This window comes from Paenibacillus phytorum, from assembly GCF_013141715.1.
GTDB lineage: Bacteria > Bacillota > Bacilli > Paenibacillales > NBRC-103111 > Paenibacillus_E > Paenibacillus_E phytorum.
On sequence record NZ_WHOA01000141.1, the window covers coordinates 1 to 57,671 of the forward strand.

The 57,671-nt window shown below is 43.9% G+C and carries 51 protein-coding genes (1 of these 51 running past the window's edge); 14 read left to right on the plus strand and 37 right to left on the minus strand.

Annotated elements, in window-relative coordinates; translation table 11 throughout:
- Positions 1-112 precede the first annotated feature (112 nt).
- The 11 genes from GC098_RS20935 to GC098_RS20985 form a co-directional block, all read right to left on the minus strand.
- Positions 113-895, minus strand: a complete 783-nt coding sequence (locus GC098_RS20935; RefSeq protein ID WP_171645262.1) for an SDR family NAD(P)-dependent oxidoreductase — start codon at positions 893-895, stop codon at positions 113-115.
- Positions 896-1,133: 238 nt separating this feature from the next.
- Positions 1,134-2,219 carry a Gfo/Idh/MocA family protein gene (locus GC098_RS20940; RefSeq protein ID WP_171645178.1) on the minus strand — a complete coding sequence of 362 codons (1,086 nt, stop codon included), beginning with the start codon at positions 2,217-2,219 and terminating at the stop codon, positions 1,134-1,136.
- 34 nt (positions 2,220-2,253) lie between these two features.
- Positions 2,254-3,336, minus strand: coding sequence for a Gfo/Idh/MocA family protein (locus tag GC098_RS20945; RefSeq protein WP_171645179.1), 1,083 nt, complete (start codon positions 3,334-3,336; stop codon positions 2,254-2,256).
- A 151-nt stretch (positions 3,337-3,487) separates the two neighbouring features.
- The gene (locus GC098_RS20950; RefSeq protein ID WP_171645180.1) at positions 3,488-4,162 is read right to left on the minus strand and encodes a hypothetical protein; all 675 of its coding nucleotides are present in this window, start codon (positions 4,160-4,162) and stop codon (positions 3,488-3,490) included.
- Positions 4,163-4,278: 116 nt separating this feature from the next.
- The gene (rpoN, locus tag GC098_RS20955; protein WP_171645181.1) at positions 4,279-5,589 is read right to left on the minus strand and encodes an RNA polymerase factor sigma-54; all 1,311 of its coding nucleotides are present in this window, start codon (positions 5,587-5,589) and stop codon (positions 4,279-4,281) included.
- 235 nt (positions 5,590-5,824) lie between these two features.
- A complete protein-coding gene (gene glpX, locus GC098_RS20960) occupies positions 5,825-6,790 on the minus strand; it encodes a class II fructose-bisphosphatase (RefSeq protein ID WP_171645182.1) in 966 nt (321 codons plus the stop codon).
- Positions 6,791-6,830: 40 nt separating this feature from the next.
- A complete protein-coding gene (locus GC098_RS20965) occupies positions 6,831-7,631 on the minus strand; it encodes a pyruvate, water dikinase regulatory protein (protein WP_171645183.1) in 801 nt (266 codons plus the stop codon).
- Positions 7,632-7,646: 15 nt separating this feature from the next.
- Positions 7,647-8,258 carry a helix-turn-helix transcriptional regulator gene (locus GC098_RS20970; protein ID WP_171645184.1) on the minus strand — a complete coding sequence of 204 codons (612 nt, stop codon included), beginning with the start codon at positions 8,256-8,258 and terminating at the stop codon, positions 7,647-7,649.
- Between the two features lie 80 nt (positions 8,259-8,338).
- Positions 8,339-9,907, minus strand: a complete 1,569-nt coding sequence (pckA, locus tag GC098_RS20975; protein WP_171645185.1) for a phosphoenolpyruvate carboxykinase (ATP) — start codon at positions 9,905-9,907, stop codon at positions 8,339-8,341.
- Between the two features lie 221 nt (positions 9,908-10,128).
- Positions 10,129-10,671, minus strand: a complete 543-nt coding sequence (locus GC098_RS20980) for a chromate transporter (RefSeq protein WP_171645186.1) — start codon at positions 10,669-10,671, stop codon at positions 10,129-10,131.
- Between the two features lie 16 nt (positions 10,672-10,687).
- A complete protein-coding gene (locus tag GC098_RS20985) occupies positions 10,688-11,332 on the minus strand; it encodes a chromate transporter (RefSeq protein ID WP_171645187.1) in 645 nt (214 codons plus the stop codon).
- A gap of 247 nt (positions 11,333-11,579) precedes the next feature.
- Between GC098_RS20985 and GC098_RS20990 the strand changes: the two genes are divergently transcribed.
- On the plus strand, positions 11,580-11,945 hold the full coding sequence (locus GC098_RS20990; protein ID WP_171645188.1) for a hypothetical protein: 366 nt from the start codon (positions 11,580-11,582) through the stop codon (positions 11,943-11,945).
- Between the two features lie 78 nt (positions 11,946-12,023).
- Here the strand turns inward: GC098_RS20990 and GC098_RS20995 are convergent, their stop codons facing one another.
- The 3 genes from GC098_RS20995 to GC098_RS21005 all read right to left on the minus strand — a co-directional run bounded on the left by GC098_RS20995 (position 12,024) and on the right by GC098_RS21005 (position 14,300).
- Complete coding sequence (locus GC098_RS20995) at positions 12,024-12,602, minus strand: YitT family protein (protein ID WP_281367103.1); 579 nt, start codon at positions 12,600-12,602, stop codon at positions 12,024-12,026.
- Between the two features lie 155 nt (positions 12,603-12,757).
- The gene (locus GC098_RS21000; RefSeq protein ID WP_171645190.1) at positions 12,758-13,252 is read right to left on the minus strand and encodes a YhcN/YlaJ family sporulation lipoprotein; all 495 of its coding nucleotides are present in this window, start codon (positions 13,250-13,252) and stop codon (positions 12,758-12,760) included.
- 118 nt (positions 13,253-13,370) lie between these two features.
- A complete protein-coding gene (locus GC098_RS21005; protein WP_171645191.1) occupies positions 13,371-14,300 on the minus strand; it encodes a DMT family transporter in 930 nt (309 codons plus the stop codon).
- A 222-nt stretch (positions 14,301-14,522) separates the two neighbouring features.
- On the opposite strand from GC098_RS21005, the gene GC098_RS21010 reads away from it, so the two are divergent.
- From GC098_RS21010 to GC098_RS21025, 4 genes are all read left to right on the plus strand, one after another.
- Positions 14,523-15,926 (plus strand): spore germination protein, encoded by a 1,404-nt coding sequence (locus GC098_RS21010; protein WP_171645192.1) that lies wholly within the window; start codon positions 14,523-14,525, stop codon positions 15,924-15,926.
- 11 nt (positions 15,927-15,937) lie between these two features.
- On the plus strand, positions 15,938-17,026 hold the full coding sequence (locus GC098_RS21015) for a GerAB/ArcD/ProY family transporter (protein ID WP_171645193.1): 1,089 nt from the start codon (positions 15,938-15,940) through the stop codon (positions 17,024-17,026).
- On the plus strand, positions 17,019-18,140 hold the full coding sequence (locus GC098_RS21020; RefSeq protein ID WP_171645194.1) for a Ger(x)C family spore germination protein: 1,122 nt from the start codon (positions 17,019-17,021) through the stop codon (positions 18,138-18,140). The genes GC098_RS21015 and GC098_RS21020 overlap by 8 nt, the downstream gene beginning before the upstream one ends.
- A gap of 117 nt (positions 18,141-18,257) precedes the next feature.
- Positions 18,258-18,476 carry a hypothetical protein gene (locus GC098_RS21025; RefSeq protein WP_171645195.1) on the plus strand — a complete coding sequence of 73 codons (219 nt, stop codon included), beginning with the start codon at positions 18,258-18,260 and terminating at the stop codon, positions 18,474-18,476.
- Here GC098_RS21025 and GC098_RS21030 read toward each other — a convergent pair.
- The 3 genes from GC098_RS21030 to GC098_RS21040 form a co-directional block, all read right to left on the minus strand.
- Entirely contained in the window at positions 18,473-18,949 is a 477-nt protein-coding gene (locus tag GC098_RS21030; RefSeq protein ID WP_216625361.1) for a hypothetical protein, read from the minus strand. The two genes, GC098_RS21025 and GC098_RS21030, sit on opposite strands and share 4 nt — an antisense overlap.
- 122 nt (positions 18,950-19,071) lie before the next feature.
- Positions 19,072-20,523, minus strand: coding sequence for a catalase KatA (katA, locus tag GC098_RS21035; protein ID WP_171645197.1), 1,452 nt, complete (start codon positions 20,521-20,523; stop codon positions 19,072-19,074).
- Between the two features lie 224 nt (positions 20,524-20,747).
- Positions 20,748-21,623 (minus strand): NAD(P)-dependent oxidoreductase, encoded by an 876-nt coding sequence (locus GC098_RS21040; RefSeq protein WP_376773917.1) that lies wholly within the window; start codon positions 21,621-21,623, stop codon positions 20,748-20,750.
- Between the two features lie 181 nt (positions 21,624-21,804).
- Here GC098_RS21040 and GC098_RS21045 point away from each other — a divergent pair, with 181 nt between their 5' ends.
- From GC098_RS21045 to GC098_RS21055, 3 genes are all read left to right on the plus strand, one after another.
- Complete coding sequence (locus GC098_RS21045) at positions 21,805-22,134, plus strand: PadR family transcriptional regulator (RefSeq protein ID WP_171645263.1); 330 nt, start codon at positions 21,805-21,807, stop codon at positions 22,132-22,134.
- A 16-nt stretch (positions 22,135-22,150) separates the two neighbouring features.
- Positions 22,151-22,873 (plus strand): pentapeptide repeat-containing protein, encoded by a 723-nt coding sequence (locus GC098_RS21050; protein WP_171645199.1) that lies wholly within the window; start codon positions 22,151-22,153, stop codon positions 22,871-22,873.
- A gap of 62 nt (positions 22,874-22,935) precedes the next feature.
- Positions 22,936-24,465, plus strand: coding sequence for an MDR family MFS transporter (locus tag GC098_RS21055; protein WP_171645200.1), 1,530 nt, complete (start codon positions 22,936-22,938; stop codon positions 24,463-24,465).
- 72 nt (positions 24,466-24,537) lie between these two features.
- On the opposite strand, the gene lacZ is transcribed toward GC098_RS21055, so the two are convergent.
- A complete protein-coding gene (lacZ, locus tag GC098_RS21060) occupies positions 24,538-27,681 on the minus strand; it encodes a beta-galactosidase, LacZ type (protein WP_171645201.1) in 3,144 nt (1,047 codons plus the stop codon).
- Between the two features lie 136 nt (positions 27,682-27,817).
- On the opposite strand from lacZ, the gene GC098_RS21065 reads away from it, so the two are divergent.
- Both GC098_RS21065 and GC098_RS21070 read left to right on the plus strand, forming a co-directional pair.
- On the plus strand, positions 27,818-28,678 hold the full coding sequence (locus GC098_RS21065) for an AraC family transcriptional regulator (RefSeq protein ID WP_171645202.1): 861 nt from the start codon (positions 27,818-27,820) through the stop codon (positions 28,676-28,678).
- A gap of 83 nt (positions 28,679-28,761) precedes the next feature.
- The gene (locus tag GC098_RS21070) at positions 28,762-30,678 is read left to right on the plus strand and encodes a PAS domain S-box protein (RefSeq protein WP_171645203.1); all 1,917 of its coding nucleotides are present in this window, start codon (positions 28,762-28,764) and stop codon (positions 30,676-30,678) included.
- 66 nt (positions 30,679-30,744) lie between these two features.
- Here the strand turns inward: GC098_RS21070 and GC098_RS21075 are convergent, their stop codons facing one another.
- From GC098_RS21075 to GC098_RS21095, 5 genes are all read right to left on the minus strand, one after another.
- The gene (locus GC098_RS21075) at positions 30,745-31,878 is read right to left on the minus strand and encodes a response regulator (protein ID WP_171645204.1); all 1,134 of its coding nucleotides are present in this window, start codon (positions 31,876-31,878) and stop codon (positions 30,745-30,747) included.
- A gap of 10 nt (positions 31,879-31,888) precedes the next feature.
- Positions 31,889-32,482 (minus strand): chemotaxis protein CheB, encoded by a 594-nt coding sequence (locus tag GC098_RS21080; RefSeq protein WP_171645205.1) that lies wholly within the window; start codon positions 32,480-32,482, stop codon positions 31,889-31,891.
- 27 nt (positions 32,483-32,509) lie between these two features.
- Entirely contained in the window at positions 32,510-33,340 is an 831-nt protein-coding gene (locus tag GC098_RS21085) for a CheR family methyltransferase (protein WP_171645206.1), read from the minus strand.
- Positions 33,341-33,343: 3 nt separating this feature from the next.
- Positions 33,344-37,492, minus strand: coding sequence for a response regulator (locus GC098_RS21090; RefSeq protein ID WP_171645207.1), 4,149 nt, complete (start codon positions 37,490-37,492; stop codon positions 33,344-33,346).
- 184 nt (positions 37,493-37,676) lie between these two features.
- Positions 37,677-37,970 carry a hypothetical protein gene (locus tag GC098_RS21095; protein WP_057306536.1) on the minus strand — a complete coding sequence of 98 codons (294 nt, stop codon included), beginning with the start codon at positions 37,968-37,970 and terminating at the stop codon, positions 37,677-37,679.
- A gap of 163 nt (positions 37,971-38,133) precedes the next feature.
- Between GC098_RS21095 and GC098_RS21100 the strand changes: the two genes are divergently transcribed.
- Positions 38,134-38,733, plus strand: coding sequence for a 50S ribosomal protein L25 (locus GC098_RS21100; protein ID WP_171645208.1), 600 nt, complete (start codon positions 38,134-38,136; stop codon positions 38,731-38,733).
- Positions 38,734-38,813: 80 nt separating this feature from the next.
- On the opposite strand, the gene GC098_RS21105 is transcribed toward GC098_RS21100, so the two are convergent.
- The 3 genes from GC098_RS21105 to GC098_RS21115 form a co-directional block, all read right to left on the minus strand.
- A complete protein-coding gene (locus GC098_RS21105) occupies positions 38,814-40,223 on the minus strand; it encodes a PAS domain-containing sensor histidine kinase (protein ID WP_171645209.1) in 1,410 nt (469 codons plus the stop codon).
- A gap of 141 nt (positions 40,224-40,364) precedes the next feature.
- Positions 40,365-40,922 carry a class I SAM-dependent methyltransferase gene (locus tag GC098_RS21110; protein ID WP_171645210.1) on the minus strand — a complete coding sequence of 186 codons (558 nt, stop codon included), beginning with the start codon at positions 40,920-40,922 and terminating at the stop codon, positions 40,365-40,367.
- Between the two features lie 28 nt (positions 40,923-40,950).
- Positions 40,951-41,277 (minus strand): hypothetical protein, encoded by a 327-nt coding sequence (locus GC098_RS21115; RefSeq protein ID WP_171645211.1) that lies wholly within the window; start codon positions 41,275-41,277, stop codon positions 40,951-40,953.
- Positions 41,278-41,621: 344 nt separating this feature from the next.
- On the opposite strand from GC098_RS21115, the gene GC098_RS21120 reads away from it, so the two are divergent.
- From GC098_RS21120 to GC098_RS21130, 3 genes are all read left to right on the plus strand, one after another.
- Complete coding sequence (locus GC098_RS21120; RefSeq protein ID WP_246358786.1) at positions 41,622-42,500, plus strand: pentapeptide repeat-containing protein; 879 nt, start codon at positions 41,622-41,624, stop codon at positions 42,498-42,500.
- A 260-nt stretch (positions 42,501-42,760) separates the two neighbouring features.
- Positions 42,761-43,162 (plus strand): NUDIX hydrolase, encoded by a 402-nt coding sequence (locus GC098_RS21125; protein WP_171645213.1) that lies wholly within the window; start codon positions 42,761-42,763, stop codon positions 43,160-43,162.
- Between the two features lie 48 nt (positions 43,163-43,210).
- Positions 43,211-43,933 carry an alpha/beta hydrolase gene (locus tag GC098_RS21130; RefSeq protein ID WP_312880252.1) on the plus strand — a complete coding sequence of 241 codons (723 nt, stop codon included), beginning with the start codon at positions 43,211-43,213 and terminating at the stop codon, positions 43,931-43,933.
- Between the two features lie 136 nt (positions 43,934-44,069).
- On the opposite strand, the gene GC098_RS21135 is transcribed toward GC098_RS21130, so the two are convergent.
- From GC098_RS21135 to GC098_RS21185, 11 genes are all read right to left on the minus strand, one after another.
- On the minus strand, positions 44,070-44,570 hold the full coding sequence (locus tag GC098_RS21135) for a hypothetical protein (protein ID WP_171645214.1): 501 nt from the start codon (positions 44,568-44,570) through the stop codon (positions 44,070-44,072).
- 56 nt (positions 44,571-44,626) lie between these two features.
- Positions 44,627-44,833 carry a hypothetical protein gene (locus GC098_RS21140; RefSeq protein WP_171645215.1) on the minus strand — a complete coding sequence of 69 codons (207 nt, stop codon included), beginning with the start codon at positions 44,831-44,833 and terminating at the stop codon, positions 44,627-44,629.
- 595 nt (positions 44,834-45,428) lie between these two features.
- Positions 45,429-48,050: a discoidin domain-containing protein gene (locus GC098_RS21145; RefSeq protein ID WP_171645216.1), complete on the minus strand. Its 2,622-nt coding sequence runs from the start codon at positions 48,048-48,050 to the stop codon at positions 45,429-45,431.
- A gap of 19 nt (positions 48,051-48,069) precedes the next feature.
- The gene (locus GC098_RS21150; protein WP_171645217.1) at positions 48,070-49,566 is read right to left on the minus strand and encodes a glycosyl hydrolase; all 1,497 of its coding nucleotides are present in this window, start codon (positions 49,564-49,566) and stop codon (positions 48,070-48,072) included.
- 225 nt (positions 49,567-49,791) lie between these two features.
- Positions 49,792-51,162: a sugar phosphate nucleotidyltransferase gene (locus GC098_RS21155; RefSeq protein WP_171645218.1), complete on the minus strand. Its 1,371-nt coding sequence runs from the start codon at positions 51,160-51,162 to the stop codon at positions 49,792-49,794.
- Between the two features lie 32 nt (positions 51,163-51,194).
- Positions 51,195-52,526, minus strand: coding sequence for a UDP-glucose dehydrogenase family protein (locus tag GC098_RS21160; protein WP_171645219.1), 1,332 nt, complete (start codon positions 52,524-52,526; stop codon positions 51,195-51,197).
- Between the two features lie 4 nt (positions 52,527-52,530).
- Positions 52,531-53,631, minus strand: coding sequence for a glycosyltransferase (locus GC098_RS21165; protein WP_171645220.1), 1,101 nt, complete (start codon positions 53,629-53,631; stop codon positions 52,531-52,533).
- A gap of 30 nt (positions 53,632-53,661) precedes the next feature.
- Complete coding sequence (locus GC098_RS21170) at positions 53,662-54,804, minus strand: glycosyltransferase family 4 protein (RefSeq protein WP_171645221.1); 1,143 nt, start codon at positions 54,802-54,804, stop codon at positions 53,662-53,664.
- A complete protein-coding gene (locus GC098_RS21175) occupies positions 54,773-56,035 on the minus strand; it encodes a glycosyltransferase family 4 protein (protein ID WP_171645222.1) in 1,263 nt (420 codons plus the stop codon). Before GC098_RS21175 ends, GC098_RS21170 begins: the two co-directional genes overlap by 32 nt.
- Positions 56,019-56,852, minus strand: a complete 834-nt coding sequence (locus GC098_RS21180; RefSeq protein WP_171645223.1) for a glycosyltransferase family 2 protein — start codon at positions 56,850-56,852, stop codon at positions 56,019-56,021. Before GC098_RS21180 ends, GC098_RS21175 begins: the two co-directional genes overlap by 17 nt.
- Positions 56,853-56,883: 31 nt before the next feature.
- Positions 56,884-57,671 carry the 3' portion of a lipopolysaccharide biosynthesis protein gene (locus GC098_RS21185; RefSeq protein WP_171645224.1) on the minus strand. It continues 580 nt past the right edge of the window, so the window shows 788 of its 1,368 coding nt (coding positions 581-1,368); its start codon lies off the right edge, out of view; its stop codon occupies positions 56,884-56,886.

Below are 57,671 nucleotides of genomic sequence, written 5' to 3' on the forward strand. Positions count from 1 at the left end.
CTTCTAGAGATGCAGCCTTTTTACTGTTTATAAGGAATGAGCAGCTATATCAAGTAAAAAGTAAACAAAAACCGTCCATGCCTGGACGGTCTACCTTCGTTAGCTTTTCAATTTACAGTGCTGCACCCTTACCGCCATCAATATTGACGGAAGTGCCTGTAACATAGGAAGCTGCCTCCGAGGATAGGAAGGTGATCACATTAGCCGCTTCCTCCGCATTCCCAATCCGGCCGAGCGGAATGTCATGCTTTGGATCCGATGCATATTCCTCCCAAGTCTTTTCTGGCGCCTCCCGCTTCCACCCTCTCTCAATCTGGTCGCTGCGAATTTTCCCAATGCAGACAGTGTTCACACGAATCTGGGCGGATGCCAGGTCTTTGCTCATCGCATTCGTTAATGCAAGACCTGCGGCACGGCTGACCGAAGTCGGCAGCGAAGAAGCAGGCGGTGTTTTGGCTGCAGAAGTCGTTAAATTCACGATAGAGCCGCCTCCTGCTTGACGCATGTAAGGAATCGCATAACGGGAGCAATGAATGGCTCCAAATAATTTCAACTCAAGATCTTGCCGCCATAATTCCGTGCCTACCTGTTCAAATGGCTGTGCAGCAGACGTACCTGCATTGTTCACCAGAATATGTAAACTACCAAATCGCTGAACGGTTTGTTCCACGGCGCGCTGACAGTCGGCCTCCGAGGTCACATCGGCTTGAATCGTCAGCACCTCACCCTCTGTCAAATTAGCAATATGGACAGCGGCTTCTCGAAGCTGTTCCTCATTCCGCGCAAGTATCGCAACTTTGGCTCCCTCTCGCGATAAGGATATCGCTGTTGCCAATCCAATACCTTTGCTTCCCCCAGTAATCAAGGCTACCTTACCCTGCAATCCCAAATGCATCGCATCTCGCTTCCTTTCCTTCAATTCTTAGTTGGGTATTTCAATAATTCTAGCATACTCCTATTCCACTTATTTTTTCAAATTTCAATGGATTCCAAGGATAAACGACTCCGTCGTCCTTCTGGGACGAGCGCGTTTGTCAAGGTAGATGCGAAGCAAAAGTATAAAACTTATACTTTCTTATCTACTAAAAAAGAGGAGCCTAGGCTCCTCCGGTTAAACTGATAAGTTTGACGCACTATTCATTCAAATAAACAGCTTTACCTGTACGTGCCGACTCATAAATCGCCTCAAGAATTTGTGAAACGACAAAAGCTTGCTCAGGCGTTACTACAGGATCTGTATCATTTTCAATGGCTTTAATCCATGTACGCATTTCCAGATCCGCATCGCTTTCCTTAGCGCCGTCATAGAAAGCAACACCGCCTGCTTTCAGGTCCACCTCTGTTGTAAATAAGCGGCTATGTTTCTCGCCGTTGATGCGAAGCCCGCCTTTCATATCGGCTCCGCCTTCTGTACCGCTTAATGAACATTTGGCTTCGTCGACTTCAAGCGTATTCAGTGCCCAGCTGGATTCCAGCATAATCGTAGCGCCGTTTTCCATGACGATCATACCGAAGGCAGAATCCTCAACGGTGAATTTACTCGGATCCCAAGGCCCCCAAGCATTGGCGGCATTTTCTCTTTGGGACAATTCGTGGTAAGACGTCCCAAGCACAACTTTCGGCTTGTAGTTATTCATCATCCAAAGCGTTAGATCCAAAGCATGTGTACCGATATCAATAAGCGGTCCTCCGCCTTGCTTCTCTTCATCCAGGAATACGCCCCATGTTGGAACTGCACGACGACGAATGGCATGCGCTTTCGCGAAATAAATCTCGCCAAGCTCCCCTTCCTCACATACGCGCTTCAAATGCTGACTATCAGGTCGGAAACGGTTGTTGTATCCGATAGTTAGCTTCTTGCCTGTACGCTTAGCTGTTTCAACCATGCGCTTAGCATCCGCTGCAGTCTTAGCCATTGGCTTCTCACACATTACATGCTTGCCAGCTTCAAGCGCAGCAATGGCAATTTCGGCATGTGAATCATTCGGTGTTAACACGTGAACGATATCTATTGTAGCATCCAGCAAAAGCTCTTTGTAATCCTCATATACTTTAGCGGCTTTGGAGCCGTATTTCTCAGCGGCAGTTTCAGCCCGCTCTTGCACGATGTCACAGAATGCGACCAGTTCAACATTCGAAAGCTTCTTCAAACTTGGCAAATGCTTGCCGTTTGCAATGCCTCCACAACCAATAATACCAATACGGAAAATACGTGACATGTGAAATACCTCCAGAGTAGTGTTTAGTTTTGAGTTAATTAGGAAGTTCGATAGCGACTTCGCGTTTAATGAGCGATGACCGAATGATGCCATCAATGATTGCTTGATTGCGAACGATTTGCTCGCCAGGAATCGGGGCTGGTTTGCCATCCCGGACAGCCTCTACGAAATCGCGGACTTTCTCGTTAAACAAATTTAGCTTATGATCAATCAGCGGAATTTGGCTTTCCGTGTGATGTCCACGAACGTCGTGGAAATAGGCAATGGAACCCACATTTCCGTCGAATACTCCGCTCCATGGCCCTTTACCAGCTGGCGTTACTTTGAGTCCACCATCGGTACCAAGGAATAAGGTTGGTCCTAGTGTATCCATATGCATCGCCCATGAAATTTTGAAATTCAGCACGAGATCGTCTTCAAAACGGATCATCGCAACACCGAAATCTTCCACATCGAATCGACTAGCTTCGTTATGATATAACGGATTCGTTCCAAAGTAGTTACTGCTGTAAGCGGATACGGTAAGCGGTTTCGGATAACCCATCGCATTCAGAGCCATATCGAGTGAGTAACAACCGATATCAGCCATTGCTCCGGCTCCAGCGATTTCCTTGCTAATAAATGTACCGCCAGGCATGCCTCTGCGGCGTCCTCCGCCTGTTTCTACATAATAGACCTTACCAAGTTGACCGGACTGAACCACGTCCTGAATAATCTTCATATTAGGATCATATCTCGGTTGGAAACCAACATTGAGCATGAAGCCTGTTTTCTTCGCCGTTTGCGCCATCTCGATTGCTTCTTCCAGCGTGACGGACATCGGCTTTTCCAACATAACGTTTTTCCCAGCCAGTAAAGAATCTACAGTCGTCCGATGGTGAGCCACATTAGGTGTGCAAATGCTTACCCCATCAAGGTCTAATTCCAGCAACTGCCGATAATCATCAAAGGCTTGTGCAGATGGAATTTTCCAAAAATCAATGAATTGTGCCGCTTTGCCTGGTACCGCATCCGCTACCGCTACAATCTCTACGTCAGCAAGCTCACGATATGCTCTTACATGGGCGCCAGCAATACCGCCGCCTCCAATAATGCCGATCTTCAACGTTTTGTTCATTGAGATTACCTCATCGCTATGTGATATTAAGACATCTGTCATAAATGTAGCATAGGAATACCGATATTTTTAGTCTAACTTTAGGACAATCAGGTTAAGAAATTACGACATGAAAAAACCAGACGGTGTTAACCGCCTGGTTTATATGTTTCTACGATGACAAGCTTCCTCCTGCTTTCCTTTGCGCATCCTCCAAATAACTTCTGTAGGCTTGCTCATCCGGATGATCACGGGTTAAATCCTCATAGTAACGAGTGACCTTCTGAAAATAATACGAATACACATCTTGGATGGGGACAAGTCTGTAAGGATCCCAACGATAGGTTTCCACATGGTAGGCCTGATCCTGCTCACGCACCCACAGCGCAATTTCGCAAAGACCGTCTCTTCCGTCCCGACCGGGCATATCTTCAATTTCCAAATGGTTGTAGAAAGTTCCCGGAGGAATCAGACGCTGGAAACCGGTTGGAGTCCACTGCACGATATCGAGCTCGGAGGAGGATTCACGCTCATTTTGCCAGCCAATAACCAGGTCCCAACCTTCTCTTCGTGAGACAGGGGCAGCCGCGAAATCCGTAATTGCTTGGGCTCTACCCGTAGCAGCAGAGGCGATTGGAAACCAGTTACCGGAATAGTTTTTCAACGAAAACAGATACTGATTGTCTAAATATCTATACAAGGCTGTGATTTCAGGGTGACCATCGCCATCTACATCCGCATAAATAATAGCCGCAGGGCTCCCCTCCCTCTGCAATACGACAACCTCGGCTTCCTGAGGTATACAGCTTCTGACGACGGAATGGAAATCAATTGGGGTCAAACTCATCGTTATCCCTCTTTTCACATCATTCTCAACTAAAGTATATGCGGCAGAGAACTTGGCCCATGAGTGGCAGTCAACAACATATCAATTATTGAGGTGAGCCTTTGGCGGGTTTGTGCTTACAAAATACTCTTACGCAGTGCAGAAGATAAAATATGCAGCTCTTCACGATATTTGGTCACCGTTCTGCGTGAAATACGAATTCCCTCTTCCGTTAAGATTTCTACAACCTTTTGATCGGAATAAGGCTGTTTCTTATGTTCCTGTGAAATAAGTTCTTTGATTCTAATCTTGATTGTTTTGATAGACGTTAGTTCACCTACATCCGATTGTAGCCCCGAGGTAAAGAAATATTTTAGCTCAAGCACTCCAAAGGGGGTACGAATGTATTTGTTTTGTACCGTCCTACTTATCGTAGATTCATGGAGGTCAAGTTTTTCGGAAATCATTTTTAAGGTTAAGGGCTTCATGCCACGTTCGCCGATCTCTAAAAATGCCAGCTGTTCTTCAAATATAGCCCGAATGACCCGGTACAGGGTCATCTTCCGCTGTTCCAAGCTGCGCACAATCCAATCGGCTGTTTTCCATTTTTCTTTCAGAAAGGAAACCGCTTCTTTACAACCTGCCTGCTGGATATGGCTATAATAGTCCTTATTGACTGTAATCTTGGGAACTGCGCCCGCATTCATTTGGATCACGATGTTCCCTTGTTCCTTATAAATAGTAGCATCGGGAGTAATATAAGATTCTTCGATCCAGCTGAAGGCCATACCAGGTCGTGGATTCAAACTACGAATATAGGTGACAATCTCCTTCACTTGTACGAGTGTTACACCTAATTGCTGCGCAATCTTATCCAGCTTCATCTGAGCAAGCTGCTGCATATATTGGCTGACCACTTCAAAAGTACCGCGCGGCGCATCCGGATCCCTAGCAAACTGCAGTAATAAGCATTCCTGTAAGTCTCTGGCTCCTACACCCGGCGGATCCAGTGATTGTAGACAAGCTAGCGCTTCTTCGACAACCTCTTTAGGCTTATTCAAAAACGAGCTTACCTCCGTAATGGAGAGAGGTAAATAACCTCTATCGTCTAAATTTCCTGCCAGATAGGCCGCTGTCTGATATAAAACATCGGAAACCCCTGCTATACGCAGTTGGCTGAGAAGCCACTGTTCCAAGGTTTCCTCCCTCGCCTTTGCCTTCCATAGTGGATCTGTCATTGACCCCGCCATTTGTGAAGATTTACCCGGTTTCAAATAAGAACTTGTGAAAGTTTCGATGTCCAGTATGGGGTTTTCCAAGGCTTGCTCTTGGAGGTACTGCGACAACTCATAGCTTGATAATTGTAATATATGAATGGACTGCTGCAGTTCAGGAGTCATCGTTAGCTTTTGGCTCTGCACTTGTGTTAGACTATAGCCTGTTCTCATACCTAGTTCCTCCTTGAGTTTTGCCTTGGCAGCACTTTTCTTGATTTTGTTTTGAAAACGCTTACGATTATGAATCTATTATAGCTCTATTTTAACCCATTTGGCTTATGGTAACATCCTACAGTTCACCGGCTATCAAATAAAAGTCGATCTATTGTAAAACACAAAGAAATCTCACCTTCTACGAAAGAGAGATTTCTTTGCATGCATTGATTATAATCCTCTATATGTCTGCTCAGGCACTCCCCAGGTGGTACTCATGCATCTGATGCACGCATTGGATGAAACGAACCGTCTGAGTTTGCGCCCTCATAACGACCGAATGTGTTTCTGCACGACCGCCAAATAGAAATTTAACGCCAGTCAGGAAGTCTCCCGAGGTTACACCGGTTGCAGCGAAATAAATGTCAGATTCGCCTACTAACTCGCGCATTCCAAGCACTTTGGATGGATCAACAATCCCCATCTCCTTGCACCGCCCTATCTCATCTTCATTCTCTGGGAGAAGCCGTCCTTGAAATTCGCCTCCCATACAACGTAATGCAGCCGCTGCGAGCACCCCTTCCGGCGCACCCCCAGAACCCACGTGTAAATCAATGCCCGTCTCTGGGAAAGCTGCTGCCATAGCACCCGCGACATCACCATCATTCAGTAAATGAATTTTGACACCTAGCGTCCGTAAAACAAGGATTTTATCCGCATGTCTTTTGCGATCCAAGATGGAAACGGTCAGCTCTGTTATCTCTTTATGTAACAAAAGAGCAGCTTTTCTAATCGTTAATTCGAGGGGGTCATCCAAATTCAATTTGCCAACCAAACGCGGCCCTACTGCCAGCTTCTCCATATACATATCCGGTGCATGCAGCAGGTTCCCTTTCTCAGCTATGGCTACCACGGAAAGGGCATTGCTCCTGCCACTAGCTACAATATCGGTACCTTCGAGCGGATCAACAGCCACATCATATTCGGGACCCAACCCATTTCCTAAAGACTCACCGATGAACAGCATCGGGGCTTCATCCATCTCACCTTCACCAATGACAACCGTTCCACGGAAAGGAATGGAGCTAAAAATAGAACGCATAGCAGAAGTTGCTGCCTCGTCAGCGCTGTGTTTATTCCCTTTTCCCGTCCAACGTGCGGACGCTAAAGCTGCAGATTCTGTTACTCGTACAATTTCCAGAGACAAATCTCTTTGCATACATCATTCACCCTTTCTACTAGGAAATGTGGCTTCCTGGCTATCTGTCTGCTAGAATCAGACCAGCCGTTTCTTCAATGGCTTTCTCACTTACATCGATGATCTTACAACCAAGCTCACGATATAATTTCATTGCGAATGCCAGCTCTTCTTCGACTCGCTCCCCTGTCGCATATTTAGCGCCAAAAGGAAGTCCGACCGCTTTCAGACGTTCCGTACGAATACGCACCAGATGTTCGGGACTCATCGTCAAACCAATCAATTTGCTCGGGTCTAGCTCATATATAATTGCAGGCGGCTTTACCTCAGGAACAAGCGGGTAATTCGCCACCTTATAGCCTTTGTGCGCCAAATAAATACTGAGTGGCGTTTTAGAAGTTCGGGAAGGTCCAATTAAAACAATCTGCGCTTGCTTCATAGCGCTTGGGTCCTTGCCATCGTCACTGTTTACCGTGAACTCGACCGCTTCTACCCGTTGGTAATATTGTTCATCTAACTGATAAAGCAGACCGACTTTCCGCTTCGGGGAACCCTTGAAGGTATCTATGAAAGCCTGCATCATGGGGCCCATGATATCAATGGCATTTACACTTAAACGTATGGCTTCCTGCCGCATCATCTCTCTAAGCTCAGGTAATACTAGCGTATAAGCAATGAACCCATCCACTTTCGCTGCCTCTTCTACTAAAGCACGTACTTCATCTTCTGTTCGGATAGATCCGAAACGCCTGACTTGCACTTGGCTTGCATTAAATTGGCGGATCGTTGCTTGTACGACAGTATTCGCCGTTTCCCCCACTGAATCCGAACAAACGAAAATCGTATGGATCTTCTCTCCCACTTACACTCCCCCTGATTAAGTCCCCAGCGCTACATCAAGCAGCAATTTGGTCATTGTTGTTTTCGTAATTCGGCCAACCACTTCACCTGGCTCTTGATCAGCCTCACTCTTAACCACAGGCAGCCCATCCACTTGATGATGAGTCATTTTCCGCGCTGCTTCTAATACACTGTCATCCGGGTTTACCGTCACAACATTCGGGTGCCTTGTCATGACTAGTGAAACTGGCATCGAATTTGCCGTTGCCTGCCCAAGCGTAACCTTTAGCAAGTCCTTCCGTGTAACAATACCAGCTAAAGTTCCCTGCATATTCACGATAATCAAGCTTCCTACATTTTCGAGAAAAAGAGTGACAACAGCATCGCTTACGGTGACGGTTTCCCTTAGAACAATAGGGATTCCCATAACATCCTTTACTCTTACAGCTTCTATATGTTTGAATGGTGAATCTACTTCAAGAGCAGCCGTTCCTAGGAAATAACCAACCTTTGGTTTGGCATCGATATAGCGAAGCATAACCAAAACAGCAAGGTCGGAACGAATCGTCGGACGGCTAATTCCAAGCAATTCAGCAATTCGCTCCCCTGTAATAGGTGCATGCTTTTTGACGAGATCGATAATTTCCATCTGTCGGGATGTAAGCTCTATGATGTTTCCCTCCTTTCATAATTCATATCGCACCTATTCTAACTCATCTCAACTTCGTTTCAGACCTTAGGTCCAGCAGCGATGATACGTTCATCGACACCCGCGAATTTATTGAAGTTGTGGATAAAACGCTGCGCTAATTCCTTCGCCTTGACGTCATATTGACTTTGATCTTGCCAAGTGTTCCTTGGCAGCAAGAGTTCGCTCGGAACCCCTGGTACCGAATCAGGACATAATAGACCGAAGAAGGGAGCTTCCGTGAACGTTGTCTTCTCCAAGCTGCCGTTTAAAGCAGCTGTAACCATCGCTCTTGTATACACTAAATTCATACGTTCACCTTCGCCGTAAGAACCGCCAACCCAACCTGTATTAATGAGGTACACGTTGGCCTTATGTTCTTCGATCTGACGCCCCAGCATCTGGGCATAAACGTTAGGACGAAGCGGCAGGAAAGGCGCCCCGAAACAAGTAGAGAATGTGGCTTCTGGTTCAGTAACTCCACGTTCTGTACCTGCAAGCTTGGACGTGTAGCCAGACAAGAAGTGGTACATCGCTTGTTCTTTCGTCAGCTTGGATATTGGAGGCAGAACTCCGGAGGCATCAGCCGTCAAGAACATGATGACATCAGGGTGTCCAGCGGTTCCCGGAATCTTCACTCCAGGGATATATTCTAAAGGATAGGCTGCACGTGTATTCTCCGTAATCTGCGTATTGCCGTATTCGGCAACGCCACTCGTTGGATCAAGCACCACATTCTCCAAAACAGTGCCGAATCGGATTGCCTGCCAAATCTGCGGTTCCTTCTCCTCGGTAAGGCCAGCACATTTAGCGTAGCAGCCTCCCTCGAAATTAAACACGCCCGTTTCCGACCAGCCGTGTTCATCATCGCCAATGAGACGGCGATTCGGATCAGCCGAAAGTGTCGTTTTCCCCGTGCCAGATAACCCGAAGAACAAAGCTACTTTTCCTTCTTCACTAACATTGGCCGAGCAATGCATGGGGAGAACATCTTGACCAGGCAAGATATAATTCATAACGCTGAAAATGGATTTCTTCATTTCACCCGCGTACTCCGTACCACCAATTAGTACGATCTTTTTCTCTAAAGAGAGGCAGATGAAAGTTTCTGACCTGGTACCGTCGACGAGTGGATCGGCTTTTAAGCCAGGTAACGCAATGACTGTGAACTCAGGCTTATGTGCCATCAGTTCAATCTCACTCGGACGAATAAACAGTTGTCGGGCGAACAAATTGTGCCAAGCATACTCATTGATAACTCGAATCGGCAGCCTGTACGCCAAATCTGCTCCTGCAAAGCCATCAAAGATGAACAATTCTTTCGTCGCCATGTAGTCTTGCGCTTTTTGATATAGCCGCTCGAACTGTTGCTCCGACATCGGCTGATTCACAGCTCCCCAATCGATATGATCAGTTACTGAAGCTTCATTTACAATGTATTTGTCCTTGGGAGAACGCCCTGTATACTTACCAGTGTTTACTTGAAGCGCTCCGGAGGACGCGAAAGTTCCTTCTTTACGCTCGATGCTCATTTTCGTTAGTTCTGACACTGACAAATTGTAGTGGGTAGCACCTGCTCTTAGCTGTTCAACCTTTAGTTCTATGCTCATTCTCCCATTCCTCTCATCCTTAAGGCTTTTTATATAGTGTGTTCTATTTATTATATAGTGTACATTATATAACGAAATAAGTGAATATAATATTGTTTATAGCACATAAAATAATTTTTTATCACTATTCGACACAAATAATACACAATAATAGGAAAAACTCTCCATTCACTCCATCTAAAGGAATGAAAAGAGAGCCCCATAATAAGATACTTTATAAATTACTGAAAAAAGACAATGCCCATAACACCCGCAAATACGATGACCATAAAAGGATGCAGCTTATATTTAATAATGGCCAGAAAGGCACCTACCGCAATAAGTACCGTCGCAATTTGGTCCCAAGATATTTGGTACTTCACTGGACCTAACCCCGACCACCCAAAGTGTATCGCTGCAAAAATGATAAAGCCCGTTACGACCGGTTTCAAACCATAGAATGAAGATTTAAACCATTTATTCGCGTGCCATTTATACAAAAAAGCGGCTAGTAAGATGATAAGTATGAGTGAAGGTAACACCATTCCTAGTGTAGCTGCAATAGCACCAGGCACACCGGCTGTATGAAAACCGATTAAAGTGGCACTATTCGTTGCAATCGGTCCCGGTCCTGTACCTGCTAAGGATATAACGTTATTAAAATCATCTGAAGTGAGCCATTGATGCCTCTCGACCTCATGTTGAATAACAGGCATCATGGCGTAACCGCCACCGAATGAGATCATGCCAATTTTAAAGAAAGTAATAAATAAACTTAATAGCATATATCCACCTCATTCCTCAAATCCCGTCTGCAAAGTAATAGTCGGCAGCACGATTGCTTTTGTCCCCTGACATAGTGTCTTCTTGCTTCTTGATTGGACTCTTCATTCCCCAGTGTTGTTTCAAGAAAACAACGACAATCCCTACCAATAGGCCGAAAATAATCATTATAATAGGTGATATCGGTATGAAAAGCAGCAGAAGAACGGTACTAACTGCGGCTATTAGCGTCATTTTATCTATAATAGAGGATTTCGCCATTTTGTAAGCAGCGGCAGCGATTAAACCTACGATAGCGGCATGGATACCTTCCATAATGGCTTGCATCTTGGGATAACTTTGAAGGAATGTGTAAATGATACTTAAAAGTATCACAATAAAAAATGTAGGAAGCGTAATACCGATGACGGCTGCTACTGCTCCTCTTATTCCTGCCAAATGATACCCTACTAAAGCTGATACATTAACGCCTACACCACCCGGAGCGGCTCCTGAAATGGCAAGCAGTTCCGACATCTCATCATCGGTCATCCACTTGTTCGTAACGACAACTTCTCTTTGGATGGCAGGCAGCATGGCATAACCACCACCGAAAGTGAGTGGACTGATACGAAGAAACGTCCAAAAAATACGTAGTAAATGACGAAAGTTATTCATCGGCATGTTGGTTGACCTCCCCTGCACTTAATTCTATTTTGAACTAAAGACAGTGAATTGTCCAATCAAAAGTTTTAATCTTTTCTGTAAATATCCCTTATAATGCAAGATTAACGTCTAATTCAATCCCGATCATCCCGATCATTAAGCTAAGTTTAATTTATTTTGGTTGAAAGGTAGGCATCTGTTGCTATCAGGGTAAGTTTTCAATAGGAACAACCTTACCATCACCTATTATAAGGAGTGAATATTCATGAGCCGAATGATTCAAGCCTATTTTCACACTGAAAATCAAGCGGAAGATGCGAAGGTTCTACTGCTGAAGTATAGTCCGGAAATGCTCGAAGTTGGCAGATTACCAGATGGCTTCAATGGCACCGGACGTGTACTGCTGCCGTTCGTAGACGGAGTTGGAACCGGTGGAGAAACGAATCTGAATAATGGTGTCGGAATTGTTGGTGTGATGCCAACAGTCGAGACTCATTCTTCGGAAGCCTATTGGGATGAGGATGAAGATGCTCTTCATTATGTGCTTTCAGCCAAAGTCAGCGATGCCGATTATCCGGCAGTTGTTGATCTCCTTCGCCGCAATCATGCGCATATGGAGAAAATCGAATAAGACAAAAAAAATGCGTTTTCTACAGTTGTAGGTAACGCATTTTTTTTGTATATTCCACATAAATATTTCGGTAGTTTTTCATTTCATCGTACAAAGACTAGTCGCTATCCCGCCTGCTGTAATTGTAAGGATGGAGAGCAGGAAAGTTTCAGCCGAAAGCAGTAGTCCTCCAAGGCAGATAATCATACCATCGATTATAAAAATAATTATTCCCACATTAATAGGAACCCATTTCGAAAAATACTGAGCCAGCAAGTCCGTCCCTCCGGTACTGGTTTCATAACGCAACATGATTCCTATTCCTGTACCCACAATAAATCCACCGATCAAGGAACTGCTGAATGGTGTTAAATCCACATAATATAAGAAAAGATTCCGGTATGGCCCTAAGAAATCGATAACGAATGAAGAAAAAAATAACCCATAAATACTGTTGTAAAACATATCACTGAAATGAAACCACACCAATATAAAAATAGGAATGCTGCACAAAAACATAATAAGTCCCACTTTGAGTCCAAATAAATAATTGATAATAAGAGCAATTCCAATGAGCCCGCCATCTAGTATCTTAAAAGGCATCAGAAAAAAATTGATCCCCATTGAAATCAGTAAACTTCCCAAAATGATTGCTACATTTTTTTGTAACGAAGGCAAACAAACCAGCTCCTGTAAAAGGCTTGTCTGATTCATATGCTGATAACTGAAATAAAAGAATCTATCTTTATACGTTCACTTCAATTGAACGCAAACAGGCAGCCGCTAAAAATGCCGGCTGCCTGCTCATAAATGATTTCCATCCTGATAAGAAATTATTTGGCGCTCGGGAAAACTCTAGCTACGATCTCTTTAAACTGTTCAACAAAACCGGCAACAGGTCTTCCTTGTTGGACATCAAGTACATACGTATTGAAGCGGTCCGCCAATTCTGGACTTGTTGAGACGTAAACATTCTGGATATTCGGATCCGTTGCTCTGACTTTATTGGCAATTTGGTCTTCTATATCACGTGTTAATTGTTGGTCGTTTTTTAGCAAAGCTGCAACATAGGCTTTTCTTTTGGTTACAAGCACATTTGCTTGTTTAACGCTGTCTAGCTCAGTAATTTTAGTTGCTGCTTCCTTCGCTATTTGGATGCGATTATCCTCATTACCTGGTTGTTGGACTTGTTGTTGGATTTGTTGCTGTTTAATTGGTGTATTTTGCTGGTTTTGGGTATTTGGTTTAGCTGTACAGCCTGACAGAAAAATGGACATGGTCACAACAGTTAAAATCAGAACTTTGTGAGAACCTTTGGTTACAAACATCTTACACCCCTTATATGTTTATGTCTTGATGTTTAGTATGCTGTTCCAATCAAATTTATATTCATTTCAATCATTTGGAGAAACTCGATTCAATGTAAAAAACCTAGCGGAAGCTCCGCTAGGTCTTTGCTGTCTCTATTCTTGCAGCTTTCATTTGCTGCTTCTTAATTGCATAATTCGTGATATACACCCCAAGCACGATCCAAATAGCCCCTAAAAGATGATACATCCTTAACGCTTCCCCCGTAAAAGCAGTTGCAAAAATGGCACTGAACATCGGAATCAAATTTAGAAATCCCGCACAACGCTGAGGTCCAGCTAGCTCAATGGCACGATTCCAGCTCAAGAAAGCTACAATTGAAGCAAACAAACCAATATAAATAAGTCCTGTTACAAGAGGTGGACTCCAATCAACGTGTGGCGATTTCAGCGCCCATTCCACTGCCGAAAGCGGAAGCAGCAGCACCAAGGCCACAGTCATTTGAATCAGTAAAAAAGGACTGGATGGGAATCGTCCTGACATCTTTTTCATACCTACCGAATATAGAGCCCAACACAGAACGGCCACTAGCATGAACAAGTCGCCTTTATTAAAAGAAAGACTCAACAGCGCCGACACACTCCCTCGACTAATAATCCAGCTCACACCAGCCATGGACACCAAAATTCCTGGTAAAGCCGACCACGCGAACCGCTCTTTCATAACTAACCAGGTTAAAAGCACAACCATGATGGGCGTGGCCGAATTCATTAACGAAGCATTAATCGAACCAGTATATTGGACAGCCACATAAGTTAAGGTATTGAATCCGGCAACACCGGTTGCGGACAGAAAAAGGATCATTTTCCAGCTGCGGAGAAATTCAGCTCTTAGCTGCCAGGCTAGCCTTCCGAAGAATGGAAGAAGACAAATAAAAGCAATACTCCAACGTAATGCAGCCAGCGTAATCGGCGGAATGTGAAGGACAAGTGCCTTGCCAGCAACAAAATTGCCTCCCCATATACATGTGGCGAGAACTAGCAGAATGTAGGGGGAATGTTTGATCATATCGATTCGTGCTCCTTTTTGAATAACTCGTGGATCATTTACTTATTCACATATTCATTCATCATGATAACATATGATTCAACCCACAAGGCGATGTATGTAAAATAAGACGCTTGTTTGGATCGTTCCATGAAGTCGAATAGCGAATTGGAAAAAGAAACATAATATAGGATGGAGATATTGGGCAATCCAGATTCACAGAGAGGTAGGAGATCGATAAGCATGAACGGAGACTTGAAGAGTGAAAATAGTCTACTAGAGCAAACTTTGCAATTGCTCTACGATTGCTCAGATTTATCTCATCTGCATCTCCCGCTTCAGCAAATCGATATCATTTATTTCGGTCACCTTGTCAGTTCAGAGGCGTTAAGAAAAGATGCCTTAGAGCCCTTTAATAATAACAATGCTGATATGGTCGCTATCCTGAGCCAATCTTCCTATATAACGAAGCTACAAGCAAGCGAACTTGTTACAGGCATTTTGGCTGGAAATATCGCTATTTACTATAAAAATAGAGGTTACTTGCACGAAGCTTACGCGCCTGAATCTCGATCCATTCAAAATTCAGAGACAGAAGGCGTCATTAATGGTCCCATGGACTCATTCACCGAGACGCTAAGTACGAATTTGTCTTTGATACGGAGGCGTATCAAGGACCCTGGTTTAAAAGCAATCACCTACACGATCGGTACAAGAACAGGAACGACGATGGTTCTCCTCTATTTAGAGGAACTTGCAGAACCAGCGCATGTGGAGCAGTTAAGTGAAATGATTGAAAACCTTGATATCCAAACAATCTATGATACGAATACACTTGTGCAGCATTTAACACCCAACAAACTAGCGATTTTCCCTCAATTCCTAACAAGCGTTCGACCTGATCATATGGCAGACAAGCTGACAAGCGGCAAAATAGTGGGGTTGCTTGACGGGAGTCCAGTCGCATTCAGCGCACCAACCACGTTTATTGAATTTTTCTCATCACCTGACGATTATTATCAGCCATGGGCTGTTGCTTCTGCGGTTCGCATTTTACGGTTCATTGCCTTATTCATCACACTTTGCTTCACTGCATTTTATGTATCTATAGTCACTTATCATTATGAAATGATTCCACCATCTCTGCTGTTAAACTTAATGGAATCCCGTAATAAAGTGCCGTTCTCCCCTCTTATAGAGGCCATTGTTATGGAAATGACGATTGAGCTGCTTCGCGAAGCAGGTGCGCGTTTACCTACCAAAATCGGTCAGACCATTGGTACCGTCGGCGGGATCGTCATCGGACAAGCGGCCGTTCAGGCTGGCATAACAAGCAATATCCTCATTATCTCGATAGCTATTTCGGCTATCGCTTCCTTCGTTATACCCAGCTATATCATGAGTTCTTCCATCCGCTTGCTCCGATTTGTGATCATTTTACTGGCCGGTCTCCTCGGAAATTTCGGCCTGGTTTTTGGACTCAGCTTGATTATGATTCAGCTTTCTGGGTTTAACATGTTCGGCATCTCTTATTTATACCCAATCGCACCGACGAAACCAAGTCGATGGTTAGAACTCATTTTCCGAGCACCCATTCAGATTTTGACCAAACTCAAAAAGCCTACCACTAATAATCCGAACGAATGAAGGAGACACTCATGCGTGCTAAGCTTCCATTTTATCAGACGACCATTATGGCAAACTTCGCTCAAACCGGTGTCGTCATTATCAGCCTTCCTCGGCTATTATCTGAGAATATCGGTACAAATGGGTGGGCAGCCTTACTTATCTGTTCGTCCGTTGCCGCTTTCAATCTTCTGCTCATTTCATTCGTTTATCGATTAGGTAAAGGGAGATCTATTTTCGAAATTTCACAATCGGCTTTACCGAAATTCATGTTAGTTCCTTTTTTTGGGATTTTAACTGGATTATGGGCAATTCTAGGCAGCTTGGTTGGTAAAGAATATATATTAATTTTAAAATCGTTATCGTTCCCCTCGCTCCATCCCGCTTATTTGTATATTTTGTTTGAGGTTCTTGTTTTCTTGCTTTTAACTAAGGGTATTATGAGTATCTCTAGATTAGCAGTCCTTTCATTTTATATAATTATTTGGAATTTTTCACTTATGATTTATGCCTATGAAGATTTTGATTTATCACGAATGACTACCTTCTGGTTTAAGGATGCCACTCACTCCTTCAAAGGATGGCTTGACGTTTACATATCCTTTCTGGGTTATGAACTTTGCCTTTTGATATTTCCATATACCAATGAAAAAACACATTTAATCCGTGCTTTTCAAATTGCAAATCTGATCACCACATTTTCTTATACGTTAACTGCATTTGTTGCCTTTGGCTTTTTCAGCCTGCATCAACTTCAGCATATGAAGTTTCCAGTACTCAATTTGCTCTCGTATGTGGAACTCCCCTTTGTGAAACGAATCGATGATTTCGTGTTTAATATTACTTTGTTTCGAGTTCTCATGACGAGTGTCCTATACAGCTGGGCAGCTATTGAAACGATAAAATGGATCCTGCCAACTTCAAACAAGCAATGGATCCCCTATGTTATTTTAACGATTTTCCCATTAGCTTCCTTGATTATCATACCCTCAGCGCTTGAAAAGACCGAACATTGGCTAGGTCTTTTTGGATTTGCTGAAGTTGGGGTTGCTTTCTTACTGCCGATCTTCCTATTGGTAATCCTTTTAATTAACAAATATCGAGGGCGGAATTATGCGTAACTGGGTCTTGGTTGTCTTACTATTGAGTCTCACCGGTTGTGTCGAACAAAATCGCATTGAGAAATTAGGCATGTCTGATATTGTTGCTTTGGACTCCGTGTATGAAGAGAATGGAAAACCTTCTGAAACGGACGTGTCTATAGCTATCGCCATTCCAAAAGCTGGGACTGTAGCCAACCAGCAATCAGACATTCTGCAAACCATTGCTGAATCCCCTAAAGATGGGCGGACCAAATTGTCCCGCAAAATTAACAAAATCCTTGTTTCAGGGCAATTGATAAGTATGCTGTTCGGGAAAGACTTGGCTAAACATGGGATTTGGAATGAACTTGACTCCTATCGCCGCGATTATACCGTTGGAGAAAAGCTGAAAATTGTCATCGTTAACGGCAGTGCTGTAGACATGTTGACCCATAAATATGCACAAATACAATCCATTGGGAGTTACATTGATCAGTTATTAACTCAAGAGGCCAAAATCCATGAGGTTCCTGACGTATCTCTCTACAGTTTCGTACGCGATTATTATGACGATGGTACCGATCCAATCGCTCCTATGCTTATTGTGAAAGGTGATAATGTTGAAATCGACGGGATTGCCCTTTTCAAAAATGATCGTTATATTGGCAAGATCCGTACAGAACAAATCGTAAAGTTTGCTATTCTTAAAAAAAGCCTAAAAATGGGTGAGATCGATATTACATTCAAGGATCGTTCATCTGGACGGAAAGAAATTGCGATTATTAGTTCAATCGCAAGCAAAAGAGAAGTCATTGTTAACAAACAGGGGCGTGCAAGCACCGTCCCTCAAGTCGTTATCCGTATTCGCTTAAGTGGCAATATATTGGAATATTCAGGGAAATCAACATTCAAAAAAGCGGAAGAACAAAAAAATTTAGATCAGGATTTGTCTGAAGCCATTCGCGAACTATTACAAGGGATAGTTAGCCATGTGCAGCGCAGCGGTGGGGATAACTTGGGTATTGGCACTTACGTCCGAAATAGTATGAGCTATGAGGAATGGAACAATTTGAATTGGAAATCCGTTTATCCCCGTGCCGAAATCCGTGTAGAAGTCGATACCACAATTCGTGACTACGGTATGATTCGATAGTTTTTCACCTTGAAAGCTGTGATGTGAACTGTTCCAGACTCTTTAATCGTTAAAGTTCCTGTGTTAGAATCAGAGGAATGGCTTAACGAGACAAGGAGCCCGGAGGAGAAAAGACCAATGAACAAGACACTATCAACGGATATGGAATTATTCGCAGCTGCGCTATCTCAAGTTAGGGTAGCCGTCATTCAACATACAGCAGATGATATCCCTGTCTTCATTGCTGCAGGCGTGATAGAAAAGTATACAACTCATTCCGTAAAGATTGGCGCAACAAGTTATTTGCGGGATGAAAGCGAGTTCCGCATTGATGAGCGTTCAAGCCGTCAACCTTAATAAAAGGTCACTTCACAATAGGAACCTAGGGGAATCAATTCTTGCAAATAATCGTACATGGCCCTTTTTTCCTTATCATGGAGCAATCTAATGGCATGAAAATCAAAATGGATGATACTATCTGCTGCTTGATATCTGTTAAATGTTAAACGACCATACGGAAATAACCGGTTTATTGCTTCTAGAATGCCATATTGATTCAAATTTCTTCGCATCGCTGTTTGGATGATAGCTGCCGGCAATTCTTGCAGTTGTGGAACTTTATCGGGTTGAACCGCGTTATATGCCTTTACTTGAAAGTTGACATAGGGATATAAGTAACCGCTCGCATAATGTTGTACGCTTTGAACATCTTTCTCGGGTAAATACAAATCTCCATTCCAAGCGTAGATCGTCGCTTTATGCTTTTCAGGCGTATGAATTCTTATATATCTTAAATGAGGAAAACGATTTCTCACCAGTTGCTCGGACAATAAACGAGTTCCCACCATGATCACCTCTTCGGGTTATGCCTTGCTCCCCTATAGCATATGCCATAGAAAAAAGACAGCTATCCTTTTGTGGCGAAAAGGTAGCTGCCTCTCACTATTTCACTTCATTCCGGTATGGATAACCCAAGACCCTCTGCCACGCGGATCCCATATTCGGGATCTGCCTTATAGAAATGACCAATCTGTCTGAGCTTAATTTCATCCGACTCAACAGGTTTCATTGCACCAACAATCGTTTGAACAAGACGAGTTCGTTCCTCTTCACTTAACAAGCGATATAAATCACCTGGTTGCGTGTAATGATCATGATGATCATAGGCAACACTGTCCGCCGACCCAGACACCTCGTAGGGTGCCGGTTTATCTACGGGCGTTTCCGTTGGTCCGCCAAGGCTGTTTGGCTCGTAATAAACGGAACCCCCACCATTGTTATCCGCACGCATCTGACCATCTCGCTGATAGTTATTTACTTCACTCCGCGGACGATTAATTGGTAAAGTCTGATGATTAGCCCCTACCCGATACCGATGTGCATCCCCATAAGCAAACAATCGACCTTGCAGCATTTTATCTGGTGAAACATCGATTCCTGGTACGAGTGTCCCTGGCGAGAATGTGGCTTGTTCTACCTCAGCAAAATAATTTTCCGGATTGCGATCCAGCACCATACGCCCAACTTCAATTAAAGGGTAATCTTTCTGTGACCAAACTTTCGTGACATCAAAAGGATCAAAACGGTACGTATTTGCATCTTCCAGCGGCATGATCTGTACGCATAGCTTCCAAGCAGGGAAATCTCCTTTATCAATCGCATTAAACAAGTCCTCTGTATGATAATCTGGATTGTCAGCCGCAAGTTGCGCAGCAACATTTGGAGCTAAGTTCTGAACGCCTTGTTCGGTTTTAAAATGATACTTCACCCACACGCCTTCACCCTCGGCATTGACCCATTTAAACGTGTGACTACCAAATCCATGCATATGTCTCAGCGTTGCGGGAATACCGCGGTCTGTCATCAGTATCGTCACTTGATGCAAAGATTCAGGAGATAATGACCAGAAATCCCAGACAGCATTTGGATTTTTCAAGTGAGTTTGGGGGTGTCTTTTCTGAGTATGAATAAAATCTGGGAATTTAATCGCGTCGCGAATGAAAAATACCGGTGTATTATTGCCGACCAAGTCATAATTGCCTTCATCCGTATAAAATTTCACAGCGAATCCGCGCGGGTCCCGGACCGTGTCCGAAGAACCATTCTCACCCGCCACGGTCGAAAATCGAACGAACAACGGTGTACGCTTGCCAACCTCTGAGAACAAGCTCGCTTTCGTATACTTCGTCAAGTCTTGCGTGACTTCCAAATAGCCGTGCGCTCCAGCCCCTTTGGCATGAACGACTCGCTCAGGTACTCGCTCTCGATTAAAGTGTGCCAGTTTCTCTAAAAGGTGGACATCTTGAATCAACGTCGGCCCCCGTGAACCCGCCGTTATCGAGTTTTGGTTGTCCCCAACTGGAGCTCCCCAGCTGGTCGTAAGCTTGTTTTTTTCCGTACTCATCCAACAATCACCTCTTCAGTAAAATGTTAAAACTCTGCTCAAAGCGCTCTCATCGCTTACAGGATTATGTATGTGACAACCTTCCATTTCCCTAATTCATATGTATTCGAGAACCTGTCATGATATGATGCTGCGTCCATGTAAGCTCGGTTTTCGCGCTTTCTATCCAAAACAAAAAAGCATCCCTCCCGGGATGCTCTCCTTCAATAGCTCATCATTCTGAGCTACTTATTTATAATCTTAAACAACGCTTGAGTACCGCTGTCCTCTTCACCGCTCGCCGCTAGCTGCTCATAAAGGGATTTCGCCAGCGAAAGTCCAGGCAGCTCCACCTTCATTTCTTCGGCAGATTGAAGTGCGATCTTCATATCTTTGATGAAGTGCTTCACATAAAAGCCAGGAGCAAAATTCCCAGCAATGATGCGCGGTGCCAGGTTACTTAAGGACCAGCTGCCCGCCGCGCCTGACTCAATACTTTTGAGCACAGTCGAAGGATCCAGTCCTGACTTCTTCGCATATACGAGCGCTTCAACAACTCCCATCATATTACTTGCAATTGCGATTTGGTTGCACATTTTCGTATGTTGGCCTGCACCCGCTTCTCCTTGATAGACGATGTTCGTGCCAATCTTCTCAAAAAGCGGTAGCATGGCATCAAAAGCTTCACGCGAGCCCCCAACCATAATCGAAAGTTTCGCTTCCTTAGCTCCAATATCTCCGCCTGAAACAGGAGCATCTAATGAATACACTTGACGCGCGAATGCTTTTTCATAAATTTGTTTGGCCAGCATTGGACTAGACGTTGTCATATCAATTACGTAGCTGCCCGGCTTAGTGTTAGCAAGAATGCCATTTTCGCCTAAATAAATCTCTTCAACGTCATTAGGGAAGCCTACCATTGTAATAATAACATCACATTGCTGTGCTAATAGTCCTGGTGAATCCTGCCAATGAGCACCCTGATCCAACAGGTCCTGTGCCTTGGATTTCGTTCGATTATATATTTGTACCTCGTAGCCTGCTTGAATAAAATGGCCTGCCATACTTTTCCCCATGACACCTGTTCCTACTAAGCCTACAATCGTTTGTGCCGGATTGATTACCACAATGAATGCCACCTCTCATTTTAACAGTAACTGATTTCGAATATGTTTCATTCTTAAGTTATCACCGTCTGTGCATCTGGTCAAACTGAGCTCATACCTTCATGTATAACGGGAGATAAATTACTTTGACAGACAGAGTATTTTATTTTATATTATAATATAGGAGGTGAGGGTTATAGTTGACTTGAAAATAACGTCCGATCTTATTCGAGGACACACCGACAGCATTATTCTCAAATTGTTAATTTCCGGAGATAAATATGGCTATGAAATTTCAAAGCTGGTGCAAGTTACTTCAGGCGGGGAATATGAACTGAAGGAAGCAACCATGTACTCCAGCCTCAAGCGACTAGAACAGGAAGAAAGCATTACCTCCTACTGGGGGGATGAAACACAAGGCGGCCGTAGGAAATACTATCGCATCAATGATAAAGGCAAAGAAGCTTTCAAGATCAACAAGTTAAACTGGGAACATGCGAAGACCATTCTCGATTTGCTCATTTAGAAAGGCGGTATGAGGGATGAAACCAAACCCAAGGCTCATTGCTTATTTGAATGAAATTTTTTCACATTATGAAGATTTGAGACCCATTCAGGAATTAAAAGAAGAGCTTTTAACTGATTTGCAGGAAAGACTCCAAGATCTGCAAAAGGATGGCTTCGATGAAGAAGCTGCCTTTCAAAGGACGATCGCATCCATCGGCGAAATATCCGAGCTTATCGAAAGCATTCATGCAAACACCACGAAGCTCCAACAAATCATTGGCATTGATTTCTCTATGCAGAATTTGCAAAAATCCGATCTGAAGGCCATCAAAGTCCATGATGGTAAGTTCAATTACAGCAACCTGCAAGATTCCGATTTCAGCCATTCAGACTTAACCAATGCTTCCTTTAAGTGCAGCAACTTAGATCGGGTAAAGTTCGACGGTGCTAATTTGACGGGAACGAAGTTTTCTAAATCCAATCTTAGAGGTGTCAGCTTCAAGAATTGTACGTTAGACCTTATAGAGTTCCGTTCTTGCGATTTAACCGGTGTATGTATGGATAACCTACTCTTTACTGGAACTACTTTTCATCATTCAAATCTAAAAGGAACCACGTTCCGAAATGCCACACTTCAAAGCTGTTCCTTCAAATCTGACATCAAGAAAACAATCTTTGATGGTGCCAAGATGGATAAAGTGACCTATGCTTTGTTAAAAGGGTTTAAAGCTAACTTAAGTCATGTAACTATCATTTAGTAGTAACTCTTCCTATAAAATAAATTAAATCGGATTCAGAGAAAGTGAGGAAAACAATCAAAATGTCAGCGCAAAACAAAAACAAAGGGTTAGGCATTGTAATTGCCGGGCTATTGCTGGGTATCCTAATGGCCGCCATGGACAATACCATTGTAGCCACAGCCATGGGCACCATCATCGGTGAATTAGGCGGATTGGATAAATTCGTTTGGGTCACTTCGGCATATATGGTGGCGGAAATGGCCGGCATGCCGATATTCGGCAAACTTTCCGATATGTACGGACGCAAAAAGTTTTTCATCTTTGGTGTTATCGTGTTCATGCTTGGATCCATCCTATGTGGAACAGCAAGTTCGATTATAGAGCTCAGTGTTTATCGCGCTATTCAAGGTATCGGCGGCGGCGCCATGTTACCGGTTGCTTTCACAATTATGTTTGATGCCGTTCCCGCAGAAAGCCGCGGTAAACTAGGTGGATTGTTCGGAGCCGTGTTCGGCATGTCCAGCATTTTCGGGCCACTTCTCGGCGCTTATATGACAGATTATGTGAACTGGAAATGGGTATTTTACATTAATCTCCCTCTTGGTTTAATCTCACTTATTTTTGTTGCTTTCTTTTATCGCGAATCCGTTGAGCATTCTAAACAAAGAATCGATTGGTGGGGCGCTTTTACACTTGTTGGTGCCATCGTCTCCCTCATGTTCGCTCTTGAATTAGGCGGTAAGGAATACGCTTGGGATTCAGCATTTATCTTTGGTTTATTCGCTCTGTTTGCGGTGTTAACAATCATCTTCGTCTTCGTTGAGCGTCGCGCTGCTGAACCTATTATCTCATTTGCGATGTTCAAAAATCGTTTGTATGCATCAAGTAATGCCGTTGCCATTTTTAGCGGCGCAGCTTTTATCACAGCATCCGTCTATATCCCGATTTTCATTCAAGGTGTATTAGGCGGGACCGCTACCAATTCTGGCTTAGTTCTTCTTCCTATGATGTTAGGCTCCGTTGTAACGGCAACAGGCGGCGGTTTTTTAATGAATAAAATGAGTTATCGAGCGATTATGATTCCAACGACCTTCCTGCTTATTGTCGGAACAGCTCTCTTGACGACATTATCGCCAGAATCCCCTCGTTGGCTTGTCACGATTTACATGATTATTATTGGACTTGGCATAGGAGCTTCCTTCTCTGTTTTAAGTAATGCTGCCATTCATCTGTTCGAGCCACGGCAGCGTGGTTCAGCATCTTCAACCCTGAACTTCCTCCGTTCCTTGGGGATGACGCTAGGTATCACCGTATTCGGAATTGTTCAAAGTCATGCTTTAACGCGAAAATTGACGGATGTTTTTGCAGGTCAAGGTCAAACGGGCGCTGCAATACCAACCGGAGACTCGCATACGCTGCTTGATCCCGCGAAACGAATGGAGATTCCTGCACCTGTTCTCGAGAAAATCACAACCGCATTATCGTCTTCCATCGTTCTCACCTTTGCTTGGACTATAATTCCTGCTGTTCTTGCCTTCGTTTGTGCCATCGCGATGAGCAAAGAAAAGCTGGATCCAACCCAAGAAACCGAAGCAGCTATATCACATTAAGACAAAAAAAGTGCCACTCCAACTACAACAAACCTGTAGATGAAGTGGCACTTTTTATTTGAAGTGAATCACTTAAATTCCTTTAAACGTGAATGAGTACGAATAATTACGGTTAGCATACAGCGTGAACTCTGGGTGTGTTCTGGCACCCCAGCTGTCATCCCCGCCGACGCCCATCTGCTTATAATTCACCCTCAGCACGACTTTATCACTAACTGGCAGCTTATACGTATGGTCATGAGCTTCCAACTCGGAAGGTAAATAAGGCAGAGCGTTCAATTCAACGGTAGGAAGTCCTGTAATTCGGAGTCCACGCCCATTCACATCTGTCAACGTCGCCCAGCGCACATCCGTTTTATTGCCGCATTCCTGCGGGCGTAAGTATGGAACGAACTGTTCCTCAACGGTACCGCTGTGCAAAGCCAGTTTGGCGGAGGTTGCACGATCCCAATAGTTCTCATGTGGACCACGGCCGTACCAGCTCAATTGCTGGAAGGAGCTGTCTAATTGGAAGAGTACGCCAATCTCCGGAATTTCAGGTAAATGAGCTCCAGGCACAAGCTCCATACGTACTTCTACTTCCCCGCTAGGCGATACCATGTAAACCAATTGCACCTCGGAAGTTGGCTTTGTCGCTAATTCAAAGCGAACCTGCACCTCGGCACGGCCATCGACAATCGATTTAGCTGTCAAAGATTGCAGCGTTCTTCCACTACCTGCCTCTTGCCATGGCGCACAGCGAATGTGATGCTGGTTGCCGCGATCATTATCGGTATAAGCACGCCAGAAATTTGGTGCAGGACCTGTCAGGAACAGCTCGCTTCCCTCGTACATGTAGGAAGTGATATCACCAGTTGCAGCATTCAATTCAAGAGAGAAGTTGCCTCCCTTAAGGCTAATTGTTTCCTTAGTTGAAGCAATTTGTACAGCTTCTATAGTAGACAAGGTCGCCGCGGATTCTAGGGCTGCCTGTTCAGAATGAGACCAAGCCGCTTTACGAACTGGAAGCAAGAACTGCTCCCAAGCGATTTCATGCCCCTTCTGCGCCCAATTCGTATCTTCTTTCAGCTGTAGACTGATCGTCAGTACAAACTCATCTTTTGGCAAAATGGTTTCCATATGATCTAGAGCCAACTCAATAACAGCTGTTTCTCCTGGCTTTACAGTGAATTGTCCACGCTCGGCTTCACCCACAGGCTCACCATTACGTGCGATAGACCATGTCCAATCAAACTCACTCAGATCAGTAAATAAATAGTGATTCGTCACCTTCACTTGGCCACTCGCAAGATCGAGCGCTTCGAACTTCACATTCTGGTAGCATTTCTTCACTTCATAGATCTTCGGTGATGGCGTACGATCAGCGAAAATTAATCCGTTACCGCAGAAGTTGCCATCGTTCGGTGTATCTCCGAAATCGCCGCCGTAGGCTTGGTAGGTAACACCCTCTGGAGTTGTTGTTCTTATAGATTGATCGATCCAGTCCCAAATAAAGCCACCTTGGAGAACCGGATACTTGTCAAACAACTCCCAGTACTTAAATAAATTGCCGCATGAATTCCCCATCGCATGGCTGTATTCACACAGAATAAACGGTTTCTTCGGCTTATTTCTCGCGTATTCTTCGATTTTCTCAATTTTGGTGTACATTTGACTTTCAATGTCCGACGCCGCATCTGATGCGCGGAAGTGGAAAACTCCTTCGTAATGTACAACTCTTGAAGGATCGGCAACACGCAAGAAGTCGTGCATTTTAATAAAGTTATCGCCACCGAACGCCTCATTGCCTAGCGACCAAATCACAATTGAAGGATGGTTCTTATCTCTTTGCATCATCGAATTCGCCCGGTCCAGCACAGCTCCCGTCCATTCTGGCTTACTTCCCGGTACAGCGTCTCCTTCAACATCCGATCCATAGGTCCATGAGCCATGTGTCTCGAGGTTCGTTTCATCAATGACATACAGCCCATATTGATCACATAGTTCATACCAGTGCGGGTCGTTTGGATAGTGCGAAGTCCGTACAGCATTGATATTGTGTTGTTTCATGAGCAAAATATCAGCAAGCATGCTTGCCTTATCAACAGAACGGCCACGATCCGTATCGAATTCATGACGATTAACGCCTTTGAACACAATACGCTCACCATTGATCTTCATCAAACCATCTTGGATTTCGAATTTACGGAATCCAACCTTGCAGCTTTCCGTTTCCAGCAGCGAGCCATTTTCATCTCTTAAGCTCAAAACAAGTGTATATAGAGTTGGCTTCTCCGCGCTCCATTTTGCAGGCCGATCCACTTGGACGGAGAGCTCTACTTCCTGTTTAGCAGCGCCACTTACATTTACTTCTACGGAAAGAGGCTCCTTCCATAGCGGCTTCAATTCACTATCATATAGAGAAGCTTCCACACGTCGTGTTCCGCTGCTAAGTCCATCGTAATTCGTGACTTTTGCTTGAATACGCAGATCAGCATTTTCGAAGGAATCGTCCAGATTCGTCAATACCTTGAAATCTGAAATATGCATTGTTGGCGTGCTATACATATACACATCGCGGAAAATACCGCTTAACCGCCAGAAATCTTGATCCTCCAACCAGCTCGCATCACTCCAACGGTAAACCTCGACGTCAAGCTTATTCTCACCCTCTACCAAGTAAGGTGTAATATCAAAATCCGCAGGCGTAAACGAATCCTGACTAAAGCCCACCAAATCGCCGTTAACCCACACATAGAAAGCCGATTCAACCCCTTGAAAGCTGATGTATACGGGTTGATCTGCCCATGCTGCCGGAACCGTGAAGCAGCGCGAATAAGAGCCCACAGGGTTATACTTTACTGGAGCAAATGGGGCCTTCAAATCTTCATGGCCGACCCAAGGATAGATGACATTCGTATATTGTGGAAAGTCGAAGCCTTGCAGCTGCCAATGGGAAGGCACGGCGATGTCCGCCCAACTGCTGCAATCGTAGTCGCTCTTGTAAAACTCTTGCGGACGGCCTTGCGCATTCTCAGCAAAATGAAACTTCCAAGTTCCATTCAATGATTGATAAGAATCGGACGCTTCACGAACTCCCGCTAGTGCCTCATCTTCGGACTTGTAAGGCATTAATGTGGCATGAGCTTCCATGCGATTCAATTGAAAAATCTGAGGATTATTATTCCATTCCGGGTATCCGTTTACGGGCGGTGTATATACGAATTTTTTAGCCATTTCTTGAATTCCTCACTTCTATAGGGTGTATAAATTTCTTCAACTATCTTCTTATTGTACAAGACAATAATTTCTTTTAAAATATAAGATAATACGCATCCCATATTAAAAAATGAAAGAGTTGAACCTCAGAGCGATGGTTACCGATTACAGGAAATTTTTCCTCATTACAGAAACGGACCGGAAGCTTCCTCTCATCCTAGAAACAGTCGGTTACGAAAATGAGCAGAAGTTCTACAAGCGAGAAGAAGGCTATCCCTGCTTTCATTGGCTCCAAACGATTGAAGGCAGCGGAGAAATCATCCTCGAAAGCGGATCCATCAAGTTGAGTGAGAATCAAGGCATGCTTCTGCCTGCTGGCGTCCCGCATGAATATAACATCACTGCCGCCAAGTGGTCGACGTGGTATTTAACCTTCGATGGTGCGCTCGCTGCTTCCATTGTATATGCCTTAGAGATACCATTATCCACACCAATTAGCTGGGGCATGGAAACCCCTCTCGCAAGTATTCATGAGTACTATTACGAAAAGTACCGCTACAGTCATGACTTTACAGGCATGAATGGTTCACTTGAAATTTATCAATTCCTTACTCTGCTCAAAAAGCACGGTAACGTAAATAAAAGCGCATCCTTTTCCCAAAGTCACGAGCGCTTGCTGCCGCTTTTGTTGGAGCTTGAGATTAGCTTCGCATCTTCCGACGTAGGACTTGGATGGATGTCTCAGCTGCTTGGCATAAGCTCTCAACATGTCAATACGTTGTTCCGCAAAGCGTTTGGCCTCTCTCCTTACCAATACTTACTGCAGCTTCGCCTACAGAAATCCAAGGAATTGCTAATCGCTCAGCCTAATCAAACGGTGAAACAGATCGCCGAAGCTACCGGCTTCCTCGACGCTTCGCATTTCATCTCGACATTTCGCAAATCCGTCGGTTTGACGCCCGAAGTTTTCAGAAATCAATACAACAAAAAGAACCAAGCGGAGGATTTCCGTTAGTTCGACCACCTAGTCGAAAGTCGTTTTCGTTTCAAAAAAAGCTTATGATGGTTATATATGGGTAAAATGATTGGGGGCTAATGATGAGCAGCTTACAACTCGATAACCATCGTTTCTTCGAGCAGATGGTTCAGTTCTCTCCTCATGGGATTGCCTGTTTATCTTTAAACGGGTCCCTACTGAAAGTTAATCCAGCATATTGCTCGATTCTCGGGTATTCGGAAGATGAGCTCGAGAAGCTTAACATGCGTGAAATCACCTTTCTTGATGATTGGCTGCCCTACACGGATCAAGTTCAAAACTTGTTAGCTCGTGTGGCTTCTTCTTTTACCATGGATATCCGTTATTTGCACAAAAATGGCGACACCATATGGACATCCGTCCAACTCACTTTGGTTTGTGATACTCAAACCGGGCAGCCTCTCTATGGTATCGTTCATATGACGGATATTTCACAGCTCAAGTCTATTGAACAAAAGCTTCAAGAGTCCATTGATCGGTATACCCCTCTGAAAATGCATACACATGATGCCGTCATTTCACTTGATTTGGACGGAGTTATTGTCAATGGCAATACGCGGGCACAAGAGTTGTTAGGCTTCTACAACAATGAATTCGTTGGAATGCCTTTCTCCAGATTTGTAGGCAAAAACAATGTGAAACAAATCCTTACCGATTCCCTACACGATGCTTCCATGGAGAAGAAGATTGATCATATTCGTCAAATCAATGGTCATATTGTTGAAGTACTGACGACCATCGCTCCCATCATCATGAACGAAATGAATGTTGGGTACTATATTATTGCCAAGGACATGACCGAACAGAAGAAATTAATGATTGAGAAGGAAACCGCTGAGAATACGAATAAAGCGAAGAGTGAATTTCTGGCGATAATGAGCCATGAAATTCGGACGCCGATGAATGGCGTTATCGGAATGACAGACCTTTTGCTGCAAACGACAACGTTAGACGAAGAACAAAAAGAGTACGTAGAGATTATTCATAAGAGCGGTGAAACGCTGCTTCGTATCATTAATGACATTTTAGACTTCTCCAAAATAGAATCCGGTAAAACAGAATTACATGAAATCCCTTTCGATATCCGAGACACGATCTCTGAAACGTTTAATATTTTATCGACCAAAGCGGATGAAAAGCAGTTATCCACGACATTTACAGTAGATCCCAACGTCCCTCACTCAGTAGTGGGTGATTCAGAACGGTTGAAGCAGGTACTTATTAATTTGGTTGGCAATGCCATCAAGTTTACGCCATTCGGCGGAATCTCCGTACATGTCAATAAACGCGTACAAGAAGATCACATCATACAACTCGAATTCATTGTAAAAGATAGCGGAATCGGCATTCCAGCTGATAAAAGGAGCTATATCTTCGAGCCTTTCAATCAAGTCGATCATGTGATGACACGCAAATACGAGGGTACAGGGCTTGGCTTAGCTATTTCGAAAAAGCTGGTCCGACTAATGGGCGGCGATATTTGGGTAGAGCCTACCGACGATCCAGGCACTACGATCATCTTCACACTTTGTCTCAAAGAGGATCATCATTCAGATGAATACCAAGGTAATACAAATGAAGGTGTCGCGCATGCTTCCCTACACATACTTATCGCCGAAGACAATGCCATTAATCAATTTGTTTTAATTAAAATGCTAGAGAAGCAGGGGCATATCATTACAGTTGCTGCTAACGGGGAAGAAGCAGTGAAGTTCGCCTTAAGGGACCGTTTTGATATCATATTTATGGATCTCCAAATGCCGATCATTAACGGATTAGAGGCAACCGCAATGATTAAACAAACACTCCCGCCAGGACGATGTCCCATGATCGTCGCTGTAACTGCGAATGCCTTAAAAGAAGATCGCGAAAGCTGCCTCGCTGCGGGCATGGACGATTATTTGAGCAAACCGATCAAAAATAAGTCTCTTCTTGAAATTATCGAGACCTATATGAAGAACAAACATCATTCAAGCTAAACGAAACCCAACCATATAACAAAAAAACCGCCGCGGCGGTTTCACAGAATCCGTTTCACTTTATTTTTAAAATCCTTGAGATATTGGCAGATGAACACGAAAAGTTGATCTTTCACCGAGAATACTTTCCACTTCCATGAGGCCATCGTGTCTTTCAATGATTTTCTGCACCGTGGCAAGCCCAAGACCGGTACCCTCGTAGGCTTTGGCATTGTCCAGCCGTTTGAAGGGAGTGAAAATCGATGGGATGTCCTCTTTTTTCATACCAATGCCATTATCTTGGATTTGAATGACAAAGGTATCCGGTTCATTTCCTTCCAATAAGGAAATCTGAATAATCGGTGATTGTTCCTTCCTACGATACTTCAGCCCGTTTGCGATAATATTTTGAAATAGTTGATACATTTGAGTTGCATCCGCTTGAATAATTGGAAGCCTGTCTTGCATGATAACCTGTCCTTCATTATGTTCAATCGTGCTGCTTAAGTCCGATATCACATTCATCACGACTTCATTCAAATCAACATTTCCGAAAGTAACCGATTTCGCGTTTAATTGGGCATAGGAGAGCAAATCGGTGATTAAGTGGTTCATCCGATCAGCAGTCGCTGAAATTTGGTTCATATATTCTTTACCTTTTGGAGTCATATCCGCACTATGTCTTGCTATAAGAAGCTCGCTCAACCCCGTAATTACATTCAGCGGATTTTTCAAATCATGCGAAACGACCTGTGCGAACTCCCTTAAGCTCTCGTTACTGCGCTCAAGCTCCGATTGAATGGCCTCCAGCTCTTTATTTCTTCGATTGAGTTCTAGAAATACTTTTACTTTGCTGAGCAGAATATCGGCATTGACAGGCTTGAACAAATAATCCACAGCGCCGCTCTCATATCCTTTGAATACGCTCTGATCCTCTTTATTACTGGCTGTTACAAAAATGATGGGAATATGCTTCGTTTCCTCGTTACTTCGCAGCAGCTCCGCGAGCTCAAAGCCATCCATTTCCGGCATATTCACATCAAGTAAAATAAGCGCAAAGTCATGGCGCAGGGTATAGGATAGGGCTTCGTTGCCTGATTGGACGACATACACATCACAATGGAGCACTTGCAGAATTTTCTGCATAGCGAATAAATTTTCTTTACGATCATCAACGACTAAAATTTTTGGCGCCTGATGCCTATTTTTCTGAGTATCCATATAGGCCCTCCTAACTCTTAGAATGATGGATTCGTTCGAGATCATGTAATTGTCTCAGAAACTTTCCTATGTCTTCTAAGGACAAAATATAATCAACCTTTACAGTGTCAATTGCTGCTTGTGGCATTATAGGGAACTCCGCCGTTTCAGGGTCCTGCACAATCGTTAAGCCACCACTCATCTTGATCGTCCTGAGTCCAGCGCTGCCATCTCGGTTGGCTCCCGTTAAGACAACTCCTACACACCCCTCTTGGAAGACGAACGCTGCACTATCGAACAAAACGTCTACCGAAGGCCGAGAATAATTGACTTTAGGATCGATGGATAGGCTTAACGAACGATCATCTTCAATAAGCAAATGATAGCCAGGTGGGGCGAGATAAACGTGATGAGGTTGAATGGTCTCTTTATCTATCGCTTCTTTGACATGTATAGCAACCTGCGTATTTAAATATTCGGCTAAATAGCTGTCACTGCTCTCCAAAATATGCTGTACGATGATAATCGGTAAGCTGTAGTCAGATGGGAGATAGGATAACAGACGCGAGAGTGCCTTAAGCCCGCCTGCCGATACCCCCACAACAACGGCTTCCAATGGGTGCATGGGCTCACTCCCTCTCTATAACCTTTCTTACAATGGCAGCTGCTTCCTAAAAATTCTCCACTTAGAGGAGAGTGCTTCATATTGAGACTGAATCTCTGAAAACTCGATAGATTCCTTACTGCCAAGGCACAGGAAACCGCGTGGAACGAGACTTTGGTTGAAAAGTTGATAGACTTGATTTTGCAATTGCTTATCAAAGTAAATGAGCACATTCCTACAAATAATGAGATGCATCTCACCAAAGGCGTTGTCCGTTGCCAAATTATGCTGCGAGAACACGATGTTTCTTTTCAAAGCTTCCTTCATTTTGCCCATCTGATATTTAGCATGATAGTAATCCGAGAAGGAGGCATTGCCTCCGCTTTTTTGATAATTTTTAGTGAAATTCCGGATACTTTCTAACGGGTAAATGCCTTCTTCCGCAGTAGTAAGTGACTCTTGATTCATATCCGTCGCGTAAATTTGAACACGATCATAGAAACCTTCTTCTTCCAGTAGAACAGCCATCGAGTAGACTTCTTCCCCTGTTGCACAACCAGCGTGCCATATTTTCACAAATGGATACGTCTTCAGCAAAGGAATCACGAGACTGCGCAGCTCAACAAAAAACTCAGGGTCTCGAAACATTTCGGTGACGGTTACCGATATATCCAGCAGTAATTGATTGGCAAACGCTTCATCATAGAGAACCAATGGAATCATATCAGACAGTCGTTCAAGACTTGATTTCTGCCTGACATAGTGCAATCTTCTCATTAAAGAGGAACGGGCATAATTACGGAAATCATACCCATGCCGCTTATAAATAGCTTCCAATACAAGATCGACTTCAATCTTTTCTGCTAGTTTTTCTGGCATTTTTTATCGTAAGAGCCAAACCCTGATTAATGATAACAATTTATCGGTATCTACCGGTTTCGTCATATAATCATTGGCTCCCCTCTCTATACATTTTTCACGGTCACCTGTCATGGCCTTTGCGGTTAAGGCGATAATCGGGAGGGACTGGAACTTCGGCATGGTGCGAATATGACTTATGGCTTCATAACCGTCCATCACCGGCATCATAATATCCATAATAACCAGCTCGATCCCGCTTTCACTTTCCAGTTTATCCAATGCCAGCTTCCCATTATCCGCCATCACGACATCCAAGCCGTGTTTCCTTAATACTTTGGATAAGGCAAACGTGTTGCGCAGGTCATCATCCACCAGCAAAATTTTACGTCCCTTCAAGGATTCATCGGAATCACGCACCAGACGAATCATTTCTTTCTGCGCTTGTGGAAGGGATTTATGTACGCTATGAAGGAAGAGAGAAACCTCATCCAGCAAGCGATCCGGTGAATTCGCACCTTTGATCACAATGCTGTCCGTAAACTGGTTTAATTCCTTATACTCTTCTTGTGTGAGCTCTTTTCCTGTATTAATAATGATCGGCGGTATGGAACTCTCTGAATCAATAACTAACTGCTGCAGCAGTTCAAATCCTGTCATATCCGGCAATGTTAGATCCAGAATCACACAATCAAAGGGTTGTGATCGCATAAGCTGCAGACCTTCTTTACCCGTAGAAACACTATGGATGTCAACCTTCTTATGCTTGAGCAGTTCATGAATAGCCTTTTGATTATTCAAATCATCCTCAACCACTAAGACCTGTTGGATGCGTTCTTGCAGCTTATGCTCAATTTTGTTAAAAACAGCTTCGATGTCTTCCACTTGAATCGGTTTGGACAAATAGCCGATGGCCCCGCGCTGTAAGGAGTCTGAGCTTCTATCTCGACCTGAAATGATGTGCACAGGAATGTGACGTGTTTCATTATGATATTTCAAATGATCCAGGACCTTCAGGCCGTCCATATCCGGAAGCCCCAAATCCAAAAGAATCGCGCTTGGAATATACTGCTTGGCTAATTGAAGGGCACTGAAACCATCTCCTGCCGCAAGGCACCTGAATCCCTTTTTGTAAGACATATCCATAAGAATTTTGGCGAACGCCGGATCATCTTCCACGATCAAAATAACTTTGTCTTGCACGCTATTCTTTAGGTTTTCACGATCATCAGGCAAGAACGTTTTCGCTGGTTGAGCCGCTAAATGATGATCTTCAATAGTGCTTGCAATCAACAATTCACTTGAAATTTGTAGTGTATCGCCTGCTGTAGGAACTTTTATCGATGCTATTTTTGGCTCCGTCATTTCGACGTCAGCTGCTCCTCCGAACGGGAGATAAAGCGTAAAGCTGCTGCCTTTCCCATCGGTACTACGCATATGAATTTCGCCGCCCAATAGCTTAGCTAACTCTCTAGAAATGGTTAAACCAAGTCCCGTTCCTCCATATTTGCGACTCGTCGTACCATCCGCCTGCTGAAAAGCTTCGAATATAGCTTGCTGTTTACTAGCAGGAATACCTATCCCCGTATCGGTTACAGTCAGAGCTATAGATCCATTTTCTTCCAGATGGTTATTTTGGTAAACCGTTCCTGTTCCAGCACGCGCGATCTCAACCGTAACGCTTCCAGAAGCCGTAAACTTAAATGCATTGGATAAAAGGTTTTTCAGGATTTGTTCGGTGCGCTGACCATCAGTCGTCACGATTTCCGGGACTTGATCATCAAGTTTTAAAATAAACGAAAGGCCCTTTTCTTTGGCAACTGGATTAAATTGGTAACGGAGTGACTGAAGTAAATCGTCCAGCCTCACTTCTTCCATTTGGATGTCCAATTTGCCCGCTTCCACTTTAGATAAATCCAAAATATCGTTAATTAAAGTCAATAGATCCAAGCCGCCGTTATGGATAATTTTAGCCGACTCGATTTGATCTTCTGTTAAATTACCATCTTCATTCGAGGATAATGATTTAGATAAAATCAGCAAGCTGTTAAGTGGCGTCCGGAGTTCATGCGACATATTGGCCAAAAACTCTGATTTATACTGACTCGCTTGTTCCAACTCTTTGGCTTTTTCTTCTAAGTCCTGCTTCGATAATTGAATAAAGGCATTCTGCTTTTCGATGTCAGCTTTTTGTACTTCCAAATAATTGGTTTTTTCCTCTAGCTCTTCATTAATTGCCTGAAGTTCCTCACTTTGGATTCGCATCTTTTCTTCGGATTGCTTCAGCATCAGTGTCTGCTCTTCCAATTCTTCATTGGCCGTGCGCAATTCTTCCTGCTGTGTTTGAAGCTCTTCCGTTAATAGTTGTGATTCACGCAATAAAGATTCCGTTTTCTGACGGCTGTTAGCGGCATGAATGACAACGCCCAGTGTATCGGATAATTGCTCCAATAAATCATGCTCTATGCCAGTAAATGGTTTAAAAGCCGCAAGCTCTATAACGGCCAACACTTCCTCCTCGAAGAGGATAGGAAGAACGACGATTTGGAACGGTTTCGATTCCCCAAGACCTGATTGTATGTGTATATAATCGCCAGGCACATTCGATAACAAGATAGGCTTTTTCTCAAGAATACATTGCCCCACTAGACCTTCCCCAGGTCGAACCCGATTGGCTACGTTCTTTCTTTCTTTAAAAGCATAACTGCCCAAGAGTACAAATTCATTGGACTGATTCTGACTGGAATGAGTGTCTTTCAAATACATAATACCTTGACCTGCTCCGACAAGACGCGAAATTTCAGATATAAGCATGCCCACTAGCTGGTGTACACTTGCAACGCCTTGTGCAAGCCCCGTCAGACGAGCTAACTGCGTTTTCAACCAGAATTGCCGCTCATTTTCAGCGGTCGTTTCTTTTAAAGAGGTCAGCATTCGAATTAATGCCACACTCAGCTGATCCCGATCTGAACGAGGAACAATCGTCTGCTCATATTCACCTAATGAGATGCGATCTGCCTGAGTAATGACCTCTTTAAAGCTAGCTACCATGTGATTGAAGGCTTCCATCAGCTCGCCAAATTCATCCTTCGATTGAACATCCAGATGAATATCTGTAACGCCTGTCAGAATGAGTTCCGTAGATCTCTTAAGCAGTCGGATTTGAGATAAAAGCATCCTGGATATCAAAACGATGGCCAAAAATGAGAGGATTAGAATAATGACGTTAAATATGGCCACACCCATCAACGATTGTGCGGTACTCTTTTTGTTTATTTCCATGCTTTGAATTAATTCTGTTGAAAGTCCATCCTCAACCTCTTTAAGAAGATCTACTTCTTGTGTCGCCACGTTGTACCATAGCTGAGAATCCACTCCTAGGGCTTTCCCAGGTTCCGCTTTTAGGACTAGTTGTACGAGACGATCGACCTCGGTAACAGCTTGTCCCTTCATCGTCTTCTGATAGAGTTGTTGCGCTGCCTCTGATGCGAGTAATTTGGATTCCTTATAATAAAGCAATTGTTCGTTCTCTAACACACCGATCTGTTCAAAATCATTGAAATCAGCACGATTCGCGGAAAAAACATGAAATAATACTGCGCGCTCCCTACTCACTGCAACCTTACTTTTGGAAAACAAAATATAGGAAGTAAGCATGTTTGAAATTTGTTTATTCGAGCTTATTTCGTTCGTGTTTTGCATCATATCAAAGAGACTGTTTATCGTTTCCAAATAAAAGGAAAGTGTGTCATTCTCATTGGCTTTCCCCTGATCCAGTTGTGTCCTAAGAATCACCATTTGGTCTAGCTTGCTTACCGCATTATTTGCATCTTTCTTAAACTTATCACCCAAAACGGATGTGTTCAGTGACTTTAATTGCTCCCGAAATGCACTTGACTTATCTTCAGTAAACCTACGTTGATCAACGAGTTGACGGGTAACCGTTTTATCTTCAAAGTAACCTGATAATAGGCTCCGCTCTTTCTGAACCTCATGAATCAGATCATTGATGTAGATTTCCGTTGTAACCAGTGTCTGTAACCTGTTCAGTTCTGACAGCTCTTTCACTTTTTCATAGATGGCATTGGAGGAGAAATATAACAACCCCAACATAGGCAGTACAATCATAAATATCAGCTTGTAATTTATTTTAGCGTTCCGAATCCATTGCATGTGGCAAGCCCTCTCTTTGGTTGAGACTGTGAAGCACGTTTAGGTATACATATTCTACAAATTACGACAAACCCCCTCTTTTTCGAGCGCAGAAGGAACAATAATGTGCTTGCAAAAGCATATACAAAAAGGACAGAACGATTGGGATCGTCTGTCCTTGGTAGATTCAACTAAAACCGAAAAACTAGTGGTTCGGAATAAATTCACTATGAACTTCGATCAGCTTTTGGACGAATATCTCAAAATCATTTTTACTAGAAGAAAATTTGAAATCGGTTACACCAGTGTTGAAATCAATAACTGTTAAAGCCACACGATTGAGTGGATATTCTGGAATAGGCTCAGAGGCAAGAGAAATATTTTTGAAAGGGTAAATGGATGTTTCACCGTAGAAACGAAGCACAGTTAAATGATCATCTCTTAACTCTAACGAAATTTGTTGATCTGAATCAGTGAAACTCTTCAGTGTACTCATCATTTATCAATCCTCCTCTTGTCCTCTATTTTACTATCAAATGAGAAGATAAAGAAGCCCAAAACGAAAAATTTTCCTAACTCCCCCCTGTTTCAATGCACAATTTATCGGGTAAATGAGTACTAGGGCTGAAAGCCGCTCTACAAATACTACGGAGGTGCAACACATGTCTACAACGATTTTACTATCCGAAAGATCAGGTCCTGTAAAGAAGCTGCGAGCTGGGGGGCATATTCCTGCTGTGGTCTATAGCTCTCGTATGGATTCCGAACATGTTACTGTCCCGGAAAAAGAAATCCGCGCATCACTGAAACGCAATCCTCGTGCCATCCTGAATGTTACCCTGCCGTCCAAAACCAAACACCCTGTAATCGTCCATCAAGTCCAGAAGGATTGCTTGACGGGTCAATTACTCCATATTGATTTTCTTCAAATTAATATGAAAGAACAGCTTGATACATCGATTGCCGTCCATTTCACGGGGGAAGCTAAGGGCACCAAGGAAGGCGGTATTCTCCAAATAGAAACTCATGAGGTCATGATCCGCTGTATGCCGAACAAGCTCCCGGAACATCTCGCCGTTGATATTAGTAAGCTAAGTATCGGCGAACATATAACCATCGCTGATCTTAAGGTTCCCAAGCATGTTGAAGTGTTAAGTGATCCAGAAACCATTCTGGTCACTATACTTGGCATGCAGAAGCTTGACGTGGCGGTTGAACCAGCTGCAGAAGAGGCAGAGGAAGCTGTGGAGTCTAAAGCTTAAAGTGTTTGCCATGCTGACACAGGAAAAAAAACCGGCTCTTTACGCAGCTTATGCGGAAGAGTCGGTTTTTAGTTCTTGAACTATTTTTTACAAGGCAATTCGATTTCCACAGATGTACCCTGATTAATTTTACTTTGAATTAACAATTTGCCTCCATGTCCTTCGATTATCCGTTTGCAAACCATAAGCCCTAAACCAGTGCCATTCACTTTTGTCGTATAAAACGGCTCCCCTAACTGGGATAACCTCTCGCAAGAAATGCCTACACCTTGATCTTCGATGCGGATCACCACACCTTGATTGATTAGATTTCGGATAGCGATTTGAATTAATCCCCCATTAGGCATAGATTCGATAGCATTTTTTAAAATATTAATTAACACCTGTTTGATTTGATCTGGGTTACAATAAATTGCTGGTATATCTGGATCCATGTCGATATGTATTTGAACGTTATAGAGATGAGCATGAGGCTGCAGAAAACCAACTACACTTTTGACAAGTCCTAGGGACGTACTCTCCATATAACAATTCAGATGTGGTTTAGCCAGAGTCATAAATTCATTAACAACATAATTTATATGTTCTAATTCTTCCAACATGACATCCACGTAGTCTGCATTTTTCGCTTTTAGTAATTTTACAAAACCTTTCAAGGACGTTAAAGGATTACGTATATCATGTGCGATCCCAGCTGCCAATTGACCAATGAGCGACAGTTTTTCTGACCTAATAATGGCTTCTTCAGACTTTTTGCGCTCAGTGAGATCACGTATCACAGTCTGTACGACAGGAAACCCCATGTTTTTGTGGACATAAATGGAGGATATTTCGGCATCAAAAAAAGTTCCATCTAATTTTTGCAGCTTTATCTCCATAAACTCCGTATAAGAATCCGACTGCATCACATACTGAAGCCGCTCCAAAATGAAATCCTTGTCACTTACACAGAAAAAATCATAGATTGATCTACCCTTAAAGTCATCTGAAGAAACACCACCAAACAGCATACAACAGGCATCATTCACAAACTGGATGATACCATCGTTATGCAGAGCAATGGGTTCTGGATTAAGTTTAATCAACCTTCTAAATTGTTTTTCTCTTTCTAAAAGCTCCTCATCGGCTCTTTTCTTTTCACTAATATCCCTTTCCACACCAATAAACCCAATAACAACTCCTTCGTTATCTTTCATTGGGGAGACCGTAACATTCGCATAAAAGGTAGAACCATCTTTTCTTAGTTTTAACGCTTCGAAATCCGAACTTTGCCCCCCATCTATTAAAGACTGGTATAGCCGAAGAGCATCTTCCTTATATTTATCTGGAGTCATCGGCAATACTTTCCCGATCACTTCTTCTCTTGTCCAGCCATGTAATTCTTCAAACTTCTTATTCACCTCTAACACTTTTCCATTAACATCAACGACGACAATGCCGTCTGAGGTTAAATTCATAAAGGAATCGATTAGATGTTCTTTCAATTTCAAGAGTAAGCATCCCCTTACTTCAAACAAGTGATTGTAGCTAATTCGTCTCTAATGGAAAAAACCCTTTATTACAGTTAGGATTTTCAAAAAATTATTAATATTATGAACGCCTTAACATGGTTACACGGAGTCCACTTATACTCACTTCCGTTTTTTTCTAGCTTCAATTGTTACAAAATTGTTTCCTAAATGTTTATTAATTTCAATTAACTCTATATCTTCTTCTTTGAGTAAATGAATCGTATCTCTATTTAAATGACACCCGTCACAAGCTCTCTTCCATATCGGTGAGAGGAGATCTTGTAACTTCCCCAATATGGCATTTTCATGTCGAACATGCTCAAATAATAGAATTGTTCCCGTAGGTTTACACACTCTACTAATTTCTCTAATCGCTTTTACTGGGTTTGGTATCGTACAAAAAACTAGCGTCCCAACCACAGTATCAAATGAATGATCCGAAAATGACAATTGCTCAGCATTACCTTCAATTACATGGATAGGCGTTTTAGCTTCGGAAGCTCGCTCATACGAGGTCTTCCTTAGAACTGGATTCGGTTCAATTGCTGTTACAGTTACGTCCTTATAGAAGCTGAAATTAATTCCTGTTCCGCATCCGATTTCCAAAACTTCTCCCTTTGCTTTATTAATTAACTCGGAGCGAATATCTATAAATCTTTTAGTCTCCAAGGGTTTCATTAATCTATCATAATTGTTAACGAACCAATTACTGCGGATAGGTATCTACTCCTTCTTTTTCTTTCTTTAAATAACTTAATGACAATAAACCTATGGCAAAACAAACCATACTGACAGCCCACATTACACCTATTGCAGTGATAGTCAAAGAGTTATACATGGAACTGGTAAAAGCCCTAGTTTCAAGTATCCTTATCCAGGTTAATGCACCAAAAGTAAACAAAATCAAATGACTCAAAAACCAGCCATACCCCTGTTTCTTAAATTTAATCATCAAACTAATTACTAGTACTACTACTGGAATCATAACAAATATCAAACCTACTCTTAGTAATACAGTAACCTCTTCTTCCATAAGCAAAACAAATTTCACTCCTTCTTTGAGAGCGACGCTGGCGCTGGCGGCTTGTTTGCCGCTTTAGGCGCGGTTTTCGCGGGAGTGTTCCAATAAGCGCGTTTCGGCGCCTATCTCTCATTTTGATATTCTTGTTGGAGCCTATATCCCGGGAGAACTCCACTATCTCCAACTAGCTCCTAGTCATAGACATAGATTGACAGAAAAAATATTCAGTAATACTATAATAGGATTGAAGAAATTACTCATTTTTCATACATAAAAAACATTCTATGACCATCCCATAGCCTTGCTGATTAAAATAGACAAGTATGAGAATATGGTGTAGCGGAAGGAGGACAACATTGTCTGAGAATCACGAATATGCAGAAACTTTAAACGGCAGGAATCCCCTCAGTCTGCAATCTGACTGCGAGAATTGCTTCGGCTTGTGCTGTGTCGCACTGCCCTACGCAGCTTCGTCTGACTTCGCGATCGACAAAGACGCCGGCCAGCCCTGCCCTAACCTGCAATCGGACTTCCGCTGCGGCGTTCACACTAATCTCAGGCAGCTGGGCTTTCGAGGTTGTACGGTTTATGACTGCTTCGGCGCGGGGCAAAAGGTTTCCCATGTCACCTTCGGTGGAAACGACTGGCGTCAAGTCCCAAGTTCCGCAAAGCAAATGTTCGAGGTGTTCCCGATCATGCGTCAACTCCATGAGCTGCTCTGGTATCTGACCGAAGCACTAACATTGCAGCCGGCCAGTCCTATCCACGGTGAACTCAGCCTAGCGCTCGACGAAACGGAACGCCTCACTCACCTTAGTGCCGACTCTATCATGGAACTGGACGTGGAAGCACACCGAGCCAATGTCAATGTTCTGCTTCTACGGACGAGCGAACTCGTGCGAGCCGAAGCCCTGCGCAAGCAGAAGAAACCCGCTGGGCGCCAGAAGACCTACGGTCGAGGTGCCGACCTTATCGGGGCCAATCTCAAAGGTTCCGATCTCAGAGGAGCTAATTTGAGAGGAGCCTACCTTATTGCAGCTAACCTCAGAGGTGCCGACCTGAGAGTGGCTGACCTTATCGGGGCTGATTTCCGGGATGCTGATCTTAGTGGTGCCAACCTGACTGACAGTATCTTTCTCACCCAAGCCCAACTCAACGCGGCGAAGGGCGATAACGACACCAAGTTACCACCGTCGCTCACTCGACCAACTCACTGGTCCAAAATCAAAGCATAGAGCATCGTATTAAGAGGTCAGCCAGTTTTTACTGGTTGACCTTTTTATTTAGCCATAAAGTATGGCAATCGTTAGCCCATTTCCTTGCCCATCTTTCAATATGTTCTATTTCGGTATAATCAGTTGAAATACCTTTTTCATAACTAATCTCCCGCTACTTCAATTATAGTCAACAGCCCGCCGCAGCAGCCTGCTCAATAAGTACACTCTTGTATTCCGTTATGCTATAATTTCAGAAAAATAAGATAAGGGAGATCTGGATGACTACAATAATTGATAAGATTGCATGGATATATGTTGTTAATGGTCAAATATTAAGCGCTCGTTCCAAAGGAAAAGACACCTATTATTTACCGGGAGGAAAAAGGGAGCCCGATGAAACCGATATCGATACTCTTTTACGAGAAATAGAAGAGGAATTATCCGTTCATATAAAGCCAGATACCGTCTTACATTTTGGGACATTCGAAGCACAAGCCCATGGTAAATCGGAAGGTACGCAAGTAAAAATGACATGTTATACGGCGGATTTTGATGGAGATCTGAGTCCAGCTTCTGAGATAGCTGAATTAGTTTGGTTAAACTATAATGACCGGGATCGCGTATCTCCTGTTTGCCAAATCATTTTCGACAAATTAAAAGAGATGAAGTTGCTTTCATAATCCACTTAATCAAAGTTGTTTTAACTCGGTAACATGTAAAATGAAAGGGTGTTTGTTGTTGATTTTGTTGTTGATCGCAGCTATAGTGGCAATGGTCTTTCTTATCCTCGTTTCCGCAAGCTTTTATTTCTATCGCGTTGCCATTTCCCGCGCCGACATTTGGCCGCCGATCGATCGACCGATAGAACTGTCATTCTCGCGCACGGATATGCTGGACAAGCTATGCAGATGGGTAAACTAGCGCAAATGTATAAGGACACATTAGGCTTTAACGTCCTCATCCCCGACGCCCGCGGACATGGCCGAAGTGAAGGCCATTATATCGGATTCGGTTGGCCCGAACGCAAGGATTACGTCCAATGGATCGATAAAGTTATCGAACACATGGGTGAGCAGTCGAAGATCGTCCTACATGGTGTGTCTATGGGCGGAGCGACGGTAATGATGACTAGCGGCGAGGCTTTACCGCCTAACGTCAAAGCCATCGTGGAAGATTGCGGCTATACGACTGCTAAGGATCAGCTAGCTTACCAGCTGAAGCGAATGTATCGGCTTCCGATATTTCCGCTCCTTCATTTAACCAGTCTTTTGACCAAACTTCGAGCTGGGTACTTTTTCGGTGAAGCTTCTGCCCTAGATCAACTCCAAAAGTCCAAAACACCGATGCTATTCATCCACGGCGACGCTGATTTGTTCGTGCCAACCGATTCTGATCAGGTTAGGTATGACCGCGAAGTAGCTCAATTTATCCGTACGTATGTGAAGGAATAACGGGAATTATCCAATTGGATAAATCAATAAGCAATACTGCCACATGTTCGTGAAAAAGTAAGGAGCTGCCCGCGGCAGCTCCTTACTCGTTTATATCGTACTTTATTCAACTAAATTCCCTGTTTGACTTATCTCATCAGTGCACTATCTTTTTTAAAAGATCTTCTACTTTTGCTTGCATGGATTGTATGGTTGTTTTCCTATATTGAATACCAAGCCGGAGTACCTTCAATTGCTGTCTTCGAGAAAGCCTTCGAAAGCGGGGCTCCCTTTTCAGAAAAGTACGAATGATAGACCAGCTGTTAACTGCAATCTTATCTGGTGTGATGTAAGGAACTTCGTAAGGTAGTTGTCGTTTCCTGAAACGATTAATAAGTGTACCTACACTTGCAGAAATCTTTCCTTCATCTACAAGACATACAGCAGAACTTTTTTTTGTATGCTTTTTGAGGAAATCGAAATGATGATGTCCGCCGAGGATGACGTAACCACCTTCTTTTCTGCTTTTTCGCACAATCAACAGATGCATTAGATCTTGTGCAACTTTTTTAAATTCCTTATTTCTTAGTGAGGTCTTAGCAGCGATACTTTCCGGCTTAATCTTACTTAGAGGTAGATATTGCACTGTATATCTCAACTGTACCCCTCCTCGTCACACCGTTGTTAAATTTAATCTAATCTAAGTGTATTCCGTTAGTGCTGGAGTGTGAACTCCCGCTCATAAATGTCGCTCGCTTTATCTAGGACCTTACGTCCTTGATCGGTGAATTTCAGCTCTGTTACTTGGCTTTTCACTAGGAAGACGCCCGATGCCTCGTTTTTCCCACCTACAGCTGCATCGTATAAAAGCGAAGCTCCTTTGCTTGGGTGCGGGAAGAACAGCTTCATAATCGGTTTCAAATAGAAGGGCAAACTGATTTTTTTTCCTTTTCTTAAGGTGTTATTGCCACCTGGATCTATATGTGTGTCATCCTCAGGGAATCCGGAGCGGATCAGTGCAATGATTTGCCAACCTTCAGCCAGGATTTTGCGGGTCAGCTCGAGTCCAATCCCGTTATTCGCCCTGTAATAAGTGCAGTTCGATTTAGTCCTATTGTCATTTATTTACTCCTTTTTCGCGAATAATTCGCCCTCTTCGTCACATGTTGTTATAGCGAGGATCGCGGGGAACGAGGATTTGCTATTTCGGTAATTATGCCGTTGCAAGGCCTGTAAGCGGAACGTGGAGGCGCTATTTTGCCGTTTTTCCGGTTTTTACACCTCTAAATTGGGAATTAGTGGATCCTCGTTCCGCGAAAACGTGAAATACGCGTTTTTGAGCAAAATAAGACATCTACGTTCCGCTACAATCTGGTGATGCCAAGTGCGTGTTGAGTTTGGGATACAGCGCGGTTTTCGGGAACCGAAAACTTATATGTTCTTATGTGGCGACAAAAAAACAGCTCTCCTTCGGAGTAGCTGCCATTCCTTCACTGCTATTCGTAATAAACTTATGTCAATCCGTTTTGTGACCGTAAATTTGCAGATCATGAATGGACCAATAATTCCCTGCTTTCACTGTCTGAACAATCTTTACGTATCGCGCATTTTGTGGATTGAAGTTGATTTCTAGTACGTTTGTGCCAACACCCGATGCGACTGAAGTTCCCCAATTGAAGCCGTCAGTAGATACATATACTTCATACTTCCTTGGATAATCATTCGGCGAGTTCTCACTTCTTAGCACAATTTTGTTGATTGTAAATGAGTTCTTCATATCAATTTGATAAAATTGCCCGGGTGCTTGAGCTGTCCCTGTATCCCAGCGCGTATAGGGACTGCCATCAATCGCACCTTGAGGTTTGCCAGAACTACTGGTTACTCCCCATTCTGCCCGGTTTAGGGCAACTACATCGGTAGTCGTCGCCGTTGCCGCTTGCGAAACCTCTTCTGAGCCTGAAACTCTGATCTGATACGTGTATTTGTTTCCAACCAACGTATCCATATCGGCAAAACTAGTTTCTGGCACTTGTTCAGCGATCACCTCGTAACTGCCCTCACCCGTACCTATTTTTCGTAAAACATCGTAACTATGTGCTCCTTCTGATTCTTTCCAGCTAAGCTCAATCGCATGATTCTCTATAGGCTTTGCCTGAATCCACGCAGGTGCAATCGGTTTTACCCCATCAGTCCGTGTCAAGATATACTGCACAGCTTCACCAGGAAGCAGCGTTTCCTTGAATTCAAGCTCAGGGGCTGCTTGCAGTCCTGTCAAGTACGTACGAGCTGTTTCATAGGTATCACCCGCTCCGAATCTTTCTCCTTCATACAAAGCAGCTTCGGGCATAGTTACTTTGGCGTGTATTGTTTGCGTACTCGTCCCAAAATTTACAAAGTTAAGCAGAATTTTGTCCGACTTCGCTCCTGATCCTGGGAGTGCAGGCAATGTCGATGTATCCACGCCGCGAAAATAAACAAGCTTATCAGCCAACTCAGACTTGTTGGTAAGTTCGTAAACTAGCGGTTTCCCGTGCGTGGCATAGGCTAAATTCAACCTGCGCATAACCCCAACCCGCGTATCTTTGTCCGTTAAGTTCTTATGAATCTTCATTTGCGCAGGGTTTTGATTATTCAAATCAATCCCCGACTCAAACAAGGCATATTGCGGATAAAAGGCTGCATGCTGCATAAACATATCGGCATATCCGATATGAGCCCTCATAATGCGATCGAAGACCGCCGATTGAGGCTGCGTAGCACCAAATTCTTTGGGATCCATATGGCTATCTGAAGTTCCATACTCCGTATTCAACATTAGCTTCTTAAGGCCATCCTCTGCCCCTCCGAATGTTTGCAGATTTTCTAAGAAGCTTCCATCCTTATTATCGGAATACGAATTTCCGTAAGCATGCCCATTCGTTAAATCTGTCAACTCTTCTAGCTCCATTCGCTGCTCAGAATCGTCTTCCCACCCATCGGGTTCTCCACATTTAAACATGCCAGACGAGGTTTGATTTCTACATGATCTAATGTTGTACTTAGGTGCATATGCCCATCCTGGAGCCACTGTTTTCACATGAGGAGCAAGCTCAGGAAGATGGGTTTTCAACCACTTCGCAATGGCTAGATTCACCTCTTTGGAGCGATTGAACAAGCCTGGTTCATTATCAATCTCATAGTATTGAAACATGGACCCATACTGCTTCACATAATCCAATAATTTATTCTCTGCATCTGCAGGCAGTGTGCCATCTTCTTTCAGCTTAATATTTCCTGTATGTAGATGCAGAGCTACCGCCCCAGTATTGTAATCACGCAGGGTTTCGTAATAAGATTTGATCGACGAACACCCCATCTTCACATCTGTCGCACAATCCACCCTCATCACATTGCCGCTGTAGGCGATTCCTAACCATTTCAAAACATAAGGAAGGTGCCTTACTGCTCCCTGATCATAGTAGAATGACAGATTGCTTACCTTCGTACCTGATTCCACATATCTCCCATGAATCGGTTCTTCTGCAGGTGAGGACAGCGCATCAAGTGCTAGGTAATCCCATTTCCACCAGAGAAATTTATTCTCATCTGCCGTACAATACAAACAGCCTAAGGCTGACAGCTTCAATTCGTTATTTCCCAGCTGCAGCTGCTCCTTAGGGATATAAAGCTCATATAATTTCTTGTACGGGTAAGTGCTTGTTGTCCCCCCAACTCCAGCAATCTGGATGATGCCAGAAAGCATCTTGTTAGAGAAAACCGCCATCTGTGGAATGGCTTTGTGAGCATCCAGAATTCGAACTCGGAAATGAACACCATATTCAGGTATTTCAGTGAGCGGGAAGTTGATCGCAAAGGTAGGATTCAAGGATTTATTAAGACCTTGAGGCACCGTGTCCCAAGCATCCGTCTGCTTCAAGTCGGGCGTTACGGTGTAGCTGCTCTGTCCCGCGCTTGCATTTCCAAATTCCAAATAGGAATCGTTCTGATTGCCCAACATCCATATTTGATTGCCAATCTGATTAGAAACTGCCATCACGTTTACAAAATCTGTTTTTGCCGATGCATTGTAGTTATTCGAAGCCGAGGTCAGGATCAGTAAGATCAACAAGGCAGTTGGTACAATCACATATCTCATCATGTTAGATACCTCTCAACCATCAAGGAAGTAATAGGACACTCGCGGGAATAATTTCTTTCACTTGGGACGGGCTCGTCCACATGACTTTAGCAACAGCACCATTCGTATTATCATAATATTCGACTTTCAAATCAACAGGCACGCCAGCGGTTAGTGCAATGGTTCCGGATCGTTCCACCCAGCTTTGATTAAACCAACTATCAATAACCAACACGCCATTCACCCAAACTCGGATGCCATCGTCACTTAAGGTAGAAATCTTATAGGTTTCCGTATATTTGGGCTTAAGTTTACCCGTCCATCTCACGGAAAACGTATCTGCTTGCATAGAAGGAAAGGGAGCTGCTGTGGACCAATTGAAATCAATCTTGGCATCTTCCTTCGTTTCCTTCAGCTCGGTCAAATCCTTATTATCGTAATATTCCGCTCGCAACCCGTATCTCTCATCCTGTAAGACAGGTTGTTGTGAGATAGGTGCTTTAATAGGTTGAAGAGACTCTCTTGTCAGTAATTTGGAATTCGTATAGAAGGATTCAATTTCTTGTAGGTTATTATTTTCTGCAAGCATTTTGCCCCATGTCATCAAATAGGCCCATTGGGGCTGCTCATTCAAAATAGTGCCGCTAGGCAGCTCACCATTTTCCCCCACGGCTACAGGCTTACCATTAGCCAATTCCACAATTTTGGTGTAATAATCCGAATGGTAATCATTGTCATAGATATCAACGGCGAGTACATCCACCTTATTTTCTCCAGGATAAGTGGCTGTATACGAGTCAGACCATGCATTCGGTGCATTCGGACTCCACACCCAAAGCAAATTGTTCAACTTATGCACATTAACGAAGCGGTCATACATGATATTCCATAATGCAGGGAAGTTGCTCTTCTTGCCCCACCAGAACCAATTACCATTCATTTCATGATAGGGGCGCCATAAGACAGGAACACCTGCATCCCTAAGTTTCCCTAAGTACACGGCAGCTTTATCGAGATCTGCAAGCAATTGCGCGTACTGGGGAGTACCTGGCGTAACGTACTTATCAAAATCGGCTTGGCTCATTTCCTTCTGTACATTCGACCAGCAAAGGCATGTTCCAGGAATGCTTTCATGAAATGATATCGTTACCAGACCGCCAGCCTGGTTCCACGCAATCGCACTATTAACCACCTTTTGTCTTTGATCTGCCAATTGACTTTCTGATTGATCCATAATGGCACCGAATTCATAACCATGAAGACCCGGATATTTACCAGTCCAGCCTTTGACTTGATTCGTCCATTCATCTGGGCTTTCTAGATAATCATGCTGTCCGCTAATAATGCTTACACCCGAAATGGCATACAAATGCTGCAATACTGCCTTAGCCTCGTACGTTGCTTGTGAGTTGATAGGAACAACTGACGCATTCGTTACGTTCGGGTGAAGCAATAAATTCGGTGCTAGCAAAGAGAGTAGAAACAATAAGGAAACCACCTTCTTACGCACACCCACCTTTCCAAAAAAATCGATCATCATCTTTCCTCCAGTATCGTAGATTGACACAATGAACCCCGATTTACGTTTCTAACACACGTGTTCATCCTGCTTAATCTACCATACAGGTCATATATTAGATTTGTATAAGCATTATATTAATATTTTGAAAGTTTTTCCAATTTCAGTTATGCTTTCAAACAAGGAATCGCCTTCCATTCGCCAAAGTCGAATAGAAGGCGGTTCGTTGTTTCAAAACAAATCTTAAATAAATTGGTAAAGGGGGATATCCTTCCATGCCATACAAATACGAACCGTGTCTTCTTCAACTAATTCGGATCCGCTTTGGACCTCGATAAATTCAACATCCGTTATGGCTCGAATGCTGTGCCTAGTTCCATCTGGAATTCGAACGACATCACCAGGCTTCACTTGATAGAGCTTGTCATTAATGACAATATCCGCAACGCCGCTTACGATCGTCCACACCTCACTGCGTTTATAATGCAGCTGATAGCTTATATTTTTACCTGCATGAACGAGAATCCGTTTGGTCAGCACCTCATTATCTTCCGCATATTTGACATAGTCAATCACGCGATAACGTCCCCACCTGCGCTCCTCATACATCGGTCGGTGTTCAATTTTATTCATGACTTCCTTAATGCGAGGACTTTCCGACTTGCTCGTTACTAGAATCCCATCAGGGCTGACAGCGATGACAGCGTCCTTAATCCCAATCACCGTAACTGGAATGTCTAGCTCATTAATCAAATGGGTATTCTCGGAATCTTCAGTCACGATGCCCGTTCCGATCTGGGATCGACTCATTTCCTCTGTCAGTGTATTCCAAGTGCCAAGGTCTTTCCAATAGCCGTCGTAAGGTACGACAACACAACTAGCTTCCTTCTCTACAACTTCGTAGTCAAAGCTAATTTTCGTTAATCTATGATAGTTTTTAAGCATTTCTTCATACTGAATCGGGATGCCCTTCTCCACCATGACTTCAATGAGATAGCCTAGTCGGAAAGCGAAGACACCGCAGTTCCAAAGCGCCTTCTGTTCAATCAAGGCAGCTGCTTGTTCACGATTCGGCTTTTCAGCAAAATGGTTAACGTGAAGTGCTTCTGACCCTTTCTTGCGTTTGTCAGAGGGAACGATATACCCGTATTTCTCAGATGGAACCATTGGAACAACGCCCATTAGTGCCAAATTCGCATCCGTTTCGTGCAGAACATACTCAAGCTGTTTAATTTTCTGAAAGAAAGCCTCATCGACATACGGATCTACCGGTAACACCGTAATCACAGTGTTCAGGGGCAAACTTTCGACATCATACATATAAGCAGCAGCAAGCGCGATTGCAGGGAAGGTATCTCTTCTCTCAGGCTCGACAATAAGCGGTGCATCGCCACCCAATTGACTTATGATCATTTCTACCTGGGAGCGGTTCGTCGCTAAGTAAGCATCATCGCCGAGGCCCGTATTCTGCAGTTGTCTCCATACACGTTGAACCATGGATTCGCTTCTGCCTTCAGCATCTTCAAGTACCCTTAAGAATTGCTTAGATCTGGAATCATTGGACAATGGCCACAGTCGTTTACCCGACCCGCCGGAAAGAAGAACCAATTTCATGAATACCACGCTCCACTCGGTTTATTTGACAATTATCTAGCCAGCGCTTTTGGACGGGATGCTCCGATCAAATCAGGTCTCCCTACGGAATAATATTTGAGTCCAGTTCCCTGGACCTGCTCTTTGCTAAACACATTGCGACCATCAATAAGAATTGGCTGCTCCATGACAAAAATGAGCTGTGACAATGGGACCACTTTGAATTCTTCCCAATCCGTTAGTAAACAAATGGCGTCGGACCCCGTGGCTGCTTCCAGGGCATTCTCACACCACTGAATCGCCGGATGGTCGATACGTTCCCTAAATTTCTCCATTGCAATGGGATCATACAGCTTCAGCCGTGCTCCCGCACGAATCAGGGTTTCAACGATTTCTATGGAAGGCGCATAACGAATGTCATCCGTGTTCGGTTTAAAAGACAATCCCCAGATGCCAATGGATTTGCCGCTTAGTGGACCGAGGGACGCCTCCAGCTTGGAAATCACTTTATAACGCTGCGATTTATTCACCTCGACAACCGACTTTAACAATTGAAACTCATAGTCGACATTGCCAGCAATTTGAATCAACGCGTCTGTATCCTTGGGAAAACAAGAACCCCCGTAGCCGATACCCGCACTCAGGAAGGAAGAGCCAATTCGCTTATCTTGCCCCATTCCTTTGGCAACCTCGGTGACATCTGCGCCAACTTTCTCGCAAATGTTGGATATTTCATTAATAAAAGAAATTTTGGTCGCCAGAAAAGCATTCGATGCGTACTTAATCATCTCCGCGCTGCGAATACTTGTAACGAAGATTTGATCGGTAAAAGAACGGTGCAGCTCCGTGAGAGGTGCGGCTAAGCTTGGATTTTCAATCCCGAGGACAATCCGATCCGGATGAAGGGTATCGTCGATCGCCGAGCCTTCCCGGAGAAACTCTGGAATCGATACGACGTCGAAAGACTGCAACGTATTCATAGCAATAATCATTTGAATATGCTCGTTCGTACCCACAGGAACGGTGCTTTTCGTTGCAATGATTTTATAGCTATTCATCGCCTTCCCGATTTCCATGGCCGCTTGCTCGATATACGCCAGATTAGCCTCTCCATTTGGTAAGGAAGGTGTGCCTACCGCAATGATAATGAGTTCGGATTGGCTGATGGCTTGTGCCAAATCAGAGGTAAAGGCCAACCGACCGGCATTGAGATTCTTCTCCATCAGTTGTTCAATACCAGGTTCATAGATCGGAGATATCAGGTTTTGCAGCTTTTCAATTTTCTGTTCATCGTAATCCACACAGATTACGTTATTGCCCACTTCAGCGAAGCATACCCCGGAAACTAACCCCACATACCCCGTCCCGATTACTGCAATATCCATACGATTAATGCCCCTCTCTGAATTGTTGGTAGGCCTTACCCATGTAGTCTTTTAGTTTATCCATGAATGTTTTCTCATCAAATTTCTGCGCGTGCTGCACGATTTGCCTTACATCCCATGCATGGTTTTCCACTTCTTGAATTGCAAGCAGCAGATCTTCTACCTCTTGCCGTTTAAAGAACACACCATTCACATTAGGCACAATCGTATCTAACGCACCTCCCGCTTGATAGGCAACTACGGGTCTTCCGGCAGCATTCGCTTCCAGCGGTGTAATGCCGAAATCCTCCTCACCAGGAAAGATTAACGCTCGGCATTGCGCCATCATTTGAGTGACCGAACCGTCATCCAGCCTTCCCAGGAAACGAACATTCCCTTTGGCCATTTCCTTAAGCCTCACCATGTCGGGTCCTTCTCCAACGATGTATAAAGGCAGTCCATTTCGATTAAATGCTTCTACCGCCAGATCAATTCGCTTGTACGAAACAAGTCTCGATACAATTAAATAATAATCATCAATGGAAGATGAGCTGTGGAATCGCGACGTATTAATCGGCGGAAAAATAACATCGGAATCGCGTTGGTAATAATTTCGAATGCGATTTTTTACGACGGAGGAATTAGCGATGAACTGATTCACGTTAGCCGACGTTTTTTGATCCCATTGCTTAAGCCTATCGATATAAATCTTCAAAAGCCGCTTCATCACACTTGAATTGCTTTGTCGCTCCATATACGTGTCATAATCCCAAGCGAATCGCATCGGTGTATGGCAGTAACAGAGGTGAAACGTATCCTTTGGAACCTGAATACTTTTCATGAAAGCGCTGCTTGAGCTAAGCACGATATCGAATTCTCGGAAATCAAAATCCTTAATCGCAAACGGGTATAGGGGGAGCATTTCTTTAAAATGGCTTTTCCCACCGGGCATTTTTTGCAACCAGGAGGCCCGTATATCCGCATCTCTTAGCTCATCTAGCAGCCGATTATTGCTAAACATGGTCGTATAGATGGGAGCACTCGGGTACATTTGGTGAAAGACCTCAACCACTCTTTCGGCCCCGCCCATTTGAACCAAATAATCATGCGCGATTGCTATTTTCATTTGATCCATCCTTTATTTACTAGCGGATAATTACGAGTTAGCAATTAAACCTGCATAGTAATGAGTGATTTGGGTAACGGTTCGTTCGATGACAAAGTGTTGTTCCACGCGTTTTATGCCATTCTCGCTCATTCTGCGCCGCACGTCTGGATTCTCCAGCAGGTAGCGAATGGAATCGGCAAGCAAAACGGGGTCACCGGGCGTAATGAGAAGTCCCGTTTCGCCATTTACAACCGTTTCAGTCGGACCGCCTTCATTAGAAGCAATTACGGGTAAACCAGCCGCCATACCTTCTACAATGACCTGACCAAATGGCTCAGGGGTTATGGAAGTATGCACCAGAAGGTCAGCTTGCTGCATTAATGTTTGAATGTCATCCACATGACCCAATAAAGTAACATTGTACAGCTTGTTATCTGCCATTTGTTGAAGCAACTGCTGCTTATACGCGTCTTCCCCGAACAAGGCATCCCCAGCTATCCAGAACTGAACCTGCTGATCGGGTAGAAACGATTTGGCCGCTTCGAGTAAAATATGTTGGCCTTTCCATTCCGCCAGCCTGCCAACTAGCAAAACAACGTAGGGCTTCATCCATTTTTTCTCTACAGCAATCCCTGAATTCTTCGTTTTTGCGAAAGCCGAGTAGACAACTAACGTTCTTTTCGATTTCGGCAAATGCAGAGCATTCAAGGTTGAATTAGAATTAGCTATAACGCCGTTTGGCAGCAAGCGGGACATCCATCGTATCGCCTGAGCGACGATTGGTTTCAAGTACGGAACTCCGATATGGTCCCGGATATGCCAGATAAGAGGAATGCCTGCCAATTTAGCAGCTACAGCTCCATAAAAAGCAGATTTCAACGAATTGGTATGTACACAGACGACTTGTTCTGCTTTCAATAATTTGGAAAGCCTCTTCCCATAGGTGAGAAGCTCAAAAGCGGCCGATACTGCTTGCAAATTCACCGCATTCCGGTTGCGATTGCGTACCTTATCACTTAATGGCAGAACGCGAACGTCGATACCTTTTTCTCTTAAGCGATCTACAAGCGCTCCCTCTTCAGCCACGATAACTAATGGGTCTACTTCGTTTCCGAGATGGGTAATAATGTTATAAAGTGCGACTTCTCCCCCGCTCCATCTAGCGGTATGATCCAAATAAGCTACCCTCATCCTGTTCACGTCCTCCTTTCTTCCCAGCGCTTACCTGACGATTGCCGCCGTAAGCAATCAAATGCTGATCGATTACGTGATTAAATACACTATCTACCTGTTTGGATACACGATCCCAGGTGTAATTCTCCAACACATGGCTTCTGCATTGCTCTGCAGTTGGCCACATTTCACGATGCCGCAATAAGCGAATTAATCCAGAAGCCATATCTTGGCTGCTTTTACCTGCAAACAGCATATCGGGTCGGTATTTCTGAAGAATTTCACGATTGCCTCCAATCGGTGTTGCCATGACTGGAACCCCGGCGGCCATTGCTTCTACGGTAATTAATCCGAAGCCTTCCAACGCTTGGGAAGGTACAACGAACAGATCAGCAGCCTGATAATAATCAGCAAGCTCGCCATCAGGGATGTAACCCAGCAATCGGACGCGAGACTGGAGACCATATTCAGCAATCCGGTTTTCCAGTTCATCTCGCAGCGGCCCTTTGCCACCGATGAACAGCACGGTATCCGGAACCGTTCTCGCAACCTCTTTCCAAGCTTCCAGTAATTGAAGAAGACCCATTCGGTTGACTAATCTTCTTAAGGTCAACACCGCTGTCGTCCCTTCCTCCAGCTGCAATTTCCTTCTTATCGCCGTGCGATCCACAGCCGGCTTGAACCGGGCAACATCAGCTCCGCCTGGTATGATGTGAATCTTTGAAAGCGGGACACCGTATTGGTGATGAAGAATATCGCGGAAGGTTTCACTTAATACAATGAATGCATCCGCCAGCCGATAAGCTTTCATCTCCCAGCTCTTGGCGATCATTGTTTTGATTCGATGCTTCAATCCCTTGCCTTCGAGCCTAATTTCCTCACTCCAAGGACCATGAAACGTCATCACCACCGGAATATTTCGCGCTTTGGCCTCCATGGCAACTCCTATACTATAGGGAGCAAAGTGGGAATAAACGATATCGATGTCCTGCCCATTCATCAGTTCAGCTGCGTGCTTCCGAAAGGCATCTCGTCTTTTACTTAACTTCAAATCGGTGACGGCTACGTTCGTGACACGGAGGTCATCTTGAACGACCGGCTTATTCGCACTGCATACCAGCGCCTCCAGCTCATGACGGGTAGCTAAGCTTTCGCAAATATGTTTGAAATAAGTGTTTAGTCCACCAGGCTGTGCAGATGGCCAACCCATTCCGGTACACAGGATCCGCAAGCTATTGCAGTGTAGCATAAGCTTTCCCCTCCTTAATTGGCTCTTGGGACTGTTTCACTCTTTTCCGAGCAAGCCCAAGCTCATACTGTTTCATACACACTAGGAATTCGTATATTCCCCAGAAGAGGGCTACCGCAAGTCCCGGAATACCCTTCTTATACAGGCCATGAACGATATATTTCTGTACAAATCGCAAGGGAGGGCGAACGATCATTCGCAGTAAGCTAAATCGTTTCCCCGCAGCAACAGCGCCTTCGGCTTCCAGATCGGTATACTTATTAAACCGCTGAATATGATCATGAATACTGCGGAAACCATAATGCCATAGAACACCTGGCACATACTCGATATTCTCACTTGCGACATCCGGTGTTTCATGAACAAGACTTTCCCGGTACTGAATTTCGGTACGGTTATATAGACGGACAAGCTTCTCGCCCTTGCCCATCCAGCGTCCTAGAAAGTCACCAATACGCAAGACAGCATAGGCTTTGCTCGGATCGGACAAGTCACTTTTCAACTTAACAATCGAAGCTGCTAAAGGTTCACTAACAACCTCATCCGTATCAATAACGAAAATCCAATCATAAGTAGCTTGATCACTGCCATAAATACGCTGCTTTGCATAACCAGGCCAAGCGTTCACATATACCTTGCAGCCCAACTGCTCAGATACACGGACTGTTCCGTCTTTGCTCCCGCCATCAATTACAACAATTTCGTCTGCAAAAGGCTTGCAGGAGGCAATCGCACTCGCTATTCTCGTTTCATCGTCTTGCGCAATGATGACAACAGAAATCCGATTCTCTCCCACAGCGTCACTATAGTGACTCATTTCGTTCGCCCCTCCCCCAGTTTCAAACAAATTATTTGGCTTTATATGCTGATATTGCTGAAAGTAACCAACGCACATCATCTTTATTAATTAATAATTTAGGAAGTTTCGTCTTCAAGGTGAATTTGACATTAAGTAGAATAAAGACGAATCGCAGTAAACCCGATGATAATATGGCTATTCCCGCACCGAACAATCCGAACTTCGGAATCAGTACCGTTAGTAACGGGATGACGATTAGCAGCCCTATCCCTTGCAGAATCGTAACAATCTTGGGCTTGCCTAATGCCATGAACGCTTGAGCCAAAACCATGGTTCCACCAGAGATGGAAACTTCGAGGAGCAGCATTCGAAAAACACTGATCGCTTCTTTAAAATCAGGGCCATACAGTAAAGGCATTACGAAAGGTGCAACCAGCATAATCATCATGGAGCAAAGTAAAGCGACACAAGTGCTGATCCTGTAAACACGGAATGTCATCTCAACGACTTTATCCTTAGGTAAACCCGATGCTTTCGGGAACAACACCACGATAATGGATGTAGAGAAAATGTTGACTACACGGGAAAGGCTTACCGCCACCGCATACAGTCCAAGCTCTGCCGGATTAAGGAGACCGATAATAACAATTTGATCGATATAATAGGAGACATTACCCATTAAATCATTGCCGTAGGATCCAATACCGTACCGGATTAATGTCTTAAAGGATTGAAAAGCATCCTTTATCACGAATTTGTATTGATTAAGTAAGCGCACTGTCGTCCATATGTAAAAGGGAACCGCCGGAGCGAGATAAGCCACGGCTGACGTGTAAG

Coding starts and splice junctions, on each gene's coding strand:
- GC098_RS20935 (WP_171645262.1), bottom strand. CDS start 895: ATGCATTTGGGATTGCAGGGTAAGGTAGCCTTGATTACTGGGGGAAGC.
- GC098_RS21020 (WP_171645194.1), top strand. CDS start 17,019: ATGCGTAACTGGGTCTTGGTTGTCTTACTATTGAGTCTCACCGGTTGT.
- GC098_RS20940 (WP_171645178.1), bottom strand. CDS start 2,219: ATGTCACGTATTTTCCGTATTGGTATTATTGGTTGTGGAGGCATTGCA.
- GC098_RS21165 (WP_171645220.1), bottom strand. CDS start 53,631: ATGAAAATAGCAATCGCGCATGATTATTTGGTTCAAATGGGCGGGGCC.
- GC098_RS20950 (WP_171645180.1), bottom strand. CDS start 4,162: ATGAGTTTGACCCCAATTGATTTCCATTCCGTCGTCAGAAGCTGTATA.
- GC098_RS21025 (WP_171645195.1), top strand. CDS start 18,258: ATGAACAAGACACTATCAACGGATATGGAATTATTCGCAGCTGCGCTA.
- GC098_RS21065 (WP_171645202.1), top strand. CDS start 27,818: ATGGTTACCGATTACAGGAAATTTTTCCTCATTACAGAAACGGACCGG.
- GC098_RS21070 (WP_171645203.1), top strand. CDS start 28,762: ATGAGCAGCTTACAACTCGATAACCATCGTTTCTTCGAGCAGATGGTT.
- GC098_RS21080 (WP_171645205.1), bottom strand. CDS start 32,482: ATGCACCCATTGGAAGCCGTTGTTGTGGGGGTATCGGCAGGCGGGCTT.
- GC098_RS21125 (WP_171645213.1), top strand. CDS start 42,761: ATGACTACAATAATTGATAAGATTGCATGGATATATGTTGTTAATGGT.
- pckA (WP_171645185.1), bottom strand. CDS start 9,907: ATGAGCATAGAACTAAAGGTTGAACAGCTAAGAGCAGGTGCTACCCAC.
- GC098_RS21145 (WP_171645216.1), bottom strand. CDS start 48,050: ATGATGAGATATGTGATTGTACCAACTGCCTTGTTGATCTTACTGATC.
- GC098_RS21100 (WP_171645208.1), top strand. CDS start 38,134: ATGTCTACAACGATTTTACTATCCGAAAGATCAGGTCCTGTAAAGAAG.
- lacZ (WP_171645201.1), bottom strand. CDS start 27,681: ATGGCTAAAAAATTCGTATATACACCGCCCGTAAACGGATACCCGGAA.
- GC098_RS21095 (WP_057306536.1), bottom strand. CDS start 37,970: ATGATGAGTACACTGAAGAGTTTCACTGATTCAGATCAACAAATTTCG.
- GC098_RS21150 (WP_171645217.1), bottom strand. CDS start 49,566: ATGATCGATTTTTTTGGAAAGGTGGGTGTGCGTAAGAAGGTGGTTTCC.
- GC098_RS20985 (WP_171645187.1), bottom strand. CDS start 11,332: ATGCCGATGAATAACTTTCGTCATTTACTACGTATTTTTTGGACGTTT.
- GC098_RS20980 (WP_171645186.1), bottom strand. CDS start 10,671: ATGCTATTAAGTTTATTTATTACTTTCTTTAAAATTGGCATGATCTCA.
- glpX (WP_171645182.1), bottom strand. CDS start 6,790: ATGCAAAGAGATTTGTCTCTGGAAATTGTACGAGTAACAGAATCTGCA.
- GC098_RS20945 (WP_171645179.1), bottom strand. CDS start 3,336: ATGAACAAAACGTTGAAGATCGGCATTATTGGAGGCGGCGGTATTGCT.
- katA (WP_171645197.1), bottom strand. CDS start 20,523: ATGAGTACGGAAAAAAACAAGCTTACGACCAGCTGGGGAGCTCCAGTT.
- GC098_RS21180 (WP_171645223.1), bottom strand. CDS start 56,852: ATGAGTCACTATAGTGACGCTGTGGGAGAGAATCGGATTTCTGTTGTC.
- GC098_RS20970 (WP_171645184.1), bottom strand. CDS start 8,258: ATGGAAATTATCGATCTCGTCAAAAAGCATGCACCTATTACAGGGGAG.
- GC098_RS21000 (WP_171645190.1), bottom strand. CDS start 13,252: ATGTTTGTAACCAAAGGTTCTCACAAAGTTCTGATTTTAACTGTTGTG.
- GC098_RS21090 (WP_171645207.1), bottom strand. CDS start 37,492: ATGCAATGGATTCGGAACGCTAAAATAAATTACAAGCTGATATTTATG.
- rpoN (WP_171645181.1), bottom strand. CDS start 5,589: ATGAGAACAGGCTATAGTCTAACACAAGTGCAGAGCCAAAAGCTAACG.
- GC098_RS21110 (WP_171645210.1), bottom strand. CDS start 40,922: ATGAAACCCTTGGAGACTAAAAGATTTATAGATATTCGCTCCGAGTTA.
- GC098_RS20990 (WP_171645188.1), top strand. CDS start 11,580: ATGAGCCGAATGATTCAAGCCTATTTTCACACTGAAAATCAAGCGGAA.
- GC098_RS21075 (WP_171645204.1), bottom strand. CDS start 31,878: ATGGATACTCAGAAAAATAGGCATCAGGCGCCAAAAATTTTAGTCGTT.
- GC098_RS21170 (WP_171645221.1), bottom strand. CDS start 54,804: ATGAGGGTAGCTTATTTGGATCATACCGCTAGATGGAGCGGGGGAGAA.
- GC098_RS21160 (WP_171645219.1), bottom strand. CDS start 52,526: ATGGATATTGCAGTAATCGGGACGGGGTATGTGGGGTTAGTTTCCGGG.
- GC098_RS21010 (WP_171645192.1), top strand. CDS start 14,523: ATGAACGGAGACTTGAAGAGTGAAAATAGTCTACTAGAGCAAACTTTG.
- GC098_RS21015 (WP_171645193.1), top strand. CDS start 15,938: ATGCGTGCTAAGCTTCCATTTTATCAGACGACCATTATGGCAAACTTC.
- GC098_RS21085 (WP_171645206.1), bottom strand. CDS start 33,340: ATGCCAGAAAAACTAGCAGAAAAGATTGAAGTCGATCTTGTATTGGAA.
- GC098_RS21055 (WP_171645200.1), top strand. CDS start 22,936: ATGTCAGCGCAAAACAAAAACAAAGGGTTAGGCATTGTAATTGCCGGG.
- GC098_RS21115 (WP_171645211.1), bottom strand. CDS start 41,277: ATGGAAGAAGAGGTTACTGTATTACTAAGAGTAGGTTTGATATTTGTT.
- GC098_RS21005 (WP_171645191.1), bottom strand. CDS start 14,300: ATGATCAAACATTCCCCCTACATTCTGCTAGTTCTCGCCACATGTATA.
- GC098_RS21050 (WP_171645199.1), top strand. CDS start 22,151: ATGAAACCAAACCCAAGGCTCATTGCTTATTTGAATGAAATTTTTTCA.
- GC098_RS21155 (WP_171645218.1), bottom strand. CDS start 51,162: ATGAAATTGGTTCTTCTTTCCGGCGGGTCGGGTAAACGACTGTGGCCA.
- GC098_RS21175 (WP_171645222.1), bottom strand. CDS start 56,035: ATGCTACACTGCAATAGCTTGCGGATCCTGTGTACCGGAATGGGTTGG.